The 56,131-nt window shown below is 65.7% G+C and carries 56 protein-coding genes, 1 other RNA gene and 1 pseudogene (1 of these 58 cut by a window edge); 37 read left to right on the forward strand and 21 right to left on the reverse strand.

Annotated elements, in window-relative coordinates; all coding sequences use genetic code 11:
• Nucleotides 1–407 precede the first annotated feature (407 nt).
• Together J2751_RS01245 and cofH are read left to right on the forward strand one after the other, a co-directional pair.
• A complete protein-coding gene (locus tag J2751_RS01245; protein WP_209482655.1) occupies nt 408–1,337 on the forward strand; it encodes an HFX_2341 family transcriptional regulator in 930 nt (309 codons plus the stop codon).
• A 56-nt stretch (nt 1,338–1,393) separates the two neighbouring features.
• Nucleotides 1,394–2,791, forward strand: a complete 1,398-nt coding sequence (gene cofH / locus J2751_RS01250) for a 7,8-didemethyl-8-hydroxy-5-deazariboflavin synthase subunit CofH (RefSeq protein WP_209482656.1) — start codon at nt 1,394–1,396, stop codon at nt 2,789–2,791.
• A gap of 124 nt (nt 2,792–2,915) precedes the next feature.
• On the opposite strand, the gene J2751_RS01255 is transcribed toward cofH, so the two are convergent.
• On the reverse strand, nt 2,916–3,494 hold the full coding sequence (locus J2751_RS01255) for a cadmium resistance transporter (RefSeq protein WP_209482657.1): 579 nt from the start codon (nt 3,492–3,494) through the stop codon (nt 2,916–2,918).
• Nucleotides 3,495–4,252: 758 nt separating this feature from the next.
• On the opposite strand from J2751_RS01255, the gene J2751_RS01260 reads away from it, so the two are divergent.
• Nucleotides 4,253–4,531, forward strand: coding sequence for a DUF2250 domain-containing protein (locus J2751_RS01260; RefSeq protein ID WP_209482658.1), 279 nt, complete (start codon nt 4,253–4,255; stop codon nt 4,529–4,531).
• A 62-nt stretch (nt 4,532–4,593) separates the two neighbouring features.
• Here the strand turns inward: J2751_RS01260 and hmgA are convergent, their stop codons facing one another.
• The 3 genes from hmgA to J2751_RS01275 all read right to left on the reverse strand — a co-directional run bounded on the left by hmgA (nt 4,594) and on the right by J2751_RS01275 (nt 9,383).
• The gene (gene hmgA / locus J2751_RS01265) at nt 4,594–5,814 is read right to left on the reverse strand and encodes a hydroxymethylglutaryl-CoA reductase (NADPH) (RefSeq protein ID WP_209482659.1); all 1,221 of its coding nucleotides are present in this window, start codon (nt 5,812–5,814) and stop codon (nt 4,594–4,596) included.
• An 89-nt stretch (nt 5,815–5,903) separates the two neighbouring features.
• Nucleotides 5,904–6,377 carry a GNAT family N-acetyltransferase gene (locus tag J2751_RS01270; RefSeq protein WP_209482660.1) on the reverse strand — a complete coding sequence of 158 codons (474 nt, stop codon included), beginning with the start codon at nt 6,375–6,377 and terminating at the stop codon, nt 5,904–5,906.
• Nucleotides 6,378–6,554: 177 nt separating this feature from the next.
• Nucleotides 6,555–9,383 (reverse strand): hybrid sensor histidine kinase/response regulator, encoded by a 2,829-nt coding sequence (locus J2751_RS01275; RefSeq protein WP_209482661.1) that lies wholly within the window; start codon nt 9,381–9,383, stop codon nt 6,555–6,557.
• A gap of 113 nt (nt 9,384–9,496) precedes the next feature.
• On the opposite strand from J2751_RS01275, the gene J2751_RS01280 reads away from it, so the two are divergent.
• A complete protein-coding gene (locus tag J2751_RS01280; RefSeq protein WP_209482662.1) occupies nt 9,497–9,928 on the forward strand; it encodes an archease in 432 nt (143 codons plus the stop codon).
• A gap of 99 nt (nt 9,929–10,027) precedes the next feature.
• Nucleotides 10,028–11,536, forward strand: coding sequence for an RtcB family protein (locus tag J2751_RS01285; protein WP_209482663.1), 1,509 nt, complete (start codon nt 10,028–10,030; stop codon nt 11,534–11,536).
• Nucleotides 11,537–11,554: 18 nt separating this feature from the next.
• Here J2751_RS01285 and J2751_RS01290 read toward each other — a convergent pair whose 3' ends face one another.
• The 4 genes from J2751_RS01290 to J2751_RS01305 form a co-directional block, all read right to left on the reverse strand.
• Nucleotides 11,555–12,445 carry a hypothetical protein gene (locus J2751_RS01290; RefSeq protein WP_209482664.1) on the reverse strand — a complete coding sequence of 297 codons (891 nt, stop codon included), beginning with the start codon at nt 12,443–12,445 and terminating at the stop codon, nt 11,555–11,557.
• A gap of 55 nt (nt 12,446–12,500) precedes the next feature.
• The gene (locus tag J2751_RS01295) at nt 12,501–12,677 is read right to left on the reverse strand and encodes a hypothetical protein (RefSeq protein WP_209482665.1); all 177 of its coding nucleotides are present in this window, start codon (nt 12,675–12,677) and stop codon (nt 12,501–12,503) included.
• A gap of 114 nt (nt 12,678–12,791) precedes the next feature.
• Nucleotides 12,792–13,661, reverse strand: a complete 870-nt coding sequence (locus J2751_RS01300; protein ID WP_209482666.1) for a CheF family chemotaxis protein — start codon at nt 13,659–13,661, stop codon at nt 12,792–12,794.
• Between the two features lie 73 nt (nt 13,662–13,734).
• Complete coding sequence (locus J2751_RS01305) at nt 13,735–13,992, reverse strand: DUF5789 family protein (protein WP_209482667.1); 258 nt, start codon at nt 13,990–13,992, stop codon at nt 13,735–13,737.
• A gap of 129 nt (nt 13,993–14,121) precedes the next feature.
• On the opposite strand from J2751_RS01305, the gene J2751_RS01310 reads away from it, so the two are divergent.
• The 4 genes from J2751_RS01310 (at nt 14,122) to J2751_RS01325 (ending at nt 17,019) form a co-directional block, all read left to right on the forward strand.
• Complete coding sequence (locus J2751_RS01310) at nt 14,122–14,529, forward strand: disulfide bond formation protein B (RefSeq protein WP_209482668.1); 408 nt, start codon at nt 14,122–14,124, stop codon at nt 14,527–14,529.
• Between the two features lie 73 nt (nt 14,530–14,602).
• Nucleotides 14,603–15,532, forward strand: a complete 930-nt coding sequence (locus J2751_RS01315; protein ID WP_209482669.1) for a DNA adenine methylase — start codon at nt 14,603–14,605, stop codon at nt 15,530–15,532.
• 79 nt (nt 15,533–15,611) lie between these two features.
• A complete protein-coding gene (locus J2751_RS01320; protein ID WP_209482670.1) occupies nt 15,612–16,061 on the forward strand; it encodes a universal stress protein in 450 nt (149 codons plus the stop codon).
• 82 nt (nt 16,062–16,143) lie between these two features.
• Nucleotides 16,144–17,019, forward strand: coding sequence for a DUF63 family protein (locus J2751_RS01325; protein WP_209482671.1), 876 nt, complete (start codon nt 16,144–16,146; stop codon nt 17,017–17,019).
• A gap of 50 nt (nt 17,020–17,069) precedes the next feature.
• On the opposite strand, the gene J2751_RS01330 is transcribed toward J2751_RS01325, so the two are convergent.
• On the reverse strand, nt 17,070–17,648 hold the full coding sequence (locus tag J2751_RS01330; protein ID WP_209482672.1) for a DUF2150 family protein: 579 nt from the start codon (nt 17,646–17,648) through the stop codon (nt 17,070–17,072).
• Nucleotides 17,649–17,747: 99 nt separating this feature from the next.
• Nucleotides 17,748–18,614 carry a TatD family hydrolase gene (locus tag J2751_RS01335; RefSeq protein WP_209482673.1) on the reverse strand — a complete coding sequence of 289 codons (867 nt, stop codon included), beginning with the start codon at nt 18,612–18,614 and terminating at the stop codon, nt 17,748–17,750.
• A gap of 176 nt (nt 18,615–18,790) precedes the next feature.
• Between J2751_RS01335 and J2751_RS01340 the strand changes: the two genes are divergently transcribed.
• Nucleotides 18,791–19,294 (forward strand): hypothetical protein, encoded by a 504-nt coding sequence (locus J2751_RS01340; protein WP_209482674.1) that lies wholly within the window; start codon nt 18,791–18,793, stop codon nt 19,292–19,294.
• Nucleotides 19,295–19,351: 57 nt separating this feature from the next.
• Nucleotides 19,352–21,010, forward strand: coding sequence for an HTTM domain-containing protein (locus J2751_RS01345; RefSeq protein WP_209482675.1), 1,659 nt, complete (start codon nt 19,352–19,354; stop codon nt 21,008–21,010).
• A 16-nt stretch (nt 21,011–21,026) separates the two neighbouring features.
• On the opposite strand, the gene J2751_RS01350 is transcribed toward J2751_RS01345, so the two are convergent.
• Complete coding sequence (locus J2751_RS01350) at nt 21,027–21,851, reverse strand: hypothetical protein (RefSeq protein ID WP_209482676.1); 825 nt, start codon at nt 21,849–21,851, stop codon at nt 21,027–21,029.
• 99 nt (nt 21,852–21,950) lie between these two features.
• Nucleotides 21,951–22,973 (reverse strand): succinylglutamate desuccinylase/aspartoacylase family protein, encoded by a 1,023-nt coding sequence (locus tag J2751_RS01355; RefSeq protein ID WP_209482677.1) that lies wholly within the window; start codon nt 22,971–22,973, stop codon nt 21,951–21,953.
• Nucleotides 22,974–23,294: 321 nt separating this feature from the next.
• Between J2751_RS01355 and J2751_RS01360 the strand changes: the two genes are divergently transcribed.
• From J2751_RS01360 to J2751_RS01385, 6 genes are all read left to right on the forward strand, one after another.
• Nucleotides 23,295–24,335, forward strand: a complete 1,041-nt coding sequence (locus tag J2751_RS01360; protein WP_209482678.1) for a zinc-binding dehydrogenase — start codon at nt 23,295–23,297, stop codon at nt 24,333–24,335.
• Entirely contained in the window at nt 24,325–24,669 is a 345-nt protein-coding gene (locus J2751_RS15765) for a hypothetical protein (RefSeq protein WP_209482679.1), read from the forward strand. Before J2751_RS01360 ends, J2751_RS15765 begins: the two co-directional genes overlap by 11 nt.
• Before the next feature lie 58 nt (nt 24,670–24,727).
• The gene (cmk, locus tag J2751_RS01370; RefSeq protein ID WP_209482680.1) at nt 24,728–25,306 is read left to right on the forward strand and encodes a (d)CMP kinase; all 579 of its coding nucleotides are present in this window, start codon (nt 24,728–24,730) and stop codon (nt 25,304–25,306) included.
• A 46-nt stretch (nt 25,307–25,352) separates the two neighbouring features.
• A complete protein-coding gene (locus J2751_RS01375; RefSeq protein WP_209482681.1) occupies nt 25,353–26,315 on the forward strand; it encodes an RNA-guided pseudouridylation complex pseudouridine synthase subunit Cbf5 in 963 nt (320 codons plus the stop codon).
• A 105-nt stretch (nt 26,316–26,420) separates the two neighbouring features.
• Nucleotides 26,421–27,383 carry an archaeosortase A gene (gene artA / locus J2751_RS01380; RefSeq protein WP_209482682.1) on the forward strand — a complete coding sequence of 321 codons (963 nt, stop codon included), beginning with the start codon at nt 26,421–26,423 and terminating at the stop codon, nt 27,381–27,383.
• A 101-nt stretch (nt 27,384–27,484) separates the two neighbouring features.
• A complete protein-coding gene (locus tag J2751_RS01385; protein WP_209482683.1) occupies nt 27,485–28,732 on the forward strand; it encodes a DUF4010 domain-containing protein in 1,248 nt (415 codons plus the stop codon).
• A gap of 711 nt (nt 28,733–29,443) precedes the next feature.
• Here J2751_RS01385 and J2751_RS01390 read toward each other — a convergent pair.
• Nucleotides 29,444–29,818, reverse strand: coding sequence for a CBS domain-containing protein (locus tag J2751_RS01390; protein WP_209482684.1), 375 nt, complete (start codon nt 29,816–29,818; stop codon nt 29,444–29,446).
• Between the two features lie 147 nt (nt 29,819–29,965).
• On the opposite strand from J2751_RS01390, the pseudogene J2751_RS15805 reads away from it, so the two are divergent.
• A pseudogene (locus tag J2751_RS15805) lies at nt 29,966–30,437 on the forward strand (hypothetical protein).
• A 65-nt stretch (nt 30,438–30,502) separates the two neighbouring features.
• Here the strand turns inward: J2751_RS15805 and J2751_RS01405 are convergent.
• Both J2751_RS01405 and dph5 read right to left on the reverse strand, forming a co-directional pair.
• Nucleotides 30,503–30,889: a CBS domain-containing protein gene (locus tag J2751_RS01405; RefSeq protein WP_209482687.1), complete on the reverse strand. Its 387-nt coding sequence runs from the start codon at nt 30,887–30,889 to the stop codon at nt 30,503–30,505.
• 75 nt (nt 30,890–30,964) lie between these two features.
• On the reverse strand, nt 30,965–31,759 hold the full coding sequence (gene dph5, locus J2751_RS01410) for a diphthine synthase (RefSeq protein WP_209482688.1): 795 nt from the start codon (nt 31,757–31,759) through the stop codon (nt 30,965–30,967).
• 287 nt (nt 31,760–32,046) lie between these two features.
• Between dph5 and J2751_RS01415 the strand changes: the two genes are divergently transcribed.
• The 3 genes from J2751_RS01415 to lrpA1 all read left to right on the forward strand — a co-directional run bounded on the left by J2751_RS01415 (nt 32,047) and on the right by lrpA1 (nt 35,453).
• Nucleotides 32,047–33,942, forward strand: a complete 1,896-nt coding sequence (locus tag J2751_RS01415; protein WP_209482689.1) for a 2-oxoacid:acceptor oxidoreductase subunit alpha — start codon at nt 32,047–32,049, stop codon at nt 33,940–33,942.
• 3 nt (nt 33,943–33,945) lie between these two features.
• Nucleotides 33,946–34,884: a thiamine pyrophosphate-dependent enzyme gene (locus J2751_RS01420; RefSeq protein WP_209482690.1), complete on the forward strand. Its 939-nt coding sequence runs from the start codon at nt 33,946–33,948 to the stop codon at nt 34,882–34,884.
• Between the two features lie 140 nt (nt 34,885–35,024).
• Complete coding sequence (gene lrpA1, locus J2751_RS01425; protein ID WP_209482691.1) at nt 35,025–35,453, forward strand: HTH-type transcriptional regulator LrpA1; 429 nt, start codon at nt 35,025–35,027, stop codon at nt 35,451–35,453.
• 41 nt (nt 35,454–35,494) lie between these two features.
• Here the strand turns inward: lrpA1 and J2751_RS01430 are convergent, their stop codons facing one another.
• The 3 genes from J2751_RS01430 to J2751_RS01440 form a co-directional block, all read right to left on the reverse strand.
• Nucleotides 35,495–35,935, reverse strand: coding sequence for a GNAT family N-acetyltransferase (locus J2751_RS01430; RefSeq protein ID WP_321168543.1), 441 nt, complete (start codon nt 35,933–35,935; stop codon nt 35,495–35,497).
• A gap of 153 nt (nt 35,936–36,088) precedes the next feature.
• Complete coding sequence (ileS, locus tag J2751_RS01435; protein ID WP_209482876.1) at nt 36,089–39,235, reverse strand: isoleucine--tRNA ligase; 3,147 nt, start codon at nt 39,233–39,235, stop codon at nt 36,089–36,091.
• Nucleotides 39,236–39,309: 74 nt separating this feature from the next.
• On the reverse strand, nt 39,310–39,765 hold the full coding sequence (locus tag J2751_RS01440; RefSeq protein WP_209482692.1) for a hypothetical protein: 456 nt from the start codon (nt 39,763–39,765) through the stop codon (nt 39,310–39,312).
• A 115-nt stretch (nt 39,766–39,880) separates the two neighbouring features.
• Between J2751_RS01440 and J2751_RS01445 the strand changes: the two genes are divergently transcribed.
• From J2751_RS01445 to J2751_RS01515, 15 genes are all read left to right on the forward strand, one after another.
• Complete coding sequence (locus J2751_RS01445; protein WP_209482693.1) at nt 39,881–40,288, forward strand: DUF7548 family protein; 408 nt, start codon at nt 39,881–39,883, stop codon at nt 40,286–40,288.
• 70 nt (nt 40,289–40,358) lie between these two features.
• Nucleotides 40,359–40,670, forward strand: an RNA gene (gene ffs / locus J2751_RS01450) — signal recognition particle sRNA.
• A 706-nt stretch (nt 40,671–41,376) separates the two neighbouring features.
• Nucleotides 41,377–41,994: a 5-(carboxyamino)imidazole ribonucleotide mutase gene (gene purE / locus J2751_RS01455; protein WP_209482694.1), complete on the forward strand. Its 618-nt coding sequence runs from the start codon at nt 41,377–41,379 to the stop codon at nt 41,992–41,994.
• Between the two features lie 131 nt (nt 41,995–42,125).
• Entirely contained in the window at nt 42,126–42,542 is a 417-nt protein-coding gene (locus tag J2751_RS01460) for an NADH-quinone oxidoreductase subunit A (protein WP_209482695.1), read from the forward strand.
• Nucleotides 42,542–43,240, forward strand: a complete 699-nt coding sequence (locus J2751_RS01465; protein ID WP_209482696.1) for an NADH-quinone oxidoreductase subunit B — start codon at nt 42,542–42,544, stop codon at nt 43,238–43,240. Before J2751_RS01460 ends, J2751_RS01465 begins: the two co-directional genes overlap by 1 nt.
• Nucleotides 43,237–44,904, forward strand: a complete 1,668-nt coding sequence (locus J2751_RS01470; protein WP_209482697.1) for an NADH-quinone oxidoreductase subunit D — start codon at nt 43,237–43,239, stop codon at nt 44,902–44,904. The genes J2751_RS01465 and J2751_RS01470 overlap by 4 nt, the downstream gene beginning before the upstream one ends.
• Nucleotides 44,904–45,977 carry a complex I subunit 1/NuoH family protein gene (locus J2751_RS01475; protein WP_209482698.1) on the forward strand — a complete coding sequence of 358 codons (1,074 nt, stop codon included), beginning with the start codon at nt 44,904–44,906 and terminating at the stop codon, nt 45,975–45,977. The genes J2751_RS01470 and J2751_RS01475 overlap by 1 nt, the downstream gene beginning before the upstream one ends.
• Nucleotides 45,974–46,435, forward strand: coding sequence for a NuoI/complex I 23 kDa subunit family protein (locus J2751_RS01480; protein WP_209482699.1), 462 nt, complete (start codon nt 45,974–45,976; stop codon nt 46,433–46,435). The genes J2751_RS01475 and J2751_RS01480 overlap by 4 nt, the downstream gene beginning before the upstream one ends.
• A gap of 49 nt (nt 46,436–46,484) precedes the next feature.
• Nucleotides 46,485–46,757, forward strand: a complete 273-nt coding sequence (locus tag J2751_RS01485; RefSeq protein WP_209482700.1) for an NADH-quinone oxidoreductase subunit J — start codon at nt 46,485–46,487, stop codon at nt 46,755–46,757.
• Nucleotides 46,754–47,092, forward strand: coding sequence for a hypothetical protein (locus J2751_RS01490; RefSeq protein WP_209482701.1), 339 nt, complete (start codon nt 46,754–46,756; stop codon nt 47,090–47,092). Before J2751_RS01485 ends, J2751_RS01490 begins: the two co-directional genes overlap by 4 nt.
• Nucleotides 47,092–47,394: an NADH-quinone oxidoreductase subunit NuoK gene (gene nuoK / locus J2751_RS01495; protein ID WP_209482702.1), complete on the forward strand. Its 303-nt coding sequence runs from the start codon at nt 47,092–47,094 to the stop codon at nt 47,392–47,394. The genes J2751_RS01490 and nuoK overlap by 1 nt, the downstream gene beginning before the upstream one ends.
• 1 nt (nt 47,395) lies before the next feature.
• A complete protein-coding gene (nuoL, locus tag J2751_RS01500) occupies nt 47,396–49,453 on the forward strand; it encodes an NADH-quinone oxidoreductase subunit L (RefSeq protein WP_209482703.1) in 2,058 nt (685 codons plus the stop codon).
• The gene (locus tag J2751_RS01505) at nt 49,450–50,982 is read left to right on the forward strand and encodes a complex I subunit 4 family protein (protein WP_209482704.1); all 1,533 of its coding nucleotides are present in this window, start codon (nt 49,450–49,452) and stop codon (nt 50,980–50,982) included. Before nuoL ends, J2751_RS01505 begins: the two co-directional genes overlap by 4 nt.
• A complete protein-coding gene (locus J2751_RS01510; RefSeq protein WP_209482705.1) occupies nt 50,975–52,486 on the forward strand; it encodes an NADH-quinone oxidoreductase subunit N in 1,512 nt (503 codons plus the stop codon). Before J2751_RS01505 ends, J2751_RS01510 begins: the two co-directional genes overlap by 8 nt.
• An 83-nt stretch (nt 52,487–52,569) precedes the next feature.
• Nucleotides 52,570–52,839 (forward strand): hypothetical protein, encoded by a 270-nt coding sequence (locus J2751_RS01515; protein WP_209482706.1) that lies wholly within the window; start codon nt 52,570–52,572, stop codon nt 52,837–52,839.
• 26 nt (nt 52,840–52,865) lie between these two features.
• Here J2751_RS01515 and J2751_RS01520 read toward each other — a convergent pair whose 3' ends face one another.
• From J2751_RS01520 to J2751_RS01530, 3 genes are all read right to left on the reverse strand, one after another.
• Nucleotides 52,866–53,096, reverse strand: coding sequence for an H/ACA ribonucleoprotein complex subunit GAR1 (locus J2751_RS01520; protein ID WP_209482707.1), 231 nt, complete (start codon nt 53,094–53,096; stop codon nt 52,866–52,868).
• A gap of 2 nt (nt 53,097–53,098) precedes the next feature.
• Nucleotides 53,099–53,377 (reverse strand): signal recognition particle subunit SRP19, encoded by a 279-nt coding sequence (srp19, locus tag J2751_RS01525; protein ID WP_209482708.1) that lies wholly within the window; start codon nt 53,375–53,377, stop codon nt 53,099–53,101.
• Nucleotides 53,378–53,446: 69 nt separating this feature from the next.
• The gene (locus J2751_RS01530; RefSeq protein WP_209482877.1) at nt 53,447–55,336 is read right to left on the reverse strand and encodes a PAS domain S-box protein; all 1,890 of its coding nucleotides are present in this window, start codon (nt 55,334–55,336) and stop codon (nt 53,447–53,449) included.
• Between the two features lie 316 nt (nt 55,337–55,652).
• Between J2751_RS01530 and alaS the strand changes: the two genes are divergently transcribed.
• Nucleotides 55,653–56,131, forward strand: the 5' end (the start) of a protein-coding gene (gene alaS, locus J2751_RS01535) for an alanine--tRNA ligase (RefSeq protein ID WP_209482709.1). Its footprint extends 2,299 nt past the window's final position; only the first 479 of its 2,778 coding nucleotides appear in the window; it begins with the start codon at nt 55,653–55,655; its stop codon lies beyond the right edge, outside the window.

A 56,131-nucleotide genomic window follows, 5' to 3' on the forward strand; every position in this document is an offset into this window, starting at 1 on the left:
CTCCGCGCCGGCTGCCAGAGAATCTTCGATTCTCGCTGGAGTCAGGGGCGGTCGCCGAGCGGTTCCGGCGACCGCCCCTGACGAGGCTGGGGAGGCCTGAGGCGCGGTGGCGGTTGCGGGGCCGGGTGGGACTCAAAGGGGCAGTCGCCGGACTACGTCCGGCTGGGGCTTTGGAGGTCTTCAACGTCGATTCGCAGTCAACCGCTTATAAGCGAGTGGCTGGAGCGTTTGAGTAGTTCATCACATCTTCAATCACGTATAAACCGCCCCCAGCAACACCGCTCTCCCACTTATATATATCACCTCTCAGTATACTCGATCTACTCCCGAAACCAATCAACACGCACGTGTGATCGAGTGGTATGGCATCTGGTGCTTTTTATAAGTAGCACCGTTACGTACCGCATATGCAGACGCACATCGTTCCGGTCGGGTTCGATTACGACCGGATGATCGCCCCGCTCATCCGGGACCAGTTCGACGTCGACCGGGTGATCCTACTGGAGGGAACGGTCGGTAGCGAGGCGAACGTCGAGTACTCCCGCAACATCGCCCGGAAGCTCGAACAGGACTTTCAAAACCTGCTTGGCGCGGAGACGGTCCGCGAGCGGCTCCCGGACGTGTACGACTACGACGCCGCCTTCGAGCGCGCGTTCGACCTCATCAACGAGGAGCTCGACCGGGAGGGTCCCGACGGCGAGACGCGGGAGGTGTGGGTGAACGTCTGTTCGATGCCCCGGCCCGTCTCCTTCGCGTTCGCGACCGCCGCCCACTCGATCATGGTCGAGCGACAGGCGGACCGCGACCGGATACACACCTACTACACCGCCCCGGAAAAGTATCTGGAGACCGAACTCGCCGAGGAGCTCCGCGCGAACCGCGACCTCCTACGTGACCTCCAGGAGGGTGACGACGTGGACGACGACCGTATCAGGGACCAGTTGGCCACGACCAGCGACCTGCTCTCGGAGTTCGACGAGCGAGGGACGACCATCGGCGCAAAACGGATCGGCGACAGCCACGTCATCGAGCTGCCGGTGGCCTCGTTCCAGAACGTCAAGCCGTTCGAGGAGCTCGTTCTGTTCACGCTCGGCGAACACGGGGAGTTCGAGTCCGTCTCGGAGCTCGCGGAGACGCTCGCGGCGGACCTCAACGAGGAGTACACCGACTCGTTCCGCTCGAAGGTCATTTATAATGTCGACCGGCTCGGCCCCGGCGGCAAGGGATACATCGAGCAGGAGGCACACGGGAAGTCCTACCGAACCTCCCTCTCGCGGATCGGTGAGCTCTGGGTGCGCGCACACGCCGACGATGACCACGACCTGACCGCCGAGTGAGCGGAGCGGTGCCGTGACCGTCCCGTTTATACTCGTGGGTCGGCGACGATGAGGGGATGACGACGGAGCCCGATATCGACCCCGACGACTTCGGTTTCGCCCCCCCGGAGACCGGACAGTCGTTCGAGAACGCCCTCGCGAAGGCACGGGACGGGCTCCGGTTGACCGTCGACGACGCGACCGAGTTGCTCGCGACCGGCACCGACACCGCGGGGATCGACCCGGTCCGCAAGGAGGCGGTGCTCGAACTCGCGGACCGCCGCCGGCAGGAGACAGTTGGCGACGAGGTCACGTTTGTCGCCAACCTCAACAACAACGTCACCACCGCCTGTAACACGGGCTGTCTGTTCTGCAACTTCAAAGACTCCGCACACGCGTTCGAGGCCGACAGCGATGTCGACCACGCGGGGTTCACCAAGACGCCCGCGGAGTCCCGCACGGTCGTCGAGAACGCCCTCGACATGGGCGTCTACGAGGTGTGTTCGGTTTCCGGGCTCCACCCCGCGCTCGCGTTGAACGAGGAGCACCACGAGATCCTCGCCGCCCACGACGACCCGGCGAGCGAGGTGAACTACAAGCCGCCGGACGTGTACGCGACCGATCCCGGTACCTACGTCGAGCAGTTGGCAGCGATGTCCGTCGGCGGGATCCATCTCCACTCCATGACGCCCGAGGAGGCGTATCACGCCGCCCGTGGCACCGACTGGGACTACGAGACGATCTATCGCGAGCTTGCCGACGCCGGTCTCGACTCCGCGCCCGGTACCGCCGCGGAGATCCTCGTCGACGAGGTGCGCGACGTGATCTGTCCCGGGAAGATCCGCACCGACGATTGGGTCGCGGCGATGGAGGGAGCGATGAACGCCGGACTCGACGTCACCTCGACGATGATGTACGGCCACGTCGAGACGGTCGAACACCGCGCGAAACACCTGAAAGCCATCCGCGATCTCCAAGACCGGACCGGCGGGATCACGGAGTTCGTCCCTCTCTCCTTTATTCATCAGAACACCCCGCTGTTCCGTCAGGGCGTCGTCGACTCCGGCCCCTCCCGCGACGAGGACGAGCTCGTCGTCGCGGTCGCCCGGCTCTTCTTGGACAACGTCGATCACGTCCAGGCGTCGTGGGTCAAGTCCGGCGACGCCCACGGGCTCAAGCTGCTGAACTGCGGTGCCGACGACTTCATGGGAACGATCCTCTCGGAGGAGATCACCAAACGCGCCGGCGGCGAGTACGGCGAGTACCGCTCGTTCGACGACTACGTCGAGATGATCACGGCGATCGGCCGGGTTCCGGTTGAGCGCTCGACCGACTACCGGACCCGTCGCCGGATCGACCCCGACGACGGTCCGCACGGACCGCAGCTCGGCCCGCGCGCGGACGGGACCCCGATGCTCCCCGGCCGAAGCGGAGCCGGCACCGCCGACGGCGACTCGGTCGGTGCGGACGATTAACTGACCCCGGTCGCTCCCGTTCTCGTCTCAGCATCGATGCCGTTCTTGCTCCCGACTCCGTTCTCGCTCCCGACTCCGTTCTTGCTCCCGATCTCGTTCTCGATGTCGTGATGCCGTCACGTGTTCACGTCACGGCGAACCCGGTCACGACCACGTATCCGCCGACGAGCACGAGGACGGACGGCACGAGCCATCGATCGACTCGGTCCGGGATCCCGTCGACAGCGACGCGGGAGACGAGCAGGCGTGCGGCGAGAAACACGAGACCGGCACCGACCAGATACAGCCCGACGACCACCGTCAACTCCGTCGTTGAGAGGTCAGCGAAGAACGGCACGTACACGGCGATGTTTTCGCCGCTGAGACCGATTCCCGTGATCGCAACGACACCGATACGCCCGGCCGAGTTCGGAACGACCCGGGACGACTCAACGCTGGCCTCGGGCGGACGGCGAACGAGGCCCCATAAACCAACACAGAGCGGCACGATACCGAGGAGAAACGTCCACTCGCAGAGGAGTTCGCTGGCCAAGATCGCCCCGAGAACTGCCGCCGAGAGGCCGATAGCGAACCCCAGATAATGGCCGACGAGCACCTCCCGAGCCCGGTAGTCGTTGTCGGCACAGAACGCGCTGATAACGACCACCGTATCGAGGTGAGTCACGACGAACAGCGCGACGCCGAGCGTCAGAACGGTCTCCACGGAACACTACGACGCTCTCGACGGACTCGTTTATTAGTTTCTGTAGACCTTGTTGAAACCCTTCGACTCTGTCAGAGAGCGAGTGGTCGATACAGAGCGCGAATCGGTCACTACAGGGGTAACGCGGATACCGGCCATGGAAGCACTTATTCTTTTAGTGATGCTTAGGTGAGACGATGGCCGATGGCTTCCGAGATCTACTTAATTCGCTCCACGAACGCGGATATAGTACGATTACTCGGGACGAGGGTTACGATACGGAGGCTAGTGGAGTAGTTCCACTTAATCAAGAAGACTGCCGTGAGAAACCCTCTGGTTGGCGTCGATTTCTTCCTCAGATATACGATGCTGGGGACATCGACCTTGTGCCGAGTGATATTCGGTACATCGTTGACGCTCATGGATTCCGAGTTGAACCAGTTGGCCGCGACGCAGATTCATTGACAATACTGATACAGCCAGATCTCGCTCAGTAAGCAGGCTGGTTCTCACGGCTGATTCAGCGCAGACTGGGTGGAATGAACAGAGTCAGTCTGCTGGACCGATCTTCTCTATCCAGCACGACCACAAAATAGTACTTTTAAATAGTTACGCAGAGCCGTTCCGCGGAGTATCCCGCCCGTCCAGCGTCGGCGACTCGGGTTTCGAATCCGACGCCATACAGAACGTCCCCCCGACGATCTCGGCCCCCCACCTGCTCCCAACGAGCAGGAATCGCCGGAAAACGTTTTATATTGACACGCCATACCATATATGAGATGCCCGCGTCCGACGCCGTTTCCGCTTCCACCGATGCCGACTTGGGGACGCTTACCCGTTCCGACGAGCGGATGCTCTCCTACCTCGCCGACGTGGGAACCGACTATCCGGCGTTCATTGCCGGTAACACGGGCCTGTACGCCGACCACGTGGACGAGCGATTAGAGCAATTGGCGTCCGCGGGACTCGTCGAACGGGTGACGGGGGAGTCGGTGTACCGGATCACCGACGCGGGTCGTGACGTCCTCCGAACCGACTGTGCGGTCTGGTCCGACTGAACGGGTCGACTCGTCCGGAGCTCCGCGAACGGTTCGGCTCTCGTTCCCTACCCGGGTGACGATTACCTGCCCAGCTCCTCGTGTGCCGACGCGAGGTTTCGGGAGCCGAGCGCGGCGAGCAGCGAGAGCTCGCCCGCGAGCGCGCCGACCGCGATGGCCTCTGCGAGGGCGTCAGCGTTGCTGCCCGCGGGGTCGCCGCCGCCGCGAACGCCGAGCACGTCGAGTGCGGCGGCCTGCGTCGGGAGCTTCGTTCCGCCGCCGACGGTGCCGACCTCGAGACTGGCGAGGGAGACGGAGACGTACAGATCGCCGTCGGGAGTGACCTCCGCGGTCGTGATCGCGTTCGCCCCCTCGACCACCTGTGCCTCGTCCTGCCCGGTCGCGAGGAACATCGCGGCGACCGTGTTGGCGACGTGGGCGTTGAACCCGAGCGACCCTGCCTTCGCGGAGCCGACGTGGTTCTTCCGGGTGTTGATCTCCGCGATGGCCTCGGGCGTCGTGTGGAGTCGGTCCTCGACGACCTCCCGGGGGATCTCCACGTCCGCGGCGACCGAGCGACCGCGCCCTTCCACCGCGTTGACGGCGGCGGGTTTCTTGTCCGAACAGAGGTTTCCCGAGAGCGCGACGAGCGACGCGTCGGTTTCCGCCTCGACGACGTCACAGGCCTCGCGGGTGGCGATGGTGACCATGTTCATCCCCATCGCGTCCTTCGTGTCGTATCGGAACCGCAGGTAGACGTTGTTGCCGACGGCGTAGGGCGTGACCGCGAGCAGTTCGCCGTGGCTCGTCGTCGACTCGGCGGCCTCCCGGAGCGTCGGGACGTTGTCCCGGACCCACGAGGCGAGCGCCTCGGCCTCGGCGACGTCGTCGACCCGGAAGACGGGCGCGCGCGTCATCCCGCTCTTGGTGACGCGGGCGGTCGACCCTCCCGCGGCATCGATGACCGAACAGCCGCGGTTGACGGACGCGACGAGCGCACCCTCGGTGGTCGCCATCGGGAGGTACCTGTCGCCGGCGAACGCGCCGCCGTCGACGCTCACGGGCCCCGCAACCCCGATCGGTATCTGGACGGCCCCGATCATGTTGTCGATGTTCGGGTCGGCGTCGGCGGCGTCGAACGCGTACTCACCGAACGCGTCCACGTCGCTTCCCGATTGCTCGGCGACCGCACGACGGCGGACGGTCGCCGCCGTCTCGGCGTCGACGTGTGCGTCGAGCTCGTGGAGCCGTACGTCCCCGTCTCGAACGCGGTCGACGAGGTCGGCAACGGTTGGATCGCTCATGTTCGCGTCTCCTCACGGCTGGTGCTAATGACTGTCGGTTCCACGGCTTTCGAGGGGATCGAACGCGCGGATCCGCGGGGTCGCGGGGCCTATCGGCCGACGAAATCGGAGAGGCGCTTCCGGAGGCTCTCGCGTCCCAGAGTGAGGTAATAGGCGTCGCCGCCGTCCTCGTAGTAGTCGTCGATCCGGCGTTCGATCTCGAAGCCGAGGTGTTCATAGAAGCCGAGCGCCTGCTCGTTGGTCGTCCGGGCGTGACAGGAGACGGATCGGTGGTCCTCGGCGACGTCGGCGATCAGTCGTTCCGCGTGGCCGCGTCCGCGGTGGTCGGGATCGACCGCGAGAAAGAGGACGTACCCGTCGCGACGGACGGAGGCGAACGCGACGAGGGTCTCGTCCTCGACGAGGAGATGCGTCGTGGAGCGTCGGTAGGCGTCGACGAAGAACCCGCGTCGCTGACGGAGAACGCCCTCCGCGGAGCGGATCCGCTCTTTAAGCTCCCACGCCGCACCGACGTGGTCGGATTCGCCCGGCGGATCCGTCCACTTCTCTACGTTGACGCTCACTACACGGCAGTAACACGCCATGACAGTATAACTCCACCGCCACCGGGAACGCTCACGGAGGACCGAGGGCGCTCACGGAGGCCGAGGACGCCCACGGAGGACCGAGGGCGCTCACGGAGGCCGAGGACGCCCACGGAGGACCGAGGGCGCTCACGGAGGCCGAGGACGCTCACGGGCTCAGTCGTGGGAGGGGTCCGATCCGTCGAACCCGACCCCGATCACCTCGAACCGAGCCCCGTCCGCGTCGGCTCCACCACCCGCGCGGATCGCCCATCCGTGAGCCTCGGCGACCCGTTTCGCGATGCTCAGCCCGAACCCGGTTCCGTCGGTTGCGGTCGTGTAGCCGGCATCGAACACGTCCTCGCGATCGGCCTCCGGGATCCCGGAACCGTCGTCCGCGACGTAGAACCCGTCCGGCAGGTCGCCGACCGTGACGGTCACGTCCGGTCCGGCGTGCTCGACGGCGTTGCCCAGGAGGTTCTCGAAGAGCTGCCGGAGCCGGCTTCTGTCGGCTCGAACCGTTCGATCGAGGTCGACGACGAGGGTCGCCTCGTCCGTCCCCGCGACGGTTCCCCAACACGCCTCGACGACGCTCGCCAGGTCGACGGGTTCCAGCGTTCCGATGTCGTCACCCTCGCGAGACAGCGTCAGGAGGTCCTCGATGAGCGCGTCCATCCGGTCGTGTGCCTCTGCCACGGCGTCGAGACGGTCGCTTTCACACTCCTCGCGAGCGAGCGTTAGCTGTCCCTGGGCCACGGTGAGCGGGTTCCGGAGGTCGTGGCTGACCACGTCCGTGAACTCCGCGAGCCGGTCGTTCCGTCGTTTCAGCTCGTCACGGCTGCGTCGTAGCTCCCGCTGGCGCTCGCGCTCGTCCAGCGCGGTCTCCGTCGCGGTGGCGAGGAGACGCCCGAGCAGTTCGTCGGTCGCGTCGAACGCGCCCGGAGTCGGTTCGCCGAAGGATATCACCCCGTGACTCCCGACCGGAAGGACCATGAGGCTCCTGAGTCCGGTGTTCTGGGCGTTCGTTTCGTCCATCTCGATCGAGTCGAGGTCGTCGTACACCCGGATCTCGCCCGTCTCGAACGCGGCCCGTGCGAGCGCGTCCGTCCCGTGGTCCGCCGGGTTATCATCCGCCGCTGACACGGACGGCGGGACGAGTTCGCCGGTCTCCGGATCCCGAAGTCGGACGACGGTGACGGCGAACCCGAGCACGGACTCGCCCGCGTCGACGACCCGCTCTGCGACCTCGCGTCGCGACTCGGCACGGACGAGTTCACGCGTCGCGTCGTGAAGGCGTTCGAGCCGATCCTGACGCGTTCGAAGCGTCTCCTCGCGAGTTACGCGGTCGATCGCGGCCTCGAGGTAGTTCGCGAGGATCTCAACGAGGAGGACATCGGTGTCCGTGAACGCGTTCGCCTCGGGCGAGGAGATGATGAAGAGGCCGTGTTCGCCGATCGGATGGAGTACCACGCTGCTTGCGGGCGTTGCCTCGCTGAGGAGATCGGAGGCCTGTACGTCGTCGATGTGGATCGGTTCGCCGTTCCGGAACACGTTCCACGCGAGGTTCGCCCGCGTTCCCGGCGGCGCGGACTCGTCGTAGGACGGCAGTTCGTCGAACGTTTCCGGGACGGCGTCGACGACGGCGATCGGTTCCAGCCGAGTTCCGTCGTCGTTCACCAAGTGGACGCCGCTCAACGGCGCCCCGATGATCTCGTCGGCGGCGTCGTTCGCCGAGCGTGCCGTCTCCGCGACCGTCCGCGTGTAGTTGAGTTCTCGCGTCCGCTCTCTGAGCTGTGTCAGTTTGTCGTCCCGTTCCCGACGCTCTGAGACGTCTCTGCTGCTGACGAGGAACCGATCGCCCCCGTCGATATCGAGACGACGGGCGTGGACCCTGACCGGAAACGTCGAGCCGTCTCGACGCCGATATCGGCCGTCAATCTCCAGCCGATCCCCGACGTCCATCCCGTCCCAGATCGCTCGCGCCTCGTCGGGGTCGATCGTCTCGTCGATCTCCCAGACGCGCATATCGGTCAGCACGTCCGCGTCATATCCGGTCTCCGTACATAAACGGGGGTTCACCTCGAGGATCCGGCCCTCCGCGTCGTGGACGTTGATCATGTCAGGGGAGTTCTCGAACAGCGCCTCGAGACGGGCGGTCGTTCGCTCCAACCGCTCCGCCCTCTCCTTCCGACCCGTAATTTCTGTAATAAATCCCTCGATCGCGACCGGATCACCGGAGCCCTCGGCTTCGTCCGCCTCGCCCGTCTCGCCGCTCTCGCCGGCCACGCTACGTCCGCGTTCCCATACCCACTTCGTGGTCCCGTCGGCGCTCACGATCCGGTAGGTGATCTCGAAGCTGTCGGCGTCGGCCAACGCGTCCTCGATCGCCTCCCGGATCGGCCCGCGGTCCGCCGAGTAAACGAGGTCGTCTCCCCACGTTACCTCGTTTCGCTCCAACGCTCCCGCGGAATAGCCCGTCAGCTCCTCGACTTCCCCCTCGACCGTCTCCATCGGCCAGCCCTCCTCGTTGCGGCACCGATAGATCAGTCCCGGGAGCGTGCTGATGAGCGTCTCCAGCCGCTGGGTCCGTTCCGTCAGCATTCGGCGCGCGCGGGTGCTCTCCACCGCGTTCAGCACGCGATTGGCGAGCAGTTCGTACTGTTCGGTTCCCGTGCCCTTCTGGAGGTAGTCGGTCACGCCGGCGGAGATGGCCTCGCCGGCCACCGACTCGGACCCCCTGCCGGTGAAGAGGAGAAACGGGAGGTCGGGATACGCCTCGCGGACCGCTCGAAGGAACTCGATCCCGGTCCGTCCCGGCATCTCGTGATCGGAGACGACACAGTCGAACGCCTCTCGATCCACCGCCTCCAACCCGTCCTCTGCGTCCGCCTCGACGTGGACGTCGATTCGGTCGTCCTCGCGTTCGAGATACGTCGCGACGATCTCGGCGAGACTCGGATCGTCGTCCACGTGGAGCACGCGGATCGGGTCGTCGGTCTCGCTCATTGGCTCACCAGTATCGTCAGACGGTTATAAGCGTATGGAGGATAGCGTCTCTCGACCCGATCGGTCGTCGTCGATGACAACACGGAAATCCGCCGCGCTCGCATCGACGAGACGTGACGTACGAACTCCGGGAGCACACCGCGGACGTCGCCGTCGAGGCGACCGGATCCTCGCTCTCAGCGACGTTCGCTGCCGTCGCGGACGGTTTCACGGCTGCGAGCAGTGAGTCCGTCCCCGACGAGGGCGGCGACCGGTTCGCGGTAACGATAACCGCCGAGAGCCGCGAGGCCCTGCTGTTCGACTACGTGGACCAACTGATTTACGAGCGCGACGTGCGGGCGGTTCTCCCCGCCGACCACGACTGTCGGGTCGTCTCTCCGGATGGCGTCGACGCCGCCGATCCGGAATGGACGGTCGAGGCGACGGCTCGTGGCGTTCCCCTTTCCGACGTCGTCGCTCGCGAGATCAAGGCCGTGACCTACTCACAGATGGCGCTCGAACGACGCGACTGCGGCTGGTACGCCTACGTCGTCCTCGACGTGTGAGTGGGGACCGATCCGGCCGGACGCCCGTCGTACTCACCTGCGGAGTCGGCGCACCGACCTGACGCAACGCCCTTCCCCTCCCGCGTCGAACCCCCGGGCATGACCACACGCGAGTTCGACGGGGTCCGGCTGGAGAAGGTGCGAGACCACGTCTGGGAGATCCCGCGCGAGGGCGACATGAACGTTCCGGCGCGGGTGCTCGCCAGCGAGTCCCTCTTAGAGGAGATCGGCGAGGACGACACGCTCCAACAGCTGAAGAACGCGACCCACCTGCCGGGGATGGTCGAGCCCGCCCTCTGTATGCCCGACGGCCACCAGGGGTACGGCTTCCCCGTCGGCGGCGTCGGCGCGATCGACGCTCGAACCGGCTGTATCTCCCCCGGAGCGGTCGGATACGACATAAACTGCGGCGTTCGGATGGTGAACACCAACCTGAAATATGAAGACATCAGGGGTCGCGAGGAGGAGCTCGTCGACGCGTTGTTCGAGGCGATCCCCTCGGGACTCGGCGGCGGTGGGGTGATCGGCGGCGACGCCGACGCCATCGAGGGCGCGCTGGAACGCGGCGTCGAGTGGGCCGTCGAGGCGGGATACGGGATCGAAAGCGACCTCGCTCGGTGTGAGGACGAGGGTCGTCGCTCGGACGCGCGTCCGGAGTTCGTCTCCCAGAAGGCGATGGATCGCGGCCGCAACCAGATGGGGTCGCTCGGCTCCGGAAACCACTTTCTGGAGGTACAGCGCGTCACCGACGTGTTCCGCGAGTCGGTCGCCGAGTCGTACGGACTGGAGGAGGACGGCATCGTCGTCCTGATCCACTGTGGGAGCCGCGGGCTCGGCCATCAGACCTGTAACGATTACCTCCGACGGATCGAGCAGGAACACGACGACCTCCTCGCCGAGCTTCCCGATAAGGAGCTCGCGGCCGCACCCGCCGGCTCCGAACTCGCCGAGGAGTACTACGGCGCGATGGCCGCGTGTATCAACTTCGCGTGGGTGAACCGCCAGCTCATCACCCACCGGACCCGCGAGACGTTTGGCGAGGTGTTCGACGCCGACCCGATCGACGACCTCGGCATGGAGCTGCTCTACGACATCGCCCACAACATCGCCAAAAAGGAGACCCACGAGGTCGGCGTCGGGCCGGACGGACTCCCGGCCGTCGGCGACGCGGCCGTCGACCGCGCGGAGCGCGAGCTGTACGTCCATCGAAAGGGCGCGACGCGCGCGTTCCCCGCCGGACACGAGGACGTTCCCGAAGCGTACCGATCGGTCGGTCAGCCGGTGATCATCCCCGGGAGCATGGGGGCCGGCTCGTACGTGCTTCGCGGCGGCGACGAGTCGATGGGCGTCTCCTTCGGCTCGACCGCACACGGTGCCGGCCGGCTGATGAGCCGGACGCAGGCGAAACGGGAGTTCCGGGGCGGCGACGTCCGGGACGACTTGGAATCCACCCAAGCGATCTACGTGAGATCCCAGTCGGGTGCGACGATAGCCGAGGAGGCACCCGGGGTGTACAAGGACATCGACGAGGTGATCCGCGTCAGCGACGAGCTGGGTATCGGCGACAAGGTCGCCCGAACCGTCCCCGTGTGTAATATCAAGGGGTGACCGGGAACGGCGACGCCTTCAGCGGCCACCGTCGGTCAGCGCGACGCGGTCGTCCGCGTCGGCGTCGTCGCCGGTTGAGGCGGCATCCGGATCGACCGGCTCTCCGGTCGCCTCCGCGAACGGAGCGTCGTCGCCCGCGAAGTGGGTCCAGAGCGTGACGCCGGCGACTGCGTATGCAACGAGGTCGTAGTGGACGGCCCCGCCGAACTCGGTGAACGCGGCAAGCGTGCTGTAACCGAACACCGCGACCACCGCGGTGACGAAGCCGAGTTCGCTCGTGGCTCGTCCCTCGACGGCCGCGTCCAGCGCCCGACGGATGATCGGGCCGCACGCGACGAGGAACGCGATACCCGATAGCGCGGCCAGATTGACGAAGAAGTGAGTCGCCACCGCCGACTCCAGGATCGACTGGAGGTACGCGACCGTGACGGGATCGTAGAACAGCCACTCGACGCGGGTCGGGTAGAGTACGCCGATGTACGGCGTTGCGACCATCAGCCCGAAGAGGACCGCGACGGCGACGCGGGCGGAGGCGAACTGTGACGCGCGGCGGCTCTCGAACGCCTCGTTGCCGGGAGCGACGACGAGCCCGCACGACTCCAGCACGCTCCGGAGGTCGTCGCGTGACACCGCGGCCTCGTGGTGGACCCCGACGGTTCCGTTCCGCTGCGTCGCCGAGGCGGCGCTGACGCCGTCGTGATCCGCGAGTACGGCTTCCAGTAGCGACTCGTCGCGTTTCGTCTCCAGCCCGCTCACCTCGAAGGTGTCGTTGACGTGGTCCGCCGGCACTCGTGAAACACGCGGCCCGGCGTCGGGGTCCGCTCCGCCGACGCCCGGACCGTCGATTCCCCGCCGTTCGACCGCGGCCTCCAGAGCCGACCGAGCGCCGCGGGAGTCGTCCCCTCGCATGGAACGTACCTACGGCTCCACGAGCATGAAACTTCCCCCGGGGCGGAAGGACGAACTACTTGGCGTAGTAGCTCGTGAAGAAGCCGGAGAGGAACGATGAGATGCCGACGGCGACCAACAGCTCCGAGCGGTCCCACGAGTCTCGCCCGTCTGCCGAGGCGGCCACGGTGAGGGCGAGGCTGATGACGAGCGAGATGATACCGTTCGCGAGATGCGTTTTGAGCGATCCCATACCGATCGACACGACCCTCACCGACATATCGTTTCGGGCTGGCGAAACGCGTTCCGGGACCGCCGATATCGGTTTCGAGGCGAACCGGCGCGAGCGCGGGTCGAGCGATGCCGGTCAGGCGTTCACCGATTCGAGATACCGGGTGACGACGATCCGTCCCTTACGGGTCAGGGTCGTTCCGGTCTCGGCGTCGGCGACGAGCCCCTCCTCACGCAGGGAGTCGAGGATCATCGACGTCCGGGTCGCGTCGCCGGTAACCACGTCGGCGACGTTCGCCTCGCCGCCGGCCGAGTAGATCGACACGAGTACCTCCAGTTCGTCTTCCGTGGGATCGAGCGCCTCGACCTCCTCGCGCACCTCCGCGTACTCGAGTTTGATGTAGCGACCGAGGACGTTGAGCGTCCGCGCGTCCGGAACCGTCGCGATCGAGGTGAGCGTCTGTACGTCCGGTACGTGTCGGAAGACCAGCGCCGGGTGTTTAGACCCCCCGATCGTCCGTTCCGTGTGCTCGTAGTCGATGACCGTCGAGAGATCGACTGAAAAGGGATCGGGACATCCGACGAAGTCGATCCGACCGGGAGACAACGAGAGTTTCGCCTTGTGGTCCGTCGCGTCCGTGACGCGACCGCCGACCTTCGCCGGGTGCCGAACCGTCACGGTCACGTCGCGCAACAGCGCCTTGAACAGGACCCGAACGAACCGGTCCATGTCGTCGGGTTCCCCCTCGATGAGGGCGGTGTCGCGGGTGCCGTCGCGGTCGTACGCGAGGGTCACGCTGTCGTTAAAAAACGAGCGGAGGTCGCCGGGAACCGTGCCGACGACGACGTCGAACACGCTCGATAGCGGGACCGTCGTCCGCGAGTCGCCCGTCGCCAGGACGAGCCGGCGCTGGCTCAACAGAACACGTCCCCGGACGGGTTCGTCGTCGTCAAGGTCCGGCGTGTACAGTCGACCGACGAAGTCGGCCACCACGGACTCCTCCATCACGCGAACGTAAGGGGAGTCCGACCTTTATTGTTCCGCGCGACGTATCAACCGTGATAAATCGGTTCGTCGATCAGGCGTCCCCGTCGGACTGGAACGGCTCGCCGACGGCGCGTCGCGGTAACAGACTCATCAGTTCCGTGTGTAGCTCCTCGGCGGACGCGAACCGGGCCGCGGTCGACCCGGCCATGGTTTCGCCGAGATTCACCTCGCCGTCGGCGAGCCGGACGGTCACGTCGTCACACTCGGTCGCGACCGTCGACGGATCGGTCGGATATTCCAGCGTCGTGAGGACGGTATCGATCCGGTTCAGCCTGATCGTTCGTGTCATGAGATACGATAACGAGCCCCAGAAACATCAACCTATGTATGGATCCGGCCCCCGTGTGACGACGGCGGTTTCACGGATCGATCGACTGATACGTGATCGCTCGTATCACGTGATACGTACCTGACCGACATGTCCGCGTCCGCTACTCGTACGATTCTGGTCGCCTGTACGGCCGTTGCGGCCGTCGCGACCGGCGGAAGCCTCTATTTCAGCGAAGTGATGGGACTGTATCCCTGCGATCTCTGTTGGATCCAGCGGATCGGCATGTATCCGCTCGTCGTCGTGCTGGCCGTCGCCGCCTACGAGGACCGGATCGGCGTCTGGCGGACAGTCCTTCCGCTCTCCGTCGGCGGAGCGATCGTTGCCGCATACCACTCGTACATCCAGCGGACGCCGGCAGCGACCTGCTCGCTCGATGGCGGCTGTACCACCGTTCAATACGAACTGTTCGGACTGCTCTCGATCCCAAACCTAGCGCTGGTCGCGTTCTCGCTGGTCTCTCTCGGGGTCGTGGTCGGCGCACGACGGAACCGGTAGCGAAACCGGACCGGCACTTCGGTCCGGGTTCCCGGGACGTTTATACGCGGGGACGGACGACCCTCGACATCGCATGGCCGAGCCGATCCTCAAGTGGGCCGGCGGCAAACGACAGCTGCTCGATCCGCTATACGCACGGTTTCCGGCGTCGTACGACCGCTACCACGAACCGTTCGTCGGCGGCGGCGCGCTCTTCTTCGATCTGGAACCCGACGCCGGCACGATCAACGACGCGAACCCGCGGCTCGTCTCCCTGTACGAGACGGTTCGTGACGATCCGGACGCCCTCATCGAGCGGCTGGAGTCGTTCGACGACCCGGAGTCCGACCCGGATCCGACGCTCCCGTACGCCGATACCACGCAGCGCGGACGCGACGTGGACAACTACTACTACCAGCAGCGCGCCCGGTTCAACGACCGACCGTACACCGGCGAGTTCGACCCGATAGAGGAGGCCGCCCTGCTCGTGTACTTGAATCGGACCTGCTACAACGGGCTCTACCGTGAGAACGCCGACGGCGGGTTCAACGTCCCCATCGGTCGGTACGCCGACCCCGATTGGGTCAAACGCGACCGGATCCGTCGGGCGAGCGACGCGCTCGCCGCGGTCGACGTCCACGGTCGCGACTTCGAGTACGTCCTCGAAGCTGCGGATCCCGGGGATCTCGTCTACTTCGATCCGCCCTACGAGCCGATGAGCACGACCGCGGACTTCACCGAGTACAGCGCGGACGGGTTCGATCGGTCCGACCAGGCGCGACTCCTCGACGTCGCAAGCGAACTCGACGAACGGGGCGTGAGCGTCATCCTGAGCAACAGCGGCGTGATGTACGAGCCGTACGCCGACGCCGGCTTCAACGTCGACACCGTCGGCGCGACCCGCGCGATCAACAGCGACGGCGATGGACGCGACGAGGTCGACGAGGTGATAGCGACCACCGTCTCCGAGGCCGAGTGGTCGGGGGACGGCCAGCGATCGCTATCGACGTTCGACGGTGACTGAGCGGTCCCGACCTCTGGACGGGTCGTCCACGACGGACCATCCGACGGGCTTTTTGAGTCCGCCGGTCGTCGGGGGTGATATGACCGATCTCGACATCGATCTCGTCCTCGTGCCGGTGGACGGCAGCGACGCGTCCCACGAGGCGGTCGATTACGCCATCGGAATCGCCGAGGAGTACGGCGCTGCGGTCCACGCGCTGTACGTCCTCGACGAAGAAGTCGTCCGCGCGCTGGAATCGGGCGACACGGACGAGGCGGATGTCGCCGACGACACGCAGTCGTTCACCGACTCCGTCATCCGCCGCGCGGAGGCCGTGGGCGTCGATCACGGGAACTCGATCGCGTACGGCTTCTCGACGGAGGTGAAGACGGTCCATCCCGGGAGCGTCGTGCTCGACACGGCCGAGGAGCTCGAGGCGGACTTCATCGTCATCCCACGGGAGCCCGTTACCGGAGACCCGGGACAGGTGCTGGAGAAGGCGGCCGAATACGTGCTTCTGTACGCGAGCCAGCCGGTCCTCTCGGTGTGATCGAGGAGACGAACCTCCCGCATCGATCGGTCCTCGGGGGCGACCCGAAACCCTTTCACGGCGAGCGTCCCCGCATCCGGTGATGCTCGAACGCCTCCCGTTTCTTCCCGAGGGAACGACGCTTCCCCCCCTTCCGTACCTCGTCGTGACCCTCCTCGCCGGCGGAGCGGTCGCCGTCGCGCTCCACCGACGCCGACCCGAAGTCACGAGGGTACACGTTCTCGCACTAGTTCCGTGGATCGCGCTCGGAGCCGCGTTACACGTCCTGTACGTCGTCGACGCGCTGCCGACGCTTTTCAGTCCGTTCGGCGGCTCTCCGACGGTGTACTTGGTCGTCGCGACGCTCGCCGGCGCGGTCTGGACCGTCGCCGACGCCGCCGGAACCGCGAGGGTGAGAGCCGTCGGAACCGACGACCCCGCGGCCGACGACTCTCTCCTCGACCGCGAGCGGGTACCCCTCCTGATCGCCGTCGCCGGAACCGTGCTCCTCGTTCCGGTCGTCGCCGCCGCGCTCGCGGGCGGCGTCTCGGGCACGGGCGGACGTTGGTCGTTCGTCGCACTCGTGGCGACCCTCCCGGTCACCGCCGTCGTCTGGCTCGGACTCACCCAGGCGAGTCCGGAAGCCGCAGTCACCGGCGGCGTCGGCGTCCTCGTCGTGTTCGGTCATACCCTCGACGGCGTCTCGACCGCGGTTGGCGTCACGCAACTCGGGTTCGGCGAGCGGACGCCCCTCTCTCAGACCATCCTCGAACTTGGCGGCGTTCCCCCCGTGCCGCTGCTCGGCGAGGGGTGGGTGTTCCTGCTGGTCAAACTGGCCGTCGCGAGCGTCGTGGTCTACCTGTTCGCCCCGTACGTCCGCGAGGCACCGGGGGAGGGATCGCTGCTGTTGGGGTTCATCGCCGCGGTCGGGCTTGGCCCCGCCGTCCACAACCTTATCCTGTTCACCGTCGCGGCTTGACGCCGTCGAAAAGGAGATAGTCCTGCTGCCGCCGAAACGGGTCGGTTCGGTCAGTCCTCCTCGACGACCTCGGGGTCCTCGATGGCCGACTGGAGGGAGTCGATCCCGTTGACCCACTCCGAAACGAGACCGTACTCCAACTCCTCGACGAGATCGATGTCGAGGTGGTGGCCGCCGATGACCCGCGTTCCGGCCTGTACGACGTAGCCGAGCGCGGCGTCGAGGTCCTCGTCGGCCTCGGCGTCGGCCGCAGCCTCGATGAACTCCGCGACGTCGCCGTCGACGACGCCGCCCACGACGAACTCCTCGGCGGCGTAGAACACGGGCACGAGCGAGGTCTGGACGCCGTCGATCAGCATGGTCTTGTCCTCGTCGTCCAGCGAGACCTCGGCGAGGACGATGTCGCTGACCCCGCGGATCTCCTCGACCGCGCGCTCCTCGTCGATACGGCCGTCTTCGAGCGCCGCCAGCACCTTCGCGACCGCAATGGCGGCGTCGTCCTGGAGGTTCAACAGGAGTCGAGCGGAGTCCTCGTTTTCGGGGTCGAGCTCCTCCTCGGCGAGCCTGTCGAGCCAGTTCTGCCAGCGCTCCTCGGAGTAGAACGTCTCAACGGCGTCATCCTCGGTCATGTCCAATATCTCTCCCGGACTACTCAAAGGCCTTTCCTATCACCGTTCGCCGCGAGACGCCGTCACACCCTTCCGAGAGCTCCGATCGGCGACGCCGTGTCAGCGCGTCTCGGGATCCGCGAGCGTGGCTTCGGTGTCGATCCCGTACACCGCGGCGGGCGTCTCCACGTGTGCCCGGCGGACCGCCTCGTCGTACCCCTCCTCCAGCAGCCAGCGAACCCGCCGCGGGACCGTCTTCGGACCGAGCACCATTCCCGGCTTCTCCGGATCGTCGACGAAGTCCGTCTCCATCAGGAACGGCTCGCCGGACTCGACGGCGCGTTCGAGCCGATCACGGTCGCTCATCACGCTCGGCACGACCCCCTCCAGCCGCCCGGCTGCGTAGTGTTTCACCACGCGACCGGGGTCGAGCCCGACCGCCTCGGCCGTCTCCGCGAGGTCGGTGAGGTCCTCGGTCGCCTCCGTGTGGAGCTGTACCGCACAGCCGACCTCGGCCGCGCGCTCGAAGGCGGTCCGCGTCACCGCGTTCGACGCCTCCCACACCGCATCGGTCACGTCGTAGTGGGGGCGACCGGACTTCAACGCGAGCGCACGGCCGTCCGCGACGTACTCGCTCGCGACCTCGATCCCGCCCGCCATCAACTCCCGCGCTTCCTCCGGCGAGAACCCCCGTTCGTCGACGAGCCGGCTTATCAGGCCGGGATGGACGCCGAGGACGGGCCAGGCCCGTCCCGGAAGGACGTCGGTCGCGTCGTCGACGGCGTCGATCGTCTCCTCGAACACTGCCTGGAAGTCCTCGGGCTCGTCCGGCTCGACGCCGAGGTGCCAGGAGGGTTTGTTGACGACGAGCAGATGCGTGCCGCCGAGTCGAACGAACTCGTTGACGGCGTCGATCCCCTGCCCGTGTCGCGGATCGAGGTGGAGGTGGTCGTCCAATACGGGCGTATCAAGGTCGGGTTCGCTCATGTCCCGGATCGCGGTCCGGGAGCGGATATGCGTTCCGTGCCGTCGCGTTCGGATCCCCGTCGCCGCGTTCGGATCCCCGTCGCCGCGTTCGGATCGCACCGACCACACGAGTCCACTCCCGCCCGGCGCTCGTAGCCGGCGGAAAGCCTCTTGACGGTGGTGGTCGAACTCCGGACATGCGCCGCCCGCTCCTCGTCGTCACGCTCGTCGTGCTTGGCGGCCTGCTGATGGCGAACCCGCTGTACCTCCCGATCGCCCTCGACGAGCCGACCACCGGGTACTCCCACGCGGTCCAGCCGATCGAGTCCGATCTCGTCGCCGCCGACGCCGACGTCGTCGACCGGGCCGATCTCGACCCCGAAACCCGCGAGGCGTTCGATCGCGCGCGAGACTCGCCGGAGGGCGGATTCACCGTCGAGGACCCCGATGAGCGGGTCGGTTCCCTGCCGTATCCCGCGGAGCCGACGACCGGCGACGGGATCCTCGTCGTCGCCGACGGGAACGACCGCTACGAGTTCTGGACCCGGACGGTCGAGCAGGAGCCCGGATCGACGGTCGTCCAGCGGCTTCTCGTCCAGCCGGTCGGGTTCCTCGTCGGGTTCCTCTCGCTTGTCGCCGCCGTCGCGGTCGCGATCCGGGGGCGGAACGGCGACGCTCCGGCGGACGCCGACGGCGACTGAGCCGTATCCGCCGGACGCAACACCTATGTCCGCCCCGTAACGACGGATCCGACGTCGATGGTCTCCCGCCCGAGTCCGGACGAAACACGACGGGGTGCCGGGGCGATCGCTCGGGGGGTCGCGGCCGGTGTCCGTGAGCGCGTCCGGATCGACACCCGGTCGCTCGCGGCGTTCCGGGTCGCGCTCGGACTCTTGATCGTCGCGGACGTCCTCCTCCGGTCGCGGAACCTGACGTACTTTTACACCGACGACGGGGTCGTTCCCGTCGAGTTGGCCGTCGCCGCGGAGCCCGCCGCGGCCTACTCCCCGTACGCCTTCGTGACCTCGCCCCGCGGCGTCGCCGTCCTGTTCGCGGTCACCGCGCTGGTCGGCGTCGCGCTCGCGGTCGGCTACTACACCCGGCCGATGACGCTCGTCGCGCTCGTCCTCGTCGTCTCGCTGGACGCGCGCAATCCGTTCGTGTTGAGCTTCGCCGACGTGCTGTTCGCGACGCTCGTCGCGCTCGCCGTCCTCCTCCCGCTCGGCGAGCGGTGGTCGATCGACGCGGTCGCCGCCGACCGTCCGCGCCGGGAGTCGGTCGCGAGCGCCGCGACCGCGCTCGTGCTCGCACAGATGGTTGTCATGTACGTCGTTAACGGGTATCACAAGACGACATCGGAGCTGTGGCGGTCGGGTGAGGCGGCCGTCCTGATCCTCGGGATAGACGAGATCACCTTTCTCTTCGGGGACGCGTTGCGGGCGGCTCCCGACCTCCTCCGGCTCGGAGGGCTCGTCTGGCTCGCCATGCTGTGTCTCGCGTGGCTCCTCCTCGCCGTTCGTGACCGCCCGCGACACCTGTTTGTGGCCGCGTTCGCGATCGCACACCTCTCGATGGCGCTCACCGTCCGGATCGGCGCGTTCTCGTACGTCTGTCTCGCCGGGTTGCTGCTGTTCCTTCAGGGCTCGGCGTGGACGGATCTCCGACGCGCCGGGCGGGGGATCGGCCTGCGGGTCGATGCGCTCGACTCCCGTCTCGCTCCGGTTCGCGACCGTTTTATAGGGGCTCGCGACCGCCTCGTCGCGCTCGCCGGTCGCGCCCCTCGTCCGACGACGACCGTTCCCTCCCGAGCGCTCGCGGCCCTCCGCCGCCGGCTTCCGGATCCGGTCGCTCCACACGCGCTCGTCGTCGTCGCGGTCGCGGGCGTCGCAACCGTCCTGCTCGTCGCCGGCGGGCTCTCGGCCGTCGGCGTCCTCGACGACGACACCCCGAACGCGGAGGTCGAGGCGGGGGCGAACGCGCTCGTCGAGTTCCAGACCGACTGGTCGATATTCGCGCCGGTCCCGCGAACGACCGATCGATACTACGTGTTCCCGGCGCGGACGACCGACGGGTCGTTGGTCGACGCCTACAACGACCGGGAACTCTCGTACGACCGACCACACGCGACGCTCCAGCACCAGCACGCGACCTACCGCGAACGGTTCTACATGGTCTCCGTGTTCAATGACGACGAGCCGGTCGATCGGTACCTCGCGGACGACCTCTGTGAGACGTATCGAACTGGCGACGGCGCGTCGCTCGTCGGGATCGAGCTGTACGTCGTAACGGAGGGCATAACCCGGGAGACGATCGATGACCCCGGCGCACGCGACCGATCGTTCTCCCAAGGACTCGCGTACGACTGCGAGAACGGCGACGGAGACCCGATTCCGCCGCCGCCATCGGGGAGCCACTGACCGGGACGAAAGCCAGCTACCGTTTCGAGTCGTCGTCGCTGTCGCCGTCAGCCGCGCCGTCGCTGTCGCCGTCAGCCGCGCCGTCGCTGTCGCCGTCAGCCGCGCCGTCGCTGTCGCCGTCTTCGTCGCCGGTGGCGACCTCGTCTAAGCGTTTCTCGACCGTTTCGTCGACGGTCTCCTCGACCGTTTCTTCGACCGTTTCATCGACTGTTTCCTTCACCGTCTCCTCGACCGTCTCGCCCACGGTTTCATCGACTGTCTCCTCAACGGTCTCCTTCACCGTCTCGCCCACGGTTTCATCGACTGTCTCCTCAACGGTCTCCTTCACCGTCTCATCGACGGTCTCATCCACCGTTTCCTTGACCGTTTCCTCGACCGTTTCCTCGACGGTCTCGTCCACGGTCTTTTCGACGGTCTCCTCCACCGTCTTCTCGACATCCTCGGACACCTTCTCGACGGTCTCCTCGACGTCCTTCGTCACCTCACTGACGGTCTCCTCGACCTCCTCCGAGACCTTGCCGACGCTCTCGTCGACGGCCTCCTCGACTTCCTCGGCACGGGGCCGCCGATCGACCCGGTCGTTCACCGCTTCGAGCCGGTCGATGACCTCGTCGACTTCGGTTTTGAGCGTCTCCTCGACGTTCTCGGTGACCTCCTCGGTCATCCACTCCGGATCGAACCTCGCCATCTTCCAGGTGACGTGGACGACGTACGACACGAGCACGCCAAGGCCGAACGCACCGCCGACGGTGCTGCCGACGAACTGGAAGAGGACGACCGCGACGAATATCAACAGCCCGTACGCCAAGTCGACGAGGAAGTCGACCCGATTCGGATTCACTGACGCGTTCCTCCGCGTGTTGCGAACGTTCCGATCATTTCTGTTCACGTATACGTTCCCGCCCCAGCCGGTAATACCGATCGTTTCCGACGCCGAGCGCTACGTTCGAGGATCGGTGGCCGACGCGTCGGATTCGAGCGCTCGCCGCGTCGACTCGTCGACCCGCACGAGATGACACAGCGGGTTGCCGGGATAGACGACCGGGTTCTCGAGGACGCCGATGAGCAGGCCGGTAAAGGGCGCTTCGACGCCAATCGGGTCCTCCTTGAACGGGTTCGTGATCGTCGCGATCCGGTCGCCTTTATGTACCAGCGACCCGCTCTCGTAGTGGGTGTCCACGATCCCCCCGGCGTCCGCCCGGAGCCACGTCTTCTCGCCGGACCCGGCGACGAGCGTCCGCCAGCCGGGCCAGCGGACGGCCTCGCGTTCCAGCAGGCCGTACTCGGCGAACACCGAGCGGACGCCCGCGAGCGCGTCGTCGATGAGATTGCGCTGGAACCGGTGCGCCTCGCCCATCTCGATCGTGATCGTCGGGATCCCGTCGTCGGTCGCCTCGCCGCGCAGGGTGCCGCTCGTTCCCTCGCTGTCGATGACGACGCTCGACCCGAACGCCATCGCGAGCCGATGAACGCCCTCATCGGCCATGTCGCCCCGAACGTGGAGCATGTTGGTTCGTCCGCGCGTCGAGGTGTGGAAGTCGAGTCCGAAGTCGCACGGCTCGATGAAGTTCGTGTAGATCCGGTGGGCCATCCGCTTTGAGCTCGTCGACCCAGGTCTCCCGGGAAACGACCGGTTCAGGTCCCGGTCGTACACCGGGAGATATCGCTGTTGGGCCAGAAAACCGGGCACGTTGAGCACAGGGAGACAGACGAGGGTGCCGGCAAGCGCCGAGAGGTCCCACTCGTGGGCCACCTCGCGGACGACCTCGATGCCGTTCAACTCGTCCCCGTGGGAGGCCGCCGAGAGGAAGATCGTCGGTCCGTCATGCTCACCGTTGATGATCGTCACGGGGATCCGAACCGGATCGCCGAGATACGTCTCGCTTATCCCGTACCGGACGTTCTGCGTCTCGCCGGGGGCGACCGCGCCGCCGTTGTACGTGAAGGCCCGGTCGTCGTCCATATCTCACGTCAGCAGTGGCTGGGGTTTATATATGACGGGACCGGCCGAGCGTCACTTCTGCTGAACGGCTGCGGAAGTGGGTAGATCGATGCGGGATGGAGGTTGTTTATAAGTGGCAAGCAAAGGTGCCGACGGGAGTTTATTGCGTTCATCACTGCCGCCCGAACATCTCTTAAACACGCTCTCGTCGCTCTCGTCGCTCTCGTCGCTCTCGATCCGAGCGATCCGAGCGATCCGCCCTCACGATCGAGTCTCTCTGTCGGCCGCTCGGCGGCTTCCGTTTGGCGTACAGTTTAGTGGTCCCCGAGGGTGGGTTCGATCATGAAGGCCATCCAGTTCGGTTCCCACGGCGACCGAGACGTGATCGAGTACGGGGAGTTCCCCGACCCGGAGCCCGCCCGCGGAGAGGTACTCTTCGATGTCAAAGCAGGCGCGCTGAACCACCTCGATATCTGGACCCGACGCGGGCTCCCGGGGATCGATCTGGAGATGCCGCATATCCCCGGCAGCGACGCCGCCGGCGTCGTCGAGGCGGTCGGCGAGGACGTGACCCGGTTCGAGCCGGGCGACCACGTCGCCGTCAGTGCCGGCGTCGCCTGCGGCGAGTGTGAGTTCTGTCGAAACGGCGAGGCGTCGTTGTGTACCTCCTTTCACATCATCGGTGAGCACGTCCGCGGGGTCCACGCCGAGCGCGCGGCCGTGCCCGCGAGCAACCTCGTTCCCGTCCCTGACGGCGTCGACTGGGCGGTCGCCGGCTCCGTCTCGCTCGTCTTCCAGACCGCATGGCGAATGTTACAGACCCGCGCCGACGTCGAGGCCGGGGAGACGGTGCTCGTGCTCGGCGCGTCCGGCGGGGTCGGTCACGCCGCGGTCCAGATCGCGGACCACGCCGGCTGTGAGGTGTTCGCGACCGCCTCGACCGAGGAGAAGCTCTCACACGCCGAGGACTGTGGAGCCGACCACGTCATCGACTACGAGACGAACGACTTCGCCGCGGAGATCGCCGAGTTGACGGGAAAACGCGGCGTCGATGTCGTCGTCGACCACGTCGGCGAAGCCACGTATCCGGACTCGTTGAAGTCGCTGGCGAAGGGGGGCCGCCTCGTCACCTGCGGAGCCACCACCGGCCCGAACCCCGGTGCCGGGCTCAACCGGATCTTCTGGAACCAGCTGTCCGTGCTCGGCTCTACCATGGCGACGCCCGGCGAAGTCGACGACGTCCTCGAACTCGTCTGGGACGGCACCTTCGAGCCGCGGATCCGCGAGACGCTCCCGATGAGCGAAGCCCCGCGGGCACACGAGCTGATCGAGAACCGTGAGGGATTTGGGAAAGTGGTCGTAAAACCCGACAGTGAGTTCTGACACCGACACGGACGGCGGATACGTCCACGCTCCCGGCTCCGACGGAACGGAGCCCGACGTCGACGAGGGGGAACCCGATGTCGACGAGCGGAAATCCGACCCCGACGGAACCGAACCGAACCCCGACGGGTTCGGCCGAAGGGGGTGGGTTCTGACGGGCGTTCTCCTGATGTGTGTGCTCGTTATCCCGGGAGTCATCTACGCGTACCCGTACGCGGCCGGCTCGTTCGGGCTCACTTTCTTTGGGACGTATCTGGTGTTACCGTTGATCCCGGCGCTGCTGCTCGGACTCGTCGCCGTCTGGTCGATGACTGCGGCGACGGCGGACGAGTAGCCCGAGGAGCGCGGCGACGAACGACAACCGTTTTGAACGGCCCTATCGGATGAGAGATATGTTGATCACCGTCTCCGGCCCGCCGGGCAGCGGGAAGAGCACGAACGCCGCGGGGCTCGCCGGGGCGCTGGATCTCGATCACGTCTCCGGCGGCGACATCTTCCGCGAGATGGCCGCCGATCGCGGGATGACGCCCGTCGAGTTCAATGAGCACGCGGAGGACGACGACGAGATCGACCGCGACCTCGACCGTCGACTCCACGAGATCGCGACCACCCGGGACGACCTCGTCCTCGAATCACGGCTCGCCGGCTGGCTCGCGGCCGACCACGCGGATCTCCGCTTCTGGTTCGACGCCCCGGTCGAGGTCCGCGCCGAGCGGATCGCCGACCGCGAGGGAAAGTCCGTCGATCGCGCCCGCGAGGAGACGGTTAGACGGGAGACTTCGGAGCGGAAACGATATCGCGAGTACTACGACATCGACATCGGCGATCTGTCCATCTACGACGCCGCGTACAACACCGCTCGATGGCCTCCAGAGGAGTTTCTCGACGTGCTTGTCGCGACGATAGAGGCGTACGACGCCGACTACGACGAGGGACAGGCCCCGATCGAGGGCGTCTCACACGGCTTCTGAACCGGACTTCGATGTCACGAACGCCCGAAACCACGAGGTCCGTCCGATGACGAACGCTCCGACCGCCGCCGAGGATCCGCTCCGACCGCCGCCGAGCGAGCGCTCCGTCCCCGAGCTGCTCCGGTTCGGCGTCGTCAACGTCGACAAGCCGGCCGGGCCCTCCTCACATCAGCTCTCCGCGTGGGTGCGCGACGCGATCAACGAGACGCTGGAGACGCTGGAGCCGGACGGCCCCCGGATCGACGGCGTCGCCCACGCGGGGACCCTCGACCCGAAAGTCACCGGCTGTCTCCCGACGCTCACGGGGACCGCGACCCGCGCGGCACAGGTCTTTCTGGAGGGGTCGAAGGAGTACGTCACCGTGCTGGAGCTTCACGGCCCCGCGCCGGCGGACTTCCGCGAAGTCGCGGCCGAGTTCGAAGGGGAGATCTACCAGAAACCGCCGCGCAAGAGCGCGGTCACCCGCCGGCTTCGGACCCGGACGATCCACGACCTCGACGTGCTCGAACTGGAGGAGCGGCGAGCCCTCCTCCGGATCGGCTGTGAGTCCGGGACCTACGTCCGCAAGCTCTGTCACGACCTCGGGCTCGCCGCGGGCGTCGGCGCGCACATGGGCCATCTGCGTCGAAGCGCGACTGACCCGTTCGACGACTCGGATCTCCACACGCTACAGGACCTGACGGACGCGCTCGCGTGGACCGAGGAGGGCGACGAGCGCCTGCTTCGTGACGTCGTCCGCCCCGCCGAGGACGCACTAGTCCACCTCCCGTCGGTGACGATTGCCCCCTCCGCCGCACGCACCGTCGCCACCGGTGCGGCCGTCTACGCGCCCGGCGTGATCGACGTCGACGACGGGCTCGTGATCGATGACGGACGTATAAACGACCGGGACGCCCCGCTCGTGGTCTGTTACACGCCGGAGGGCACGGCGGTCTGTCTCGGACGGTTCGTCGGCGATCCCGACGCGGAATCGGGCACCGTCGTCTCGCTGGAGCGGGTTCTCTTGTGACCGAACGCGTGTGAGAGAACGCCGACGGACGGACCGCTCCGCCGACGCCGGCAGCGGCGAGGGGAACGACAAGGGCTTTATTCGACGGCAGTCAACGCGCTAACCATGTTCGGCCCCGGCGTGCCCGCCGTGTTGAGTACCCTCCCCGACACGTTCACGTTCGCGTGGGTGGTCGCGGTTCTCTTCGGCGTCGCGTGGGTGCTCGACTCCCGGGGTCTCGCCGCGGGACGGTCGCTCGCGGCCGGCACGTGGGGACTGTTCGGCCTGTTCTGGCTGACGATGGTGCCGTACTTTGCGTTCGAGCACCAGAGTTACGTCGAGTCGATCCTCGCGCTGGTGGGAGTGCCGGCCTGTGCGTACGTCGGGTACCTGTTATACGACGGTCGAGCGTCGCTGTTCACGCTCACGCGGGCGGTCGCGATCATGCTCTTCATCTACCTCCCGTTCGAGACGATCCCGGCGTTCACCGTCGCTGGACTGGCGATCCCGGAACCCCGGCGGGTGCTCATCGAGATCGTCGCGACCCACACCGGCGCAGTGATCGACCTGCTGGGCTACGCTCCGGAGCGGGTACTGAGTCGCGAGGGATACGACGCCGCCTTCCGATGGACGCTTGCGGGCGGCGAGACGATTCGGATCAACGTCGTGTTGGCGTGTACGGGTCTCGGCAGCATGGCGATCTTCGGTGGGCTCGTGGCCGCGGTGGACGGCCCGCTCGATCGGAAGCTCCGGGCGCTACTCGTCTCCGTTCCGCTCATTTACGTCCTCAACATCCTTCGCACGACGTTCATCACGGTCGTCGCCGGCAACCAGTACATGCACTGGCAGCCGGATTTCGTCCTGTTGATGTTCGGTGCCACGAACCCGCTTCGGGTCTCCTTTCTGATCTCCGATCGCATCATCAGCCAACTCCTCGCCGTCGTCGCGCTGATCGGAATCACCTACCTCGTCGCCCGCCAGCTCCCGGAGCTGGTGGTCGTCTTAGAGGACGTGCTCTACGTGCTCACGGGCGAGGAACACGACCTCACCGAGTCGCTCGATCTCCCCCGTGAGCCGACGAATAAATAGTTCTATATAGCAAGGTATAGGCATGTTTCTGATATATATTCTCGTATGCGGGTGACGACTCAGTCGGTGACACGACGGCGAGGTCGGGGCGGTGGTCCCCCGTGTTGAGCGCGATCGACCCGCTGGTGTATCTGGAGACGAACGTCGCGAAACTGGTGTTAGCGACGCTGCTGGGGATGTTCCTCGGGCTGGAGCGGGAGTGGTCACAGAAGTCGGCCGGGATCCGGACGTTCGCGCTCATCAGTCTGGCCGCCACCGTGTTCGCGGTCGCGGACGCGCCGGGGCTCCTCGTCGTCGGTGGGGTGCTGATCGTCGCGACGGCGGTGCTCCTGGCCGTTCGGAGCTTCGTCGAGGAGGACGTCGACGGGCTCTCGTTGACGACATCGGTTTCGATGCTCGTCACCTACGGAGTCGGCGTGCTCGTCGCGGCCGAGCTGTTCATCGAGGCGGTGACGGTGGCGGTGCTCTCCTCGATGCTTCTCGTGTTAAAGCGCGAACTCCACCAGTTCGCGTGGGGGCTCTCGCGCGAGGAGGTCCGTAGTGCCGTCGAGTTCACCATCCTCGCGTTCGTTATCTTCCCGCTTTTACCCGCGGAGACGATCGACCCGTGGGACGCGATCCAGCCGCGGCTCATTTGGTCGTTGGTGGTGGCGATAAGCGCGATCGGCTTCGTGAACTACGTGCTCGTCCGGAAGTATCAGGGTCGCGGCTACGCGGTCACCGGCTTCTTCGGCGGACTCGTCAACTCCACGGCGGTCGTCGCCGAGATGGCGAAACGTGCGAGGGGACAGACGGACCTCGTCGGGCTCGCGGTCGGCTCGATCCTGCTCGCGAACGCGGCGATGGCGCTCCGGAACGCCGCGCTCGTCGTCGCGTTCGTCCCCGAGGCCGCGCTCGTCGTCGGCGCACCGCTCGGTGCGATCACTGTCACCGGCGTCGCGATCGCGATATGGCGAAGCGACTGGCGGACGACGATCGAGGCGGAACTCACCTCGCCGTTCAGCCTCCGGAACGCGCTCACGTTCGGCGCGCTGTTCCTCGTCGTGTTGTTGATATCGGTCCTCGCCGAGGAGGCGTTCGGCGCGACCGGGTTCGTCGCGACCGCCTTTGTAGCGGGGCTCGTTTCGTCGGGGACCGCGACGACGACCGCGGTGTCGCTTCTGAGTACGGGCCAAATAACCGTCGAAACCGCGGTCGCCGGCGTCGTCGCCGGGACCGCGGCGAGCATCCTCGTGAAGACGGCCTTCGCCGCGAGCATCAGCCGGGAGCTGATCCGACCGGTCGCGACCTGGAGTACCGTGCTCGTTCTCGTCGGCGTGCTCGTCGGTGCGCCGCTTCTCCTCTTATAAGGGTTCGAGCCCGTCGGAACCGGTATCGCCGATCGATCCTCCCGTGGTAGTCAGAACGGAGTGCGCGACGAGCGATACCGGGAGTAGGCCTCGCAATACGTTGGAGTGAGTGTTTATAAGTGGACTAGTGGTGTTACTGGCAGCTGTTTATAAACAGACGAGGATATGAGGAACTACTCAAAAGGTCTAGCCACCTGTTTATAAGCGGTTGACTACTGATCGACAGTGAAGACCTCCAAAGCCCCAGCCGTGTGGGCGGCGTAGGCGTTCACACGGCAGCGAGGCGCGGAGCGCCTCGGGCAGCCGCACGTAGTCCGGCGACTGCCCCTTTGAATACCGCCCCGCACAGCAACCGCCACCGCACCTCACGCCTCCCCAGCCTCGTCACCGGCGGCTTTGCCGCCGGTTGCTAGCGAGAGCTCCACTCTTGCCCTGTCGCTGGCGGCGGCCGCCGCCAGCGACTCCCTCGCGCGTGCTCTTGCCGGCGGCGTTGCCGCCGGCTGTCAGAGAGACCTTCGGTCTCTCCCTACTCGCGGCCTGTCGGCCGCTCGGAGGCGCACGCCACCGCACGGTTTGTTTATAAGCGATCGTTGCTGTCGCTCACAGTTCTTTTAAATATGCTCTTGTTGCCATCGATCTGAGAGATTCACTCCCGAGATCGATCACGGATCGGTTCTCGTCCGCGGTCGTTCCGGTCTTCCCGACCAATGCTCAGGAGACGTGACGGGCGACGTCGGTCGAGGAGATCATGCCGACGTAGTCGTCGTCGACGACGGGGAGGTGTTTGACGCCGTACATCGTCATCATCGCCGCGACCTCCTCCATGAGCAGGTCGGGGGTGACGGTTTCGACGTCCTCGGTCATCACGTCGCGGACGAGCGTCTCCGTCGTGTCCGCTCCGTCGGCGACGGCGGCGATGACGTCGCTCTGGGTGATGATACAGCCGCCGCCGGCGGCCACGACCAGCGCGCTGATGTCGCGATCGCGCATTCGTCCGGCGGCCTCGCGGATCGACGCGTCGCCCCCGATCGTCTCCAACGGCGTCGACATGACCTCGCTGACTCGCGTCCGATCATGTAAGTCCATACCACACCAGTGCGCTCGCCCCTGTTTATTCTTCCGGCTCGCGCACGGGCCGGTAGCGTCGAGCGAAACGCGAACGAGACCACGCGAACGAGAAGCCACGAAACGCCCTGCGAACCATATATACCGATGGACTCCGTGTACTCGTACATGTCAGGAGTAACTGCCGGGTTGGTCGATTTCGGCACGCGGTCGCTCGTCACCCACGCGATCATGGCGGCCACGCTGGTGACGGGGCTCGCGATCGGGCTGACGGTCGACTCGCAGGTCGGGTTGGTCTCGTTCGTCGCGCTGTTGAATTTCACCGCGGGAATGTGGATCTGTCAGTCGATCCACTCGCTCGGCACTTCGGCCCGTGAGGACGAATACGACGGCGTCATCAACGAGCTCAGGAAGTATGTCGAGTGAGAACGGACTCGATGTCGGGCGGCTCGGACGGCTACTGACGCTCATCGCGTTCGTCACCGCGGTCTCGCTTCTGACCTCCGCACAGGTGCTCGCGGAGGAGCTGTTCTCCATTGCCGTCGTGGCGATCGGTAGCATCGCGCTCGTCACCGCGATCATCGGGTTCCTGATCGCGGCGGGGGCGACCTACGACGAGCAGGTCCACGAGCCCGAGTGATCGCGTCACGGACGTTCCGAGCCGTCCGTGTACGACCGTGTAGGCTGCTACGGCCGCGTAGACTGCTACCGTCGTTCGGCGAGATGTCGCGTGAGATCGGTCGTCGAGAGCATCCCGACCACGACCCGTTCGTCGTCGGTTACGGGGATGTGTGTGTACTCGCCGTCGGCCAGCGCGGAGAGGGCGTCGACGGAGTCAGTCCGGGAGGCGGTCACGACGTCGGCCGTCATACACGTTCCGACCGGGGTCTCGTCCTCGGGATCGTTCTCCCGAACGAGCGTCACGAAGTCGGTTCCGGTGAGGAGTCCCTCCAGACGCCCCGCACCGTCGACGATGAGTATCGAGTTGACTCCCGTCTCCAGCATCAGGGTCGCCGCTTCGGCCGCAGTAGCTTCGACGCTCACGGTCACGAGGTCGGTCGACATGAGTCGTTCGACGGGTACGTCGGTCATATCCGATACCGACGAACCCTATCGTAATTAATCGTGAGGGTCACTGCCACGCGACCAGAGGGGCTCGCCGGCGCGTTACTCGAGGATCGATTCGGGCGCGCCCGCCAGTCCGACGAGCGCTTCCGCCTCGACGTGGTGGAGATCGCCGGGGATGAGTAGCATGTGGAGGGGGTCGCCGAACTCACGGTCGGCGAGCCCGGACAGCGAGTCGGCCGCGACGACCGGTTCCGGCGACCCGGCGCGGGCGACGACGACGCCCACGGTGTCGGCCCATCCCTCGGCAAGCAGTTCGGCCGCGTAGTCGGCGGTCATGTACTCCTCGTGGTCGGGATCGGGGCCGGTCGGTCCGGTGCCGACCTTGATGTCGAGGTAGACGAGCGTGTGGAGGCCGCGCTCCCGGTTCGCCTCGATCGCCTCGATCACGCTTTCCGGCACGCCGTCGCCCCCGTGCGCGTACGGGAAGGGGAGCGTTACGGCCTTGCCGAACCGGTAGTTCTGGAGGCCGGTGAGACTCGACGCGGCCGACTGGGCGGTGACCCCGTGGAGCACCCGAGTGTCGATCCGGCGGTCCTCGGCCCGCATCCGGAGGTCGGTGTGGGTCGTCGAGATCATCGTATCCCCGGCGGTGAGGAAGGCGACGTCATCGGTTTCGGCCGCCGACAGTATCGCCTCCGGGTCGCGTTCGACTCCCTCGCGGTCGCGGACCTCGATATCGACGCCGTGGGCCGTCTCCAGGTCGGCGACGTCGGCACCGACGAGCCGACTCGTGTAGAACTCCGCGAAGACTCGGTCGGCATCCCGGAGGGCCTCGCGCCCCTCGACGGTGATCGAGTCCTCGTCGTAGAGACCGAGTCCGATGAACGTGAGCATGGCGTGGCTCGGGGCACGAGCACCTAAAAGGGCGCGAAAGAGCCGGGACGTCCGGAGCTGTCCCGGGTCGACGCGAACTGGATCCGGTGATCGGCGTCGGACGGGACCGGGCGATCGATGGCAGAACGGGACCAGGGGATCGATGGCAGAACGGGACTGGGCGATCGATATCGAACGCGGCGTCTCGTAGGTCTTTCATGATCATCCCTTGTGATTCCATAGCAAGCCCTAAGAGGAGACCGCCACAATTCAAACTCACTAGGCCTTACCGGGCCATGATCCACAATATGACTGATGACGAACTCATCTGGCGGATATCGGGAGGATCCGGCGACGGGATCGCTTCCACCAGCCAGAACTTCGCGAAGGCCCTGATGCGATCGGGGTTGAACGTGTTCACACACCGACACTACCCGTCGCGGATCCGCGGTGGGCACACGTACACCGAGATCCGTGCCGCCGAGGAACCGGTACGGTCCCGCGGCGACGGCTACAACTTCCTGCTCGCGCTCGGCGACTCGTTCGCCCGTAACCCGCAGGAGGAGGCCTTCTACGGGAACGAGGAGATCAAACCGCTCTCGGAGAACCTCGACGAACTCCGTGAGGGCGGCGTCATCGTGTACGACGAGGGACTGCTCGACACCTCGGAGATCCCGAACTTCGACGAGCGTGTCGAGGAGAACAACTGGCACGTGTACCCGCTCGACCTGCGCGGACTCGCCCGCGACATGGGTCGTGAAGTCATGCGGAACACGGCCGGCGTCGGCGCGACCTGTGCGCTGATCGGGATGGAACTCGACCACGTCGAGGATCTCATGCGCGATGCGATGCCGGAGAAGATCCTCGACCCCAACCTCGAGATCCTCAACACTGCCTACGACCAGGTCCGTGAGGAGTACGATGTCGACGCGCCGGACGTCTCGGTGCCGACCGGCGATCACGACGAGACGCAGCTGCTCATGTCCGGATCGGACGCGATCGCGTACGGCGCGATCGACGAGGGCTGTCGGTTCATTGCCGGCTACCCCATGACGCCGTGGACAGAAGTGTTCACGATCATGGCACAGAACCTCCCCGGGTTGGACGGCATCTCGGAGCAGGTCGAAGACGAGATCGCGGCCGCCGCCCTCGCGGTCGGTGCCTCCCACGCCGGCGTCAAGGCCATGTCGGGCTCCTCCGGCGGCGGCTTCGCGCTGATGTCCGAGCCGCTCGGACTCGCGGAGATGACGGAGACACCCGTCGTCCTCGTTGAGGCTATGCGCGCCGGCCCGTCGACCGGGATGCCGACGAAGCCGGAGCAGTCCGACCTCGAACACGTCCTGTACACCTCACAGGGCGACTCCCAGCGCGTCGTCTTAGCGCCGGGCACCGTCGAGGAGGCGTACGAGCAGTCGCGGCTCGCCTTCCGGCTCGCCTACGAGTACCAGATCCCGTCGATCCTCCTGTACGACCAGAAGCTCGGCGGCGAACTGGTGAACGTCCCGAAGAGCCACTTCGACCGCGATCCGAATCCGACCCTCGGGAAGACGCTGGGCGAGGACGCGCTCGCGGATGAGCCGCACTCGGCGGACGGGAAGTTCCACCGTTTCCAGCACGATGTCGACGACGGGGTCTCGCCGCGGTCGGTCCCCGGCCAGAAGGGCGGTCGCTATCTCGCGACCGGCAACGAGCACGACCCGACCGGCCACATCAGCGAGTCGCCCGACAACCGCGTCGCACAGATCGACCGTCGGACGCAGAAGCTCGAAGCGATCCGCGCTGACCTCGACACTGAGGACACCGGCTCGTACGCCGGCCCCGACGACGCCAAGTACGGCATCCTCACGTTCGGGAGCCAGCAGGGAACCGTCGAGGAGGCGGTCGACCGTCTCAACGACGCCGGCGTCTCGGTGAAGTCGTACGGCGTCTCGGACATGCTCCCGTTCCCGACCGATCAGGTCGAGGCGTTCGTCGAGAGCGTCGACGAGGTGCTCGTCGTCGAGATGACCGCCTCGGGACAGTTCCGCGGGCTCGTTCAGAAGAACCTCGGTCGCTACGGCGAGAAGCTGTCGAGCCTGCTGAAGTACAACGGGAACCCGTTCGAGCCCGCGGAGGTTGTTGACGGGTTCGAGGCCGCGATACTCGAAGGCGACGGCGACGCATCCGGCCATCAGACTACCTTCGTCCCAGCCGCAGGTGATTAAGACATGAGCACGTTTTCAGCAATTGGAGAGGAACGAGAGATCGACCGCGACGAGTACACCCCCGGCGTCGAGCCACAGCCGACGTGGTGTCCAGGCTGTGGTGACTTCAGCGTCCTGAAGGCGCTGAAACAGGCGCTCCCGGAGGTCGGGCGCTCGCCGGAAGAAACGCTTCTGTGTACCGGGATCGGCTGCTCCGGCAAGCTGAACAGCTACCTCGACACGTACGGGTTCCACACGATCCACGGGCGATCGCTGCCCGTGGCTCGCGCCGCGAAGCTCGCGAACCCCGGCGTCGAAGTCATCGCCGCCGGCGGCGACGGCGACGGCTACGGGATCGGCGGAAACCACTTCCTCCACACGGCCCGAGAGAACCACGACATGACGTACATCGTCTTCAACAACGAGATCTTCGGGCTCACGAAGGGACAGACCTCCCCGACCAGCCCGAAGGGACACAAGTCGAAGACGCAGCCGTCTGGCAGCGCCAAGGAGCCGCTCAAGCCGCTCTCGCTCGCGCTCAACGCCGGCGCGTCGTACGTCGCCCGCACGGCCGCGGTCAACCCGAACCAGGCGAAGGAGATCCTCGTCGAGGCCATCGAACACGACGGCTTCGCACACGTCGACTTCCTCACACAGTGTCCGACGTGGAATAAGGACGCACGTCAGTACGTCCCATACATTGACGTCCAGGAGTCCGAAGACTACGACTTCGATCCGACGGACAAGGTCGAGGCCGCGGAAATGATGCGCGAGACCGAGGAGGCGCTCCACGAGGGCAAGGTGCTCACGGGACGCTACTACGTCGACGAGGACCGTCCCTCCTACGGACAGGAGAAGCGTGCGATCGGCGAGATGCCCGAGGAGCCGCTGGCCGAGCGCTACTGGGACGACGACTACGAGTGGGAGCGCTCCCACGATCGGTTCCTCGAGAAGCACGAGTAGGCCTCGCGTTCGGCACACACGAGAACGCGTCGCAGTCGACGCTCGCGGCCTATACGAGGCCGCTCCGGCCCGGTTCGCCGCTTCGATCCACTGTTTTCGGGTTCGCAAGGTATTTTTTCCGTCGCGACAAAGAGGATCGTATGAGTACGGTATCGACGGAAGAGCGGATCCTCTCCGTGTTGGAGGAGGACGCACAGGCCTCCTGCGGGGAGATAGCCGAGCGGGCCGACGTCTCGAAGCCCACGGTGCGGAAGTACATCGACAAACTGGAGGAGGAGGGCGTCATCGTCGGCTACTCGGCGGACGTCGATCCGAAGAAGCTCGCGACCCAGTCGATCGCGATGGTCGGGATGGACGTCGATTCCGGGAAGTACGTCTCGGCGACCCGCGAACTGAAACGACTCGACGAAGTGGAGGCGTTGTACACGTCCTCCGGTGACCACATGTTGATGGCTGAGGTCCGCGCCACCGACGGCGACGAGCTCGGCGACGTCATCAGCGACGAACTGCTCGCAGTCGACGGCGTCACCGCCGCTCACCCGTCGTTTCTACAGGAACGACTGAAGTAGATCGGAGCGTTTCGTCGCGATGTCTCCCGTCACAAACGCTGCTACCCGCGGATCAGCGTCTCCACGTCGACGACGAACACGGCCTCGTTGCCCTCGGGCCCCTGTCTCCTGCCGCGCGGAGCGAAGCCGTGTGAGCGATAGAACTCTCGAACGGCCGGTTGATCGACCGGAACGTCCGTTCGGAGCGTTCGGGTTCCCCTGTCGGCGAGCGACGACGCGACTCGTTCGAGCAACTCCTCGGAGATCCCCTCGCCGGCGTGTTCCGGGTGAACCCACAGAGCGAGTAGTTCGGCCTCCGCCGCGTCCTCGTCGGGGTGGGCGATCGCCACGCCGACCGGGCCGTCGTCGTCCTCCATCAGGAACCGACACTCCGCGCCCGCGGTCGCCTCCCTGACACCCGCGGCGGACACGTCAAACAGCGGCCCGGCGATGTCGTCGAAAACGGTCGCCTCGCGGGCTCTCGATACCGCAGTCCGAAGGATCTCCGCATCGCCGGGACGCGCCGGTCAGACACGCATGTATGAACGCTACACCGGGACCTAGGTATACGTTTCGGGGGCGGCGATGTCCGCCGCCCGCTGCCGTTAGGTAGGCGGCTCCGTCAGGCGGTCGGCTCTGTTAAAATGTCGGCCTCGTTATGAGACTGGGTCGATCCCGAGGGTGACGACGACGTCCTCAACGTCCCACTCCTCGACGAGACCGTCGTCGGTTGCGGCGTCGGCGGGGTCGTCGAGCCACGCGTCAGCCCGCACCTCGCCGGCTATCAGGTCGGCGTGGTCGTCGACGAACCCGGCGACGCGTTCGTCGTCGACCGCGACGCCGACGCGGATCCGCGCCTCAACGTCGAGGTCGAGTGTCTTACGCATCTCTTGGATCCGACGGATTACGTCGCGAGCGTATCCCTCCGACTCGATTTCTGGCGTCAACGAGGCGTCCACGTACACGGTCCCGCCGTCGAAGTCGACGCCGGTGACGTGCTCTGGAGGTTCGGCGACGTACTCGACCATCTCGTCGTCGAGTTCGACCGTCTCGCCGTCGACGACGAGGCCGGCGTCGACCTCCTCACGGGTCGCCCCCTGTACGGCGGCCATCACCTCCTGTGCGTCGCCGCCGAACGCCGGCCCGATGGCGGACATCCGCGGCTCGGCCGTCTCGACGAGCGCGTCGAACGCCCCGGTGACTTCGAGCGTCCGGGCGTTCACGCGGTCGAGGATCAGCTCCTCAAGATTCCGAACCGCCTCGGCCACCTCCTCGTCGTCGGTCTCGACGACGACTCGCGGAACGGGCCACCGGAGCTTGCGACCGGCCTGCTGGCGCGCGTTCGCGGCCGCCTCCTCAACGTTTCGGAGGACCGCCACGTCGCGTTCGAGGTCGGAGTCGTGGAGTTCGTCATCGGGTTCGGGGTACGAGAGCGCGTGGACCGTCGTCGCCTCCCCGTCGAGCGTCTGGTACATCCGCTCGGTTAGATACGGCGCGATCGGCGCGAGCAGCCGAATGACCTCGTCGAGTACGGTCGCGAGCGTCGCGTACGCGCCGCGCTTGGTGTCCGAGTCGGCCTCCTCCCACATGCGGTCGCGGACCGCTTTCACGTAGAACCGCGAGACGTCCTTGGTGACGAACTCGATGATGGCGTTGACCGCGTCGCTGACGCGGTACTCCGCCCACGCCTCGGTCACTTCCGTTTCGACCGACTGGAGTCGCGAGAGCACCCACTCGTCGACCAGTTCGAGTTCGCCGTCCGAGAGGTCCGCCTCGGCGGGGTCGTAGCCGTCGAGTTCCATGTACTCCAGCGGGAAGCGGAAGACGTTCCAGAGGATGTTGAGTTTCCCCTGGATCTCGCCCAGCCCGTCCCACTCGAACGCGAGGTCGACGCCCTGCTGGTCGTGGCTGAGCAGGTACGTGCGGAGCGGGTCGCGTCCGGCCCGGTCGATCGCCTCCTCGGGAGTGACGATGTTGCCGACGGATTTCGACATCTTGCGACCGTCCTCGTCGTTTGCGAACCCGTGCATGAGTACCTCCTCATAAGGGATCTCGCCGACCGCGGCGGTCCCCATCCCGAGCTGTGACCAGAACCACCCGCGGGTCTGGTCGTGCGCCTCGATTATCAGGTCGGCAGGCCATAGCTCGTCGTGGCTCTCGTCGTTCGAGGGGTAGCCGAGCGTCCCCCACGTGGCGACCGAGGAGTCCAGCCAGACGTCGAAGACGTCCTCGACGCGGCGATACGTGGTGTCGTCCTCGACGATCGTCAGGTCGTCGACTGCGGGGCGGTGGAGGTCGATCGTCTCCGGATCGATCTCTTCCTCGACGCGTTCGGCGAGCTCCTCGCGAGTGCCGACCACGATCATGTCCTCGTCGAGGTGGTCGGCGTCGGCGTCCTCCGGGACCCAGATGGGGATCGGGACTCCCCAGTAGCGCTGGCGGGAGACGTTCCAGTCGGGCGCGTCCTCGATGAAGTCGCGGAACCGGTTGTCGCGGGCCCACCCCGGGTGCCACTCGGACTCGGCCATGTTGTCGAGAAGGTCCTCCTTCACGTCCGTGATCGAGATGAACCACTGGTCGGTGACCAGCTGGATGATCCCCGTGTCACAGCGCCAGCAGTGGCCGTAGCTGTGGTTCACGGTACCGTGTGCGAGCATGTGGCCGTCGGCGACCAGATCGTCGATGATCCCGTCGTTGGCGTCGCGAACGAACTGCCCGGCGTACTCGCCGGCGGCGGCAGTGAACTCGCCGTTCGGCTCGACGGGACAGAAGACCTCGAGTCCCAGTTCACTGCCGCGGTGGAAGTCCTCCTCACCGTGGCCCGGCGCGGAGTGGACGAGTCCGGTGCGGTCGGCCTCCACGTAGTCGGCGGCGTACACCTGCCCGGCCCCCTCGAAGTCGGCGTACTCGGCGACGCGGTCGGCGAGCGGATGGTCGTACTCCCAGCCAAGCATGTCGCCGCCGGAGAGCTCCGCCTCGATCTCGTAGTCCTCATACCGCCCCTCCTGTAGCACGTCCTCGACGCACTCCTCGGCGACGTAGAGAACCTCCTCCTCGCCGCCCTTCTCTGCGCGGACGGCGTTGTACGTCAACTCCTCGTCGACGGCGACGAAGGCGTTCGCGGGGATCGTCCACGGGGTTGTCGTCCAGATGACGAGGCTTCCCTCCCGGTCGGCAAGCGGGAACTTCACGTAGATGGAGGGGTCGTCGACGTGCTCGTACTCGACCTCGTTGTTCGCGAGGCCGGTCTCACAGCGCGGACACTGCGAGACGGACCGTTTCCCCTGCTCGACGAGTCCGTTGTCGGCGACGTTGGAGAACGCCCACCACGCGGCCTCCATGTACTCGGGATCGATCGTCTCGTAGGGGTCCTCCCAGTCCATCCACACGCCGATCGATTTGAAGTCCTCGTCCATCGCCGCGCGGTTGCGGAGCGCGAACTCCTTACACTTCTGGATGAACGGCTCCATCCCGTACTCCTCGATGTCCCGCTTGTTCTCGAAGCCGAGTTCCTCTTCGACTTTGACCTCGATTGGGAGCCCGTGCATGTCGTAGCCGGGACGGTCAGTGACGCGGTGACCGGTCATCCGTTTGTGACGGATGACGGCGTCTTTCAGCGTCTTGTTCCACGCCGTGCCGAGGTGCATCTGTCCGGAGGTGTACGGCGGCCCGTCGACGAAGAAGAACGGCGGGTCGTCGGCGTGTGCCTCCTTGGCCGACTCGTAGGCGTTCGCGTCGTCCCAGTACTCGTCGACTGTGGACTCGACGTCCGCCGGGGTGTACTGGTCGTCGATATCGTCCATACTCTGTGTCTCCGCGCCCGCGTATTTGAATACGGCGAACCGGGTTCCCATGCCCGGACGACCCAGATCCTGTCTCAGTCGAAGTCAGGCAGGTCGTCCGGGGCTTCGTACTCCGCCTCCCAGTCGATGTACTCGTCTTTGAGCACCTCACAGGCGATCTGGCCGAGCTCCGTGAGCCCGGCGTTGATCGCGGAGACGGTCCCCCACGAGTCCAGATGGGGGTGGAGATCGCGCTCCTTCCAGTCCTCCGGGAGTCCGGGCGCGTGATAGCCGACGCGGTCCGCGAAGTCGTCCCAGAAAAAGTCGTATCGCGAGACGAGACCGAGATCCTCGACTATCGCCCACTCCGCCGCGTCGAGGTCGCTGCTGCGGGCCCACTGCGTGAACGCGTCCTCCCACGCGCCCTCGCGGAGGAACGCCTCCAACTCGTCACGACGGTACTCGCCGCCGCTGACCTCGGCGTCGTCGTACTCGTTCGGGTCGACCTCTCGAAGCTCCGGCGGGTTTGGGGTCTCGACGTCGAGTGACATGAACGCCGATCCGCGCCGGTGGAGTAAAACGCTGCGGGCTCGCGTCGGGGGGACCACACGATCGGTTTCGGCCTCGATCCGCGCCTTTTACCGCCCCGCCGCGCGATCGGTCGATATGAACGTTCGTGCGCGCTCGCGTCAGGCGGGGATCGTCGCCAGCGTCGCCGGCGTGCTCCTGCTGCTCGCCCCGTACGCGATCGTCTCCGGGTTCGAGACGCAGATCGCCGGCTACTACGCGGCCGGACCGGTCGGCGCGTGGGGGATCGCGCTGTTCGCGCTGTTGACCGCGGTGGTGTTCGCCTCCGTCGAGCGCGGCAACGTCGATCCGGCAACCCTAGCCGGGGTGCTCGTCGTGCTCGCGGCGGTGACGCCGCTGCTCGCGATCCTCTGGTACCTCTCGATCGATCCGACGAGGATGTTCGCCGAGTACGGGTGGCTCGAGTGGCACGCGCCCGCGGTGATCGCGGTGGTGCTTCCGCTTCCGGCGCTGGCCGGAATACACGCCCGCGAACTGCTCGGGTAGGCGTCGTCGGGTGAACGGACCGACGTTCACCGCCGAACGAAAGGCCCTTATGGGCCACGCATGTAGTAAAAACTGGACTAGGTCGGGCGGTTAGGCCCCGCTCGTAACCCGTGAGGTAGTCTTCAGCGGGGACCGAACGTCGGGCACGTCCGGTCAGACCGGCACGGGCCTCGAGAGCCAACGTGGAAGCCTCGTCCGCCGGGGACAGCGGTCCACGGTGCCCGCTCGCAGGAGCGGTCCGTCGTGGTTCGTCGGCGACAGCGGGTCAGGCGCGGAAGCGAGCAGCCCACCGCCGGACGTCCGTCGCTCGTCGGGTCGCGGGGTGGAGGAGGCAACCGGGATACCCCGTACCGGAACGCCGGGCAAGTCCGATCGTCCGTCATTCATATCCGGTTTATGTACAATCAGCTCTACTAGGGTACGGAGTGGCCATACCACTCTGAGTGATCGGCTGTATACATACAACCGTGCGGTGTTGTTGGCGGGGATATATACCTCGCTACGGATGTGGTGACTGTTCTCAACGCCCAAGTGATGACCGCCGGAGCCACGGCGAACACGTCCAAAGCCCAGTCAGCCACGTATAAGTGATCGACGGTGAAGTCGCGGTGACGTCCTCCAAAGCCCCAGTCGCTCGGTTATACACGGTTACTCACACACCGACGACGAACACGTCCAAAGCCCCAGTCGCGAGGCGGGCGCAGGTGACGCAAGCACTGGAAGGAGCGAACATCCTGAGCGACTGAAGCGCGCAGCGAGCGTGCGCCCGCCTCGCGACTACCCCTTTGAGTCCCACCCAGTACCGCAACCGCGCCGCACCTCACACCTCCCCAGCCTCGTCGGCCGGCCTTCGGTTCGGCCGACCGACTCCAGCGAGAATCGAAGAGTCTCTGGCAGTCGGGCGACGCGCGACGACCTCGCGCCGGCGACGACGGCGCGCAGCGCCGGCTGCCAGAGGGACCGAAGGTCCCTCGCGGTGAGCGCCACAGCACTGTATCGCATATACATCACCCTCGTCATCGACAGCGGTGGAGATCCCGTATTCCGAAGCCGCAACGACTTATAAGACGCCGGACGTTACCGGTGACATGACCACGGTCGCGGACCTCATTGAGCGACTTGAAGCGGAGGCGGCGGCAGACGCCGACCCAGAGACAACTCCCGAGGTCGGGATCATCATGGGGTCGGACTCCGACCTCCCGACGATGGAGGGTGCCTACGACGCGCTTCGCGAACTTGGCTTCGCGGAGCAGACCGACTTCGCCGATCCGCCGAACGCACGATACACCTTCGAGAGCTACGTCGTCTCGGCCCATCGGACCCCAGAGCTCATGTACGCGTACGCAGAGACGGCGGCGGATCGAGGGCTCGACGTGGTCATTGCGGGCGCGGGCGGGAAGTCGGCCGATCTGCCGAACATGACCGCGTCGATCGCGTATCCGATCCCCGTGATCGGGGTTCCAGTTCAGGAGAAGTCCGTCGACTCCGTGATCGGGATGCCGACCGGCGCGCCCATCGTCGCCGTCGACGCGGGCAAGTCGTTCAACGCCGGCCTCTCGGCCGCGCAGGTGCTCGCTCGCGAGCACGACACGATCGAGGACCGACTGGTGACGTACCACGAGAGCCTCAAAGGCGGCGTCGCCGAGGTCTCCGCCGACCTTCATGACCTCGGCATCGACGGGTTCCACGAGCGGGGCGGCGAGTAGGAGTCGATACGGCTCGACGGATCGCCCGAAACGGTCGATCACAAAGGTCTTCGGCGACGTGCGTCCGGTGGGGTGAAGACTCAACGCTTATGAGGGGGCGGTCCAAACGCCAGCACGTTACGGAGACCTATATGAGCGATTGGATAGCGATCGGCGCCTTGGCGGCCGTCGGCCTGCTCATCCCGATAGGGATGATGACCGTGTCGGCGTTGCTCCGACCGAGCGTGCCTGAGACCGGTAAAAGCACCACCTACGAGTCCGGCGAGACCCCGACCGGCGGGACGAAGATCCGGTTCAACATTCAGTACTACATGGTCGCGCTGTTGTTCGTCGTGTTCGACATCGAGACCGTGTTGTTGTTCCCGTGGGTCGTCATCTACCGACCCGCGATCGAGGGCGGCATCCCGATGATGGACCTGTTGTGGCCGATGCTGGCCTTCGTCGGGATCCTCGCGATCGGACTCGTCTGGGCGTGGCGGACGGGTGCGGTCAAGTGGACTCGCAGCCCGCGTGCGGCCAGCAGAAAGACGGAGCGTGATCCCAACTAATGAGTAGCGACCAACCCTTCATCACCGACGAATCGCGAGTCGTAACCGAGACCCGGGACGCCCGAATGACTGGCCAAGGAGACCGGTTTAACTCCCGGCTCCGGGAGGCGTTCGGCTCCTCGCCGTTCATCCTCACCAAGTTCGACAAGTTCCTGAACTGGTGTCGCGGCTCCTCGATGTTCATGCTACAGTTCGGCATCGCCTGCTGTAGCATCGAGATGATGCACACCTACGCGGTGAAACACGACCTCGACCGCTTCGGCAGCGGGGTCCCGCGCGCCTCGCCGCGGCAGGCCGACGTGATGATCGTCCCCGGGACGATCGTCTCGAAGTTCGCCCCGCGGATGAAGCGCGTCTACGACCAGATGCCCGAGCCGAAGTTCGTCGTCGGCATGGGCTCGTGTACCATCTCCGGCGGGCCGTTCCAGGAGGGGTACAACGTGATCAAAGGTGCCGAGGAGGTCATTCCGATCGACATCCACGTGCCCGGCTGTCCGCCCCGTCCCGAAGCGCTGGTGTACGGCGTCGTCAAACTCCAGGAGCGCGTCGCCAACGGCGAGGCCGCGCCCGTGACGGTGAAACCGTACGAGCTGGAGCAGTTCTCCGACCTCGAAAAGGACGAGTTGGTCGAGAAACTCACCGACCAGATCGATGAGGACGAACTGGTCATGCGGTACAACTTCGCCGATTCGCCATGAGCCTCGAAGCACCGGACACACCCGAGACCGACGCGGTAACGGAACACGATCCCGAGGAGCTCGCGGCCCTGCTCGGTGATCTGGTCGTCGGGCGTGACGACCACCTGAACGCCCCCGGCTTCGTCATCCGCCCGGACACGGTCCAAGAGACGCTGTCGATATTAAAAGAGCAGGCGGGCTACGACCACCTGTCGGTCGTCTCCGCACAGGAGTACGAGAACCGCTACGAGTCGATCTATCACCTGAAGAAGTTCGACGACCCGACCCAGGAGGTCAGCGTCGTCGTTCCCGCGGACAAGGATAGCCCGGTTTCGGAGTCCGCGGAACCCGTCTTCCGGACCGCGGACTGGCACGAACGGGAGGCGTACGACCTGATCGGGATCGAGTACGACGACCACCCCGACCTCCGGCGGATCCTCCTCCCCGAGACGTGGCAGGGTCATCCTCTGTCGATGGATTACGACAAGGACCAGCCGCAGATCGCCTCGCTGCCCTCGCACGTCAATCCGATCCAGGAGCATCACATGGACGACGAGTCCGACACGATGTTCCTCAACATCGGTCCGCACCACCCGGCGACTCACGGCGTTCTCCATCTAAAAACCGTTCTGGACGGCGAGCAGGTCGTCGACGTCGAGTCAGACATCGGCTACCTCCATCGCTGTGAGGAGCAGATGGCCCAGAACGGGACGTACCGCCACCAGATCATGCCGTACCCCGACCGCTGGGACTACATCTCGGCGGGCCTGCTCAACGAGTGGGCGTACGCACGTGCGGCCGAGGACCTCGCGGACATCGAGGTTCCGGAGTACGCGCAGGTCATCCGGACGATGGGCGCGGAGATGTGCCGTATCGCCGCGCACATGCTCGCACTGGCGACGTTCGCGCTCGACGTGAACGGCGACTTCACCGCGACGTTCATGTACGCGATCAACGACCGCGAACGCGTCCAGAATCTGCTTGAGGACCTGACGGGTCAGCGGCTGATGTTCAACTACTTCCGGCTCGGCGGGGTCGTCTGGGATCTGCCGGAGCCGCGCGAGGAGTTCTTCTCGAAGACCCGCGACTTCCTCGATCAGCTGCCCGGCTCCGTCGAGGAGTACCACAACCTCATCACCTCGAACGAGATCTTCCAGATGCGGACGATCGACACGGGAATTCTCCCGCCCGAGGTCGCGAAGGACTACGGCGCGACCGGTCCGGTCGCTCGCGGTTCGGGCGTCGATTACGACCTCCGTCGTGACGACCCGTACGGCTACTACGACGAGCTCGACTGGGACGTGATCACCGAGGACGGCTGTGACAACTACAGCCGCCTCCTCGTTCGGATGCAGGAGGTCGAGGAGTCCGCGAAGATAATCGGGCAGTGTATCGACCTGCTCGAGGACTGGCCCGAGGAGGAGCGAAACATCCAGGCGAACGTCCCACGGACGCTGAAGCCGGACGACGACACCGAAATATATCGTGCCGTCGAGGCCGCGAAGGGTGAGCTCGGGATCTACATGCGCGCGGACGGCACGGACAAGCCGGCTCGCTTCAAGATCCGCTCGCCGTGCTTCTCGAACCTCCAGACGCTCCCCGAGATGGCGAACGGGGAGTACATCCCTGACGTGATCGCCGCGCTGGGGAGCCTCGACATCGTGCTCGGAGAGGTGGACCGCTGATGGGAACGGCACCCGCACAGCTGTTCCCCGAGTTCATCGCGGAGACGCTCGGGATATCCGGGGTTCCCGGACAGGTCGTCGGGGCACTCATCGCCGCGGCTGTCATCGGAAACATCGTTCTCGCGTTCACGGGCGTCGCCGGCCCGTGGGCCAAACGGAAGATCACGGCCGCGTTTACGGACCGGATCGCGGTCGACCGTATCGGTCCGTTCGGGCTGTTGATCATCCCGGCGGCGGCGGTCCAACTGCTCGCGAAGGAGCTCATCGTACCCGAGGGCGTCGATCGTCCGACGTGGGACATCGCGCCGATCCTGCTGCCGGCGTCCGCGCTGCTCGGGTTCGCGGTCATCCCGATGGGACACCTCGGCCCGGTCAACCTCCAACTCGCTGACCCCGAGGTCGGGCTGGCGTTGGTGTTCGCGTTCGCCTCCATCGCGTCGGTGTCGCTCGTGATGGCCGGCTACGCCTCGAACAACAAGTACTCGATGCTCGGCGGACTGCGCGCGGTCGCACAGAACCTCGCGTACGAGATCCCGCTCATCGTCACGGCGATGTCCGTCGTGATCTTCGCCGGGACGCTACAGATGAGCGGCATCGTCGAGGCACAACAGGACGTGTTGTTCACGATCGCCGGGTTCGACATTCCGACGTGGTATGCCTTGGTGAACCCGTTCGCGTTCGTGTTGTTCCTCACCGCCAACATGGCTGAGATCGGTCGGAACCCGTTCGACATTCCCGAGGCACCGACTGAGATCGTCGGCGGGTACCAGACGGAGTACTCCTCGGCGTACTTCGTGTTGTTCTACCTCGGGGAGTTCGTCCACATCTTCCTCGGCGGCGCGATCCTCGCCGTGACGTTCCTCGGCGGGGCGTCCGGCCCCGGACCGGAGAGCATCGGATTCCTCTGGTTCGTGGTGAAGATCTGGGGCTTCTTCCTGTTCACGCAGTGGGCCCGCGCCGCGTTCCCGCGCGTTCGTATCGACCAGCTGATCGAGATCGGCTGGAAAGGGATGCTCGTGTTGTCGTTCGCGAACCTGGTCCTCACGGCCGTAATCGTGGGTGTAATCGTATGATCGGATTAATGAAATCAATGGCGACGACCATGAAGCACGCGCTCGACGGGAAGACGTTCACGGTGGAATACCCGGAGGACGCGCCCGACGTGAGCCCGCGCTTCCGTGGCGTCCACAAGTTCAGTCAGGAGCGGTGTATCTGGTGTCGACAGTGCGAGAACGTCTGTCCGAACGACACGATCCAGATCGTTCAAGACGACAAGCGCAACGGCGAGCAGTACAACCTCCACATCGGACAGTGTATCTACTGTCGGCTGTGTGAGGAGGTCTGCCCCGTCGACGCGATCCTGTTGACACAGAACTTCGAGTTCACCGCGGACACGAAGGACGACTTCGTGTACAACAAAGAACAGCTCAAGAACGTCCCGTGGTACAAGGGTATCGACCCGCTCGAATCCCGAAACCCCGATCGTGGTGCGTGGATCGGTGAGGGTGACGGCGAGATCGACTACCAGTAACGGGCGCGTCTCGAAATCTTCAAAGGGGTTCTCATAGGAGACAAACACAATGGTTTATGCTACTATCGCGTTCGGGCTGTTCGCCGCGGTCACGCTGGCGTTCAGCTTAGGGGTCGTCCTCGCGCGCGACGTGTTCCACGCCGCGTTGCTTCTGGGCGGTGCCCTGACGAGCGTCGCGGTACATTACGTGATGTTACAGGCGGAGTTCATCGCCGCCATGCAGATCCTCGTTTACGTGGGCGGGGTTCTGATACTCGTCACGTTCGCCGTGATGCTCACGCGATCGGACGACACGGACGATCTGGAGGTGAGTAGCGGATGACTGAGGACGCCAACGTGAGTCGGGTCCTTCCCGCGGCGGTCGTCACCCTCGTGTTCGGCGTCATGGCTGTAACGTTCCTCGGCGCCGAATTCGGGGAGTTCTCGACATTTGCGGGCGAGTCAGTCGTCCACAACATCGGGTACGCCCTGTTCAACCTCACGGGCTACGAGGAGCTGTCGACGATCCCCTCCGAGGGGTTCCTCGCTGCGTTCCTGATCGTCGCGGTTGCGCTTGACGTCGCCGTCGACGGGGCGATCTACCTCGCCAAACGCGAGGAGGACGGGTCGATCGTTGCCGCGGTCGGCGAGGCGTTCACCGACGGGGGTGAGCGGTAATGGTGCCCCCCGAGTGGTACCTGCTGCTCGCTGCCGGAGTGTTCTGTATCGGATTATTCGGCGTCCTCACGCGGCGTGATGCGCTGTACTTCCTGATGAGCGTCGAGCTCATGATGAACGCGGCGAACATCAACTTCGTCGCGTTCGCGCTGTACTACGGTGATCTCACCGGACAGGTGTTCGCCCTGTTCGTCATCGCCTTGGCAGCTGCGGAGGTCGCGATCGGTATCGGCATCATCCTCGTGTTGTACCGCAACTTCGGGGACACGGACGTCACGGTTCCAACGGAGATGAGGTGGTAAGATGGTGGACGCGTTCGCGTACGTCCCGGCCATCGTCCTGCTGCCGTTCTTCTCGTTCGTGGTCGCGCTCGCCGCGGGCCGATACCTCCCGAAGGGCGGTGCCTTCGGCGGGATCGCGGCGACTGCTGGATCGTCCCTGCTGTCGCTGTGGGTGCTCGCGACGGTCGCCGGCGGCGAGGCATACAACGAGACCATCTACACGTGGGCAAGCGCCGGCGGTATCGGGCCGACCGACATCGAACTCACGTTCGGACTCCTGATCGACCCGCTGTCGGCGCTCATGCTCGTCATCGTGACGTTGGTCGCGCTGTTGGTCCACGTGTTCTCGCTCGGCTATATGAACGACGAGGGCGAGACCGGACTCCCGCGCTACTACGCCGGTCTCGGTCTCTTCACCGCCTCCATGCTCGGGTTCGTCGTCGCCGACAACCTGCTCATGGCGTTCATGTTCTTCGAGCTCGTGGGACTCTGTTCGTACCTCCTGATCGGGTTCCACTTCCGGGAGGAGGGGCCGCCGTCGGCGGCGAAGAAGGCCTTCTTAGTCACGCGGTTCGGTGACTACTTCTTCCTCGTCGGCGTCGTCGCGGTGCTCGCGACGTTCGGCACGGCCCAGTTCGCCGGGGACGGGTCGTTCCCCGCCCTCGCGGACCAAGCGTTGAGCGGTGCCGGTGATGTCGCGTGGGTGCCGGGCGGACTCGAACTCGGCACGTGGTTCACGATCATCGGACTGCTGGTGCTCGGCGGCGTCGTCGGGAAGTCCGCACAGTTCCCGCTCCATACGTGGCTGCCCGACGCGATGGAAGGTCCGACCCCTGTCTCCGCGCTCATTCACGCGGCGACGATGGTCGCAGCCGGCGTCTACCTCGTTGCGCGGATGTTCGGCTTCTACGCGCTGACGCCGACGACGCTCGCAGTCATCGCCTTCGTCGGCGGCTTCACCGCCCTGTTCGCAGCGACGATGGGCGTCGTCAAGGACGAACTGAAGCAGGTGCTCGCGTACTCAACCATCTCGCAGTACGGCTACATGATGCTCGCGCTCGGCGCGGGATCGTACGTCGCCGCGACCTTCCACTTGATGACGCACGCCTTCTTCAAGGCGCTGCTGTTCCTCGGTGCGGGTGCGGTGATCATCGCCATGCACCACAACGAGAACATGTGGGACATGGGCGGACTAAAAGAGCGGATGCCCGTTACTTACTGGACGTTCCTCGCGGGGTCGCTCGCGCTTGCGGGCATCTTCCCGTTCGCGGGCTTCTGGTCGAAAGACGAGATCCTCTATGAGGCGTTCGTCCACGGCCTCAACGACCCGCTGCTGCTCGGCGGCTGGGTTATGGGGCTGCTCGCGGTGCCGGTCACTGCGTTCTACACGTTCCGGATGGTGTTCCTGACGTTCCACGGCGAGCCGCGCAGCGAGTTGGCCCGTGACCCCGAACCCGTTCGCTGGAACGTGAAGGGGCCGTTAACGGTGCTCGGCTCGCTGGCGGTCGTCGCCGGGCTCGTCAACATGGTTCCGGTTCAGAAGCTGCTCGGGATCGACGGGATCGACTTTCTCACCCAGTGGCTGAACAACGACTTCGGCGGCATCGACGGCGTGAGCTACTCCGCGTACAACGACCTGCTCGCGACGTACGGCGGGTACGCGCCGGCGGAGCTTCTCGGACTGAGCGAGGAGTTGACGTTGCTCGTCGCGGCCGGACTCTCGCTCGGACTCGCCGTCGTCGGCGTACTCGTCGCGTGGCGGCTCTACAACGTCGCGTCACCGACGGAACACACGGCAAAGCTCGGCGGTATCAAGGACGTGCTGTACAACAACTACTACCTCGACGAACTGCAGGTATGGACCGCGTATCGGACGGAAGATGCCGCAGGCGGCGCGGACACCTTCGACCAAGGGATCATCGACGGCGTCGTCAACGGAACCTCCTCGGTCGCGCTCGCGGCGGGGAGCCGGGTTCGACGGATCCAGACGGGGCTCGTCACCCACTACGCCGCGATGTTGACGCTCGGACTGCTCGCGTTGCTTGTCGCGCTCGGCGTTAGCGGGGGGTGGTTCCTGTGATACTCGAAGCGTTCATCGCGTTCACGTTCGTCGCCGCGCTGGTCGTCATGGTCGCGCCCGACGAGTGGGCCGGTAAACTCGCCTTCGGGCTGAGTCTGGCTCCGTTCCTCGGGAGTCTCTACCTGTGGTCGCAGTTCGACGCGGTCGGGAACGCCCTGACTGGCGGCACCATCGCCTTCGAGAGCCGGATCGAGTGGTTGGAGGTCGGCGGTCGGTCGATCTCGTGGTTCGTCGGACTGGATGGCATCAGCCTGCCGCTCGTCGTCCTTACGACGTTCCTCGTGCCGCTGGCGATAGTCAGCGCGTGGACGCCGATTGACACGCGACAGAGCCAGTTCTACGGGCTCCTGCTGTTCATGGAGGCGAACCTGCTCGGCGTGTTCGCCGCGCTCGACTTCTTCCTCTGGTTCATCTTCTGGGAGGCCGTGCTCGTGCCGATGTACTTCCTCATCGGCGTCTGGGGTGGTCCGCGCCGGAAGTACGCCGCCATCAAGTTCTTCGTCTACACGAATGCGGCGTCGCTGCTGATGTTCATCGGCTTCATGTCGCTGACGTTCGCGCTCGGCGACTCGGTTAGCTCGTTCGGACTTCCGGAGATCACGCAGGCCATCGCGGCCGGCGGGCTCGGAACGTGGTTCGGCTTCGAGGCCGGAACGATCGCAATGGCCGCGTTCCTCGCGATGTTCCTCGGATTCGCGGTGAAGGTCCCGATCGTCCCCGTCCACACGTGGCTACCGGACGCTCACGTCGAGGCACCGACGCCGGTGTCGGTGTTGCTGGCGGGCGTCCTCCTGAAGATGGGGACGTACGCACTGCTCCGATTCAACTTCACGATGTTACCGGATCAGGCGTCCGCGCTCGCGATACCGATTGCGGCTATCGCCGTCATCAGTGTTATTTACGGCGCGATGTTGGCGCTGGCACAGAAGGATCTCAAACGCATCGTCGCGTACTCCTCCGTCTCGTCGATGGGATACGTCATCCTCGGCCTCGTCGTGTTCACCGAGTACGGCGTCGGCGGCGCGACGTTCCAGATGGTCGCACACGGGCTCATCTCGGGGCTGATGTTCATGGCGGTCGGCGTGATGTACAACGCGACGCACACCCGGATGGTCGGCGACATGTCCGGGATGGCCGATCGGATGCCGGTCACCGTCGGCATCCTCGTCGCCGGAGCGTTCGGCTACATGGGGCTCCCGCTGATGGCCGGATTCGCCGGTGAGTTCTTCATCTTCGTCGGCGCGTTCGGCGCGCCGTCGCTACCGTACGCGCCAATCTTCACGGCGCTCGCGATGTTCGGCATCGTCGTCGTCGCCGGCTACCTGCTCGCGGCGATGCAGAAGACGCTGTTCGGGCCGTTCCGGCTCGAAACCGACTACGAGGTCGGTCGTGCGCCCCTCCACGACGTCGCCCCGCTCGCAGTGCTGCTCGCGGCGATCATCGTGCTCGGCGTCGCGCCCGACATCTTCTTCGAGATGATCCGTGATGCTGCCGGTCCCGTCGTCGAGGGGGTGAGCGTCGATGTCTGAACACGTCCCGCTCTGGACAGCACTGCTGCCGGTGTTGATCCTCGGTGTGACCGGGCTCGCCCTGCTGTTGGTTGATACGATTCGGCCGAACGCTCGCTCGAACACGACGCTATCGGTCGTGAGTGCGCTCGGCGCGCTCGCATCGCTCGCGGTCACTGTGTGGTTCGTCGCCGAGGGAACGGGTGATGTGAGCACGGGCGGCGCGATCTACCTGTTCGCTGACGCGATCAAGGTCGACACATTGGCGTTGTTCTTCACCGCCATCTTCGCGTCCGTGACGGCGCTCGTCGTCGTCGCCGCCCACGACTACTTCGACGACCACGACAGTCCGGCGGCGTTCTATTCGCTCACCGTCTTCGCGGCGACCGGCATGGCGTTGCTTGCGGTCGCGAACTCGCTTGCGGTCGTGTTCGTCGCTCTGGAGATGGTGTCGCTGCCGTCGTACGCGTTGGTGGCGTACCTGAAAAAGAACCGCGGCAGCGTCGAGGCCGGGTTGAAGTACTTCCTCATCGGCGCGCTGTCGTCGGCCATCTTCGTGTTCGGCATCTCGCTGGTGTACGCCGCGACCGGGTCGCTGATCTTCTCGGACGTGGCCGCGGAGATAGAGTCCCTTGAGGGACTTGCCGGCGTCGCAGGTATCGGGATCGCGATGATCATCGGCGGCGTCGCGTTCAAGACCGCCTCCGTTCCGTTCCACTTCTGGGCACCGGAGGCGTACGAGGGCGCGCCCGCTCCCGTGAGCGCGTTCCTCTCGTCGGCCTCGAAGGCCGCCGGGTTCGTCGTCGCGTTCCGCGTGTTCACCGAGGCGTTCCCCATCGGCGCGTCGCTGGTGGCGGACGTCAACTGGGTGCTCGCCTTCGGCGTGCTCGCCGCGGTGACGATGACGGTCGGGAACTTCGCGGCCGCCGTTCAGGAGAACGTCAAACGGATGCTCGCGTACTCCTCGATTGGTCACGCAGGCTACGCGCTGATCGGTCTCGGCGCACTCTCCGGGAGCGCGGCCGGCGATAGCGCCGTGATGGGTGCGGCAATGGCTCATCTGTTAGTGTACGGGTTCATGAACACCGGCGCGTTCCTGTTCGTCGCGATGGCCGAGCGCTGGGGCGTCGGCCGGACGTTCGAGGACTACGCCGGCCTCGCGCGGCGCGCGCCGATCGCGTGTACCGCGATGGCCGTGTTCATGTTCTCGTTGGCCGGGCTTCCGCCGTTTGCCGGGTTCTTCTCGAAGTACGTCCTGTTCATGGGCGCGATCGACAACGGCTTCGTCTGGCTGGCGGCGGTCGGCGCGATCAACAGCGTGATCTCGTTGTACTACTACAGTCGCGTGGTGAAGGCGATGTTCCTCGACGACCCCGAGTCGTCGAGTACGCTCGATACGGTCGACAGCCGGCCGACGGCACTGTACGCCGCAGTCGTCTTCGCCGCCGTCGCGACGCTCCTGCTGTTGCCCGGATTCGGCCCCGTCATCGAGACGGCCGAGGCCGCGGCCTCCGCGCTGTTCTGAGCGCGGTCCGTCACTGGCTCTTCGGATCCGCGTTCTTTCACCGACATCCGCAGGTATTATTCTCGCCGTCCCGTACCGGGAACATGAGCAGTCGGCAGTATCGCTGTCTGAACTGCCTCGAACACACGGTCACCCGCAGCTTCGACGCGTCTCATCTCTCGGTGACGTGTCCGACCTGTGGTTCCTTCGAGCGGTTCGTCAACGAGGACGTGTACCAGCAGTACGAGACGTTCGAGGAGTCTCCGCCGACGGAGATCGACTGGGACCGGTTGGACCGGATGGAGAAGTTTCTGGTCTGTGAGCGACTCGTCAGGTCCACGAAAACGCTCGCCGATTTCGAGATAGTGGAGTGAACGAGGCGTATGGAGCGACGCGTGTCTCAGCGAGCGTACAGCGGGCCGCCGACGAGCGAGGCGAGCGAAACGGCGTTCGCGGGCGTGACCGCGACGTAGGGGTGGTTGACGGGCCCGAACACGTCGACGACGCGGCCGACGTTCGAGAGCGACTCGTTCACGACTCCCGCGCCGATCTCGGGAGGAGCTTTCCCGGCCTCCCCGCGAGCGATCGCGAGTCCGCCGGCAGTACGGACGACGGTTCCGACGCGGCGCATCGTCACTCCCGTAAGATCCCGATGTAGGCTGCGGCTGCCTGTACGAGATCGTTTTTCGAGGTGTCCTCGGTTCCTTGAACGACTACCGCTCCACGCGGTTCATACTCCCGCGAGTACGTCTTTTCGCGTTCGATCACCGCGTCGTAGCCGACCTGCTGGACCGCCTTGGCGATCTCGTCGACGGTTGGCTCCTCGACCGCGAGGTCCATCGGAACGCGACGACCCTCCGACCGCGAGCGGTCGGCGTCGAAGTACGCGGGATACACGACGTTCTCGACCATACGGGAACGGCGAGCGGACGGGGTAAGGTCGTTTCGACTCCGGTCGACGGATCTCGATCGTGTCGTCGCCTACCCGGTTCCGAACTCGAACCGCGCGCCCCCGTCCTCTCCGGTCGTCGCCCGGATCGTCCATCCGTGCGCTTCGGCGATCCGTTCGACGATCGCGAGTCCGAGCCCCGTTCCGTCCTCGTCGGTGGTGAACCCGGTCTCGAATATCCGGTCCGCGTCCTCGGGAAGTCCGTGACCGTCGTCCTCGACGTAGAATCCCTCAGTGTCGCCGTCGCGGAGCGTCGTGCCGCCGACTCGAACGGTGAGCACCGCGTCCGACTCCGCGGCAGTGGTATGGTTCGAACCCTCCGCGGAGTGTTCGTCATCACGAGAGACAGTGTCGCTGTCTCTCGAACGACCGTGTTCCACACTGTCGCCGGGCTCCGCCCGGCTGCTAGTCGAGCCGTGCTCGACACTGTCGTCGGACTTCGTCCGACTGCTTGTGGAATGGTTCGAAAACTCCGCGGAGTTTTCGTCATCACGAGAGACGGCGTCGCCGTCTCTCGAACGACCGTGTTCCACGCTGTTCCGAAACAGGTTCTCGAGCAGTTCCCTGGCCCGAGTCGGGTTCGCGTCGAGTTCCACGTCGTCCTCGACGAGGAGTCTCGCGTCGGATGTGTCGACGCTCGCCCACGCCTCCCGTGCGAGCGAGTCGAGAGACACGGACTCGATGTCGCCGACGACCTCGCCCTCTCGGGCGAGCGAGAGGAGATCCTCGACGAGCCGGTCCATTCGCGTCAACGCCTCGTCGACCCGTTCGAGGTGGTCGAGATCACTGGTCTCACGGGCCAGATCGACGTATCCCTCGGCGACAGATAAGGGGTTTCGGAGGTCGTGTGATACGATCGAGGAGAACTGTTCGAGCCGCTCGTTCTGTCGGCGGAGCGTGGCCTCGCGCTCACGACGTGCCGTAACGTCGGTGTATATCGCGTAGCCGGAGACGTTCTCCGCGTCGAGGTGGATGGGAATGACGTGGAGGATGAAATGGCGCTCGCCGTCGGCAGTTTCGCGAGTGACTTCCCGCCGAACGTTCTCGCCGCGTCGGAGCTTGGCGTTGAGCTCCTCGGCCTCGGAACGGGACTCGACCTCGTCGGGAACCATGTACTCGTCGATCGATTCGCCGACGATCGATTCGGGGTCGTATCCGAACGTCTCCTCGAACGCGGAGTTGACGCGCCGGAAGCGCGGTTCTCCATCGATGTCGTCGTACGCGACCGCAGGGTCGGGGACGTTCTCGAACAGCGCGAGGAGTCGGTCGCGTTCGGCGCGGAGCTCGTCGTCTGTGCGGATCCGGTCGAGCGTCTCCTCGAGGTGTGATGCGAGCAGTTCCACGAGCCGACCGTCCTCGTCGGCGAACCCGCCCGGGTCGTCGGTGGAGATCTGTAGCACCGTGTCGTCGTCGACCGGTACGGTGATGTGGTGTCCGTTCGACTCGTCTCCCCGTCGCGGGGTGACGATCGGTTCGCCCCGTTCGATGACGGTTCCGGCGGATCCACGGCCCGCTCTGACCCGCTGGCACTCGTCGAGAGCCACGTCCGCGGAGACGGCGACCGGCTCGATCCATCCGTCCTCCGACACGCCGATGACGACGTCGTACTCCGGGAACACCTCGTCGGCGACGGCGACGGTGGTTCGATAGGCCGTGTCGACGTCCCGGACGGTCGCGAGACGGGTCGCGCCGGAGCCCAACCGCTCGATGCGTGACGGCGCTGACGACGGCGACGTCCGAACCGGATCGGCGTCGGTCCGGGTCGACAGCCACTCGACCTGCGTCTCGACCCCGTCCGGGTCCGTTGCGATGGAGTCGACGAGCGGGTGAGCCGCGACCGGCTGCGTCGGATCGTCAACGAGCGCGACCACCGGGAGCGTCGGGTTGGTTTCCCGAACTCGGTCCAAAGCTGCCGGCTCCATAACGACGAACGCGTCGGCCTCGGAGGGGTCGATCGGCTCGGCCCGTTCGGTTCGGAACCCGTCCGGAAACGGCTCTTCCGGGGACGAGACGCCGGCTGCCACTGACGACCACGCGACCGCCGATCCGTCCGGGTCGACGGCGACGACGGTTCGCTCGTCCGGAGACGCGTGATCCACGATACCAACGGATACCCCGGTTTTGAATATAAACGTTCCCACCGACTTCGCCGAGCCCGTTCGGGGGTCGACACGGACGCTCCCGGCGGGTGGGCACACCCCGGAACCCTTTTGGAGCAACACGGGTCAGAACATGGTAATGAGCGATCTCGAAGCGGAGTACCGTCTCGATTATTTCGAGGAGGAAGGGTTCGTCCGCACGGAGTGTGACTCCTGTGGAGCACACTTCTGGAGCCGCGATCACGACCGCGATCTGTGCGGCGAGCCGCCGTGTGCGGACTATAGCTTCATCGACGATCCGGGCTTTCCGGAGGAGCACACCCTCTCGGAGATGCGAGAGGCGTTCCTCTCCTTCTTCGAGGCGAACGACCACGAACGGATCGAGCCGTATCCGGTCGCGGCGAACCGCTGGCGCGACGACGTGCTGTTAACGCAGGCGTCGATCTACGACTTCCAGCCGCTCGTCACGAGCGGGAAGACGCCGCCGCCGGCGAATCCTCTCACCATCTCTCAGCCCTGTATCCGGATGCAGGACATCGACAACGTCGGCAAGACCGGTCGGCACACGATGGCGTTCGAGATGATGGCCCACCACGCGTTCAACACGCGCGAGGACGC

This window comes from Halorubrum alkaliphilum (assembly GCF_017873815.1).
In the GTDB taxonomy this organism is placed as follows: Archaea; Halobacteriota; Halobacteria; order Halobacteriales; family Haloferacaceae; genus Halorubrum; species Halorubrum alkaliphilum.

Bases quoted from the DNA above. Each gene is read 5' to 3' on its own strand.
- J2751_RS01245 (WP_209482655.1), top strand. From the start codon at position 408: ATGCAGACGCACATCGTTCCGGTCGGGTTCGATTACGACCGGATGATC.
- cofH (WP_209482656.1), top strand. From the start codon at position 1,394: ATGACGACGGAGCCCGATATCGACCCCGACGACTTCGGTTTCGCCCCC.
- J2751_RS01260 (WP_209482658.1), top strand. From the start codon at position 4,253: ATGCCCGCGTCCGACGCCGTTTCCGCTTCCACCGATGCCGACTTGGGG.
- hmgA (WP_209482659.1), bottom strand. From the start codon at position 5,814: ATGAGCGATCCAACCGTTGCCGACCTCGTCGACCGCGTTCGAGACGGG.
- J2751_RS01275 (WP_209482661.1), bottom strand. From the start codon at position 9,383: ATGAGCGAGACCGACGACCCGATCCGCGTGCTCCACGTGGACGACGAT.
- J2751_RS01285 (WP_209482663.1), top strand. From the start codon at position 10,028: ATGACCACACGCGAGTTCGACGGGGTCCGGCTGGAGAAGGTGCGAGAC.
- J2751_RS01290 (WP_209482664.1), bottom strand. From the start codon at position 12,445: ATGCGAGGGGACGACTCCCGCGGCGCTCGGTCGGCTCTGGAGGCCGCG.
- J2751_RS01295 (WP_209482665.1), bottom strand. From the start codon at position 12,677: ATGGGATCGCTCAAAACGCATCTCGCGAACGGTATCATCTCGCTCGTC.
- J2751_RS01300 (WP_209482666.1), bottom strand. From the start codon at position 13,661: ATGGAGGAGTCCGTGGTGGCCGACTTCGTCGGTCGACTGTACACGCCG.
- J2751_RS01305 (WP_209482667.1), bottom strand. From the start codon at position 13,992: ATGACACGAACGATCAGGCTGAACCGGATCGATACCGTCCTCACGACG.
- J2751_RS01310 (WP_209482668.1), top strand. From the start codon at position 14,122: ATGTCCGCGTCCGCTACTCGTACGATTCTGGTCGCCTGTACGGCCGTT.
- J2751_RS01315 (WP_209482669.1), top strand. From the start codon at position 14,603: ATGGCCGAGCCGATCCTCAAGTGGGCCGGCGGCAAACGACAGCTGCTC.
- J2751_RS01320 (WP_209482670.1), top strand. From the start codon at position 15,612: ATGACCGATCTCGACATCGATCTCGTCCTCGTGCCGGTGGACGGCAGC.
- J2751_RS01325 (WP_209482671.1), top strand. From the start codon at position 16,144: ATGCTCGAACGCCTCCCGTTTCTTCCCGAGGGAACGACGCTTCCCCCC.
- J2751_RS01330 (WP_209482672.1), bottom strand. From the start codon at position 17,648: ATGACCGAGGATGACGCCGTTGAGACGTTCTACTCCGAGGAGCGCTGG.
- J2751_RS01335 (WP_209482673.1), bottom strand. From the start codon at position 18,614: ATGAGCGAACCCGACCTTGATACGCCCGTATTGGACGACCACCTCCAC.
- J2751_RS01340 (WP_209482674.1), top strand. From the start codon at position 18,791: ATGCGCCGCCCGCTCCTCGTCGTCACGCTCGTCGTGCTTGGCGGCCTG.
- J2751_RS01345 (WP_209482675.1), top strand. From the start codon at position 19,352: ATGGTCTCCCGCCCGAGTCCGGACGAAACACGACGGGGTGCCGGGGCG.
- J2751_RS01355 (WP_209482677.1), bottom strand. From the start codon at position 22,973: ATGGACGACGACCGGGCCTTCACGTACAACGGCGGCGCGGTCGCCCCC.
- J2751_RS01360 (WP_209482678.1), top strand. From the start codon at position 23,295: ATGAAGGCCATCCAGTTCGGTTCCCACGGCGACCGAGACGTGATCGAG.
- cmk (WP_209482680.1), top strand. From the start codon at position 24,728: ATGTTGATCACCGTCTCCGGCCCGCCGGGCAGCGGGAAGAGCACGAAC.
- J2751_RS01375 (WP_209482681.1), top strand. From the start codon at position 25,353: ATGACGAACGCTCCGACCGCCGCCGAGGATCCGCTCCGACCGCCGCCG.
- artA (WP_209482682.1), top strand. From the start codon at position 26,421: ATGTTCGGCCCCGGCGTGCCCGCCGTGTTGAGTACCCTCCCCGACACG.
- J2751_RS01390 (WP_209482684.1), bottom strand. From the start codon at position 29,818: ATGGACTTACATGATCGGACGCGAGTCAGCGAGGTCATGTCGACGCCG.
- J2751_RS01405 (WP_209482687.1), bottom strand. From the start codon at position 30,889: ATGACCGACGTACCCGTCGAACGACTCATGTCGACCGACCTCGTGACC.
- dph5 (WP_209482688.1), bottom strand. From the start codon at position 31,759: ATGCTCACGTTCATCGGACTCGGTCTCTACGACGAGGACTCGATCACC.
- J2751_RS01415 (WP_209482689.1), top strand. From the start codon at position 32,047: ATGACTGATGACGAACTCATCTGGCGGATATCGGGAGGATCCGGCGAC.
- J2751_RS01420 (WP_209482690.1), top strand. From the start codon at position 33,946: ATGAGCACGTTTTCAGCAATTGGAGAGGAACGAGAGATCGACCGCGAC.
- lrpA1 (WP_209482691.1), top strand. From the start codon at position 35,025: ATGAGTACGGTATCGACGGAAGAGCGGATCCTCTCCGTGTTGGAGGAG.
- ileS (WP_209482876.1), bottom strand. From the start codon at position 39,235: ATGGACGATATCGACGACCAGTACACCCCGGCGGACGTCGAGTCCACA.
- J2751_RS01440 (WP_209482692.1), bottom strand. From the start codon at position 39,765: ATGTCACTCGACGTCGAGACCCCAAACCCGCCGGAGCTTCGAGAGGTC.
- J2751_RS01445 (WP_209482693.1), top strand. From the start codon at position 39,881: ATGAACGTTCGTGCGCGCTCGCGTCAGGCGGGGATCGTCGCCAGCGTC.
- purE (WP_209482694.1), top strand. From the start codon at position 41,377: ATGACCACGGTCGCGGACCTCATTGAGCGACTTGAAGCGGAGGCGGCG.
- J2751_RS01460 (WP_209482695.1), top strand. From the start codon at position 42,126: ATGAGCGATTGGATAGCGATCGGCGCCTTGGCGGCCGTCGGCCTGCTC.
- J2751_RS01465 (WP_209482696.1), top strand. From the start codon at position 42,542: ATGAGTAGCGACCAACCCTTCATCACCGACGAATCGCGAGTCGTAACC.
- J2751_RS01470 (WP_209482697.1), top strand. From the start codon at position 43,237: ATGAGCCTCGAAGCACCGGACACACCCGAGACCGACGCGGTAACGGAA.
- J2751_RS01475 (WP_209482698.1), top strand. From the start codon at position 44,904: ATGGGAACGGCACCCGCACAGCTGTTCCCCGAGTTCATCGCGGAGACG.
- J2751_RS01480 (WP_209482699.1), top strand. From the start codon at position 45,974: ATGATCGGATTAATGAAATCAATGGCGACGACCATGAAGCACGCGCTC.
- J2751_RS01485 (WP_209482700.1), top strand. From the start codon at position 46,485: ATGGTTTATGCTACTATCGCGTTCGGGCTGTTCGCCGCGGTCACGCTG.
- J2751_RS01490 (WP_209482701.1), top strand. From the start codon at position 46,754: ATGACTGAGGACGCCAACGTGAGTCGGGTCCTTCCCGCGGCGGTCGTC.
- nuoK (WP_209482702.1), top strand. From the start codon at position 47,092: ATGGTGCCCCCCGAGTGGTACCTGCTGCTCGCTGCCGGAGTGTTCTGT.
- nuoL (WP_209482703.1), top strand. From the start codon at position 47,396: ATGGTGGACGCGTTCGCGTACGTCCCGGCCATCGTCCTGCTGCCGTTC.
- J2751_RS01510 (WP_209482705.1), top strand. From the start codon at position 50,975: ATGTCTGAACACGTCCCGCTCTGGACAGCACTGCTGCCGGTGTTGATC.
- J2751_RS01515 (WP_209482706.1), top strand. From the start codon at position 52,570: ATGAGCAGTCGGCAGTATCGCTGTCTGAACTGCCTCGAACACACGGTC.
- J2751_RS01520 (WP_209482707.1), bottom strand. From the start codon at position 53,096: ATGCGCCGCGTCGGAACCGTCGTCCGTACTGCCGGCGGACTCGCGATC.
- srp19 (WP_209482708.1), bottom strand. From the start codon at position 53,377: ATGGTCGAGAACGTCGTGTATCCCGCGTACTTCGACGCCGACCGCTCG.
- J2751_RS01530 (WP_209482877.1), bottom strand. From the start codon at position 55,336: ATGGAGCCGGCAGCTTTGGACCGAGTTCGGGAAACCAACCCGACGCTC.